57 protein-coding genes, 1 other RNA gene and 1 other annotated feature (1 of these 59 running past the window's edge) are annotated in these 57,671 nt (G+C 49.5%); of the genes, 5 read left to right on the top strand and 53 right to left on the bottom strand.

What is annotated here, in order from left to right; translation table 11 throughout:
• The 29 genes from E0L13_RS06300 to E0L13_RS06160 all read right to left on the bottom strand — a co-directional run.
• Positions 1-610, bottom strand: the 5' portion of a protein-coding gene (locus tag E0L13_RS06300) for a phage capsid protein (protein ID WP_206081549.1). The gene continues 260 nt to the left of window position 1, outside the view; the window shows 610 of its 870 coding nt (coding positions 1-610); it begins with the start codon at positions 608-610; the stop codon falls past the left edge of the window.
• A gap of 144 nt (positions 611-754) precedes the next feature.
• Complete coding sequence (locus E0L13_RS06295) at positions 755-1,543, bottom strand: hypothetical protein (RefSeq protein WP_168061090.1); 789 nt, start codon at positions 1,541-1,543, stop codon at positions 755-757.
• 23 nt (positions 1,544-1,566) lie between these two features.
• A complete protein-coding gene (locus tag E0L13_RS06290) occupies positions 1,567-3,081 on the bottom strand; it encodes a portal protein (protein ID WP_168061088.1) in 1,515 nt (504 codons plus the stop codon).
• Positions 3,082-3,087: 6 nt separating this feature from the next.
• The gene (locus E0L13_RS06285) at positions 3,088-3,288 is read right to left on the bottom strand and encodes a hypothetical protein (RefSeq protein WP_168061086.1); all 201 of its coding nucleotides are present in this window, start codon (positions 3,286-3,288) and stop codon (positions 3,088-3,090) included.
• 140 nt (positions 3,289-3,428) lie between these two features.
• Positions 3,429-3,614: a hypothetical protein gene (locus tag E0L13_RS06280; protein WP_168061084.1), complete on the bottom strand. Its 186-nt coding sequence runs from the start codon at positions 3,612-3,614 to the stop codon at positions 3,429-3,431.
• Between the two features lie 2 nt (positions 3,615-3,616).
• Positions 3,617-4,102 carry a hypothetical protein gene (locus tag E0L13_RS06275; protein WP_168061082.1) on the bottom strand — a complete coding sequence of 162 codons (486 nt, stop codon included), beginning with the start codon at positions 4,100-4,102 and terminating at the stop codon, positions 3,617-3,619.
• Positions 4,057-4,818, bottom strand: coding sequence for a hypothetical protein (locus E0L13_RS06270; RefSeq protein ID WP_168061080.1), 762 nt, complete (start codon positions 4,816-4,818; stop codon positions 4,057-4,059). The genes E0L13_RS06275 and E0L13_RS06270 overlap by 46 nt, the downstream gene beginning before the upstream one ends.
• A gap of 7 nt (positions 4,819-4,825) precedes the next feature.
• Positions 4,826-4,993, bottom strand: a complete 168-nt coding sequence (locus E0L13_RS06265; protein WP_168061078.1) for a hypothetical protein — start codon at positions 4,991-4,993, stop codon at positions 4,826-4,828.
• Between the two features lies 1 nt (position 4,994).
• Positions 4,995-5,675, bottom strand: coding sequence for a hypothetical protein (locus E0L13_RS06260; protein ID WP_168061076.1), 681 nt, complete (start codon positions 5,673-5,675; stop codon positions 4,995-4,997).
• 26 nt (positions 5,676-5,701) lie between these two features.
• Positions 5,702-7,558: a DNA polymerase gene (locus tag E0L13_RS06255; RefSeq protein WP_168061074.1), complete on the bottom strand. Its 1,857-nt coding sequence runs from the start codon at positions 7,556-7,558 to the stop codon at positions 5,702-5,704.
• Positions 7,559-7,581: 23 nt separating this feature from the next.
• The gene (locus tag E0L13_RS06250; RefSeq protein ID WP_168061072.1) at positions 7,582-7,764 is read right to left on the bottom strand and encodes a hypothetical protein; all 183 of its coding nucleotides are present in this window, start codon (positions 7,762-7,764) and stop codon (positions 7,582-7,584) included.
• A gap of 24 nt (positions 7,765-7,788) precedes the next feature.
• Entirely contained in the window at positions 7,789-9,579 is a 1,791-nt protein-coding gene (gene nrdD, locus E0L13_RS06245) for an anaerobic ribonucleoside-triphosphate reductase (RefSeq protein WP_168061109.1), read from the bottom strand.
• 1 nt (position 9,580) lies between these two features.
• On the bottom strand, positions 9,581-9,865 hold the full coding sequence (locus tag E0L13_RS06240) for a hypothetical protein (protein ID WP_168061070.1): 285 nt from the start codon (positions 9,863-9,865) through the stop codon (positions 9,581-9,583).
• A 6-nt stretch (positions 9,866-9,871) separates the two neighbouring features.
• Positions 9,872-10,363 (bottom strand): 4Fe-4S cluster-binding domain-containing protein, encoded by a 492-nt coding sequence (locus tag E0L13_RS06235; RefSeq protein WP_168061068.1) that lies wholly within the window; start codon positions 10,361-10,363, stop codon positions 9,872-9,874.
• A complete protein-coding gene (locus tag E0L13_RS06230) occupies positions 10,338-11,948 on the bottom strand; it encodes a DnaB-like helicase C-terminal domain-containing protein (protein ID WP_168061066.1) in 1,611 nt (536 codons plus the stop codon). Before E0L13_RS06230 ends, E0L13_RS06235 begins: the two co-directional genes overlap by 26 nt.
• Entirely contained in the window at positions 11,941-12,351 is a 411-nt protein-coding gene (locus tag E0L13_RS06225; protein ID WP_168061064.1) for a hypothetical protein, read from the bottom strand. Before E0L13_RS06225 ends, E0L13_RS06230 begins: the two co-directional genes overlap by 8 nt.
• On the bottom strand, positions 12,299-12,685 hold the full coding sequence (locus tag E0L13_RS06220; protein WP_168061062.1) for a hypothetical protein: 387 nt from the start codon (positions 12,683-12,685) through the stop codon (positions 12,299-12,301). Before E0L13_RS06220 ends, E0L13_RS06225 begins: the two co-directional genes overlap by 53 nt.
• 65 nt (positions 12,686-12,750) lie before the next feature.
• The gene (locus E0L13_RS06215; RefSeq protein WP_168061060.1) at positions 12,751-13,299 is read right to left on the bottom strand and encodes a hypothetical protein; all 549 of its coding nucleotides are present in this window, start codon (positions 13,297-13,299) and stop codon (positions 12,751-12,753) included.
• Positions 13,289-13,813 (bottom strand): dUTP diphosphatase, encoded by a 525-nt coding sequence (locus E0L13_RS06210; protein WP_168061058.1) that lies wholly within the window; start codon positions 13,811-13,813, stop codon positions 13,289-13,291. Before E0L13_RS06210 ends, E0L13_RS06215 begins: the two co-directional genes overlap by 11 nt.
• Positions 13,810-14,325 (bottom strand): DUF3310 domain-containing protein, encoded by a 516-nt coding sequence (locus E0L13_RS06205; protein ID WP_168061056.1) that lies wholly within the window; start codon positions 14,323-14,325, stop codon positions 13,810-13,812. The genes E0L13_RS06210 and E0L13_RS06205 overlap by 4 nt, the downstream gene beginning before the upstream one ends.
• Positions 14,326-14,371: 46 nt before the next feature.
• Complete coding sequence (locus E0L13_RS06200; protein ID WP_168061054.1) at positions 14,372-14,986, bottom strand: DNA cytosine methyltransferase; 615 nt, start codon at positions 14,984-14,986, stop codon at positions 14,372-14,374.
• Positions 14,987-15,261: 275 nt separating this feature from the next.
• On the bottom strand, positions 15,262-16,074 hold the full coding sequence (locus tag E0L13_RS06195; RefSeq protein ID WP_206081547.1) for an antA/AntB antirepressor family protein: 813 nt from the start codon (positions 16,072-16,074) through the stop codon (positions 15,262-15,264).
• Between the two features lie 88 nt (positions 16,075-16,162).
• Positions 16,163-17,443, bottom strand: a complete 1,281-nt coding sequence (locus E0L13_RS06190; protein WP_240924674.1) for a DNA-directed RNA polymerase — start codon at positions 17,441-17,443, stop codon at positions 16,163-16,165.
• Positions 17,444-17,667: 224 nt separating this feature from the next.
• Entirely contained in the window at positions 17,668-18,711 is a 1,044-nt protein-coding gene (locus tag E0L13_RS06185) for a hypothetical protein (RefSeq protein ID WP_168061047.1), read from the bottom strand.
• Positions 18,708-18,848, bottom strand: coding sequence for a hypothetical protein (locus E0L13_RS06180; protein ID WP_168061045.1), 141 nt, complete (start codon positions 18,846-18,848; stop codon positions 18,708-18,710). Before E0L13_RS06180 ends, E0L13_RS06185 begins: the two co-directional genes overlap by 4 nt.
• Before the next feature lie 250 nt (positions 18,849-19,098).
• Complete coding sequence (locus tag E0L13_RS06175) at positions 19,099-19,746, bottom strand: hypothetical protein (RefSeq protein WP_168061043.1); 648 nt, start codon at positions 19,744-19,746, stop codon at positions 19,099-19,101.
• Positions 19,747-19,782: 36 nt separating this feature from the next.
• Positions 19,783-19,854: hammerhead ribozyme type II (locus E0L13_RS06170), an RNA gene on the bottom strand.
• Positions 19,855-19,859: 5 nt separating this feature from the next.
• On the bottom strand, positions 19,860-20,216 hold the full coding sequence (locus E0L13_RS06165; protein ID WP_168061041.1) for a hypothetical protein: 357 nt from the start codon (positions 20,214-20,216) through the stop codon (positions 19,860-19,862).
• Between the two features lie 4 nt (positions 20,217-20,220).
• Positions 20,221-20,583: a hypothetical protein gene (locus E0L13_RS06160; RefSeq protein ID WP_168061039.1), complete on the bottom strand. Its 363-nt coding sequence runs from the start codon at positions 20,581-20,583 to the stop codon at positions 20,221-20,223.
• A 196-nt stretch (positions 20,584-20,779) separates the two neighbouring features.
• Here E0L13_RS06160 and E0L13_RS06155 point away from each other — a divergent pair, with 196 nt between their 5' ends.
• From E0L13_RS06155 to E0L13_RS06145, 3 genes are all read left to right on the top strand, one after another.
• Positions 20,780-20,941: a hypothetical protein gene (locus E0L13_RS06155; protein WP_168061037.1), complete on the top strand. Its 162-nt coding sequence runs from the start codon at positions 20,780-20,782 to the stop codon at positions 20,939-20,941.
• Between the two features lie 93 nt (positions 20,942-21,034).
• On the top strand, positions 21,035-21,433 hold the full coding sequence (locus tag E0L13_RS06150) for a hypothetical protein (protein WP_168061035.1): 399 nt from the start codon (positions 21,035-21,037) through the stop codon (positions 21,431-21,433).
• Between the two features lie 502 nt (positions 21,434-21,935).
• Positions 21,936-23,027: a site-specific integrase gene (locus E0L13_RS06145; protein ID WP_168061033.1), complete on the top strand. Its 1,092-nt coding sequence runs from the start codon at positions 21,936-21,938 to the stop codon at positions 23,025-23,027.
• 74 nt (positions 23,028-23,101) lie between these two features.
• On the opposite strand, the gene E0L13_RS06140 is transcribed toward E0L13_RS06145, so the two are convergent.
• The 7 genes from E0L13_RS06140 to E0L13_RS06110 form a co-directional block, all read right to left on the bottom strand.
• Positions 23,102-26,254: a multidrug efflux RND transporter permease subunit gene (locus E0L13_RS06140; protein WP_107195283.1), complete on the bottom strand. Its 3,153-nt coding sequence runs from the start codon at positions 26,252-26,254 to the stop codon at positions 23,102-23,104.
• Between the two features lie 11 nt (positions 26,255-26,265).
• The gene (locus E0L13_RS06135; RefSeq protein WP_087477526.1) at positions 26,266-27,432 is read right to left on the bottom strand and encodes an efflux RND transporter periplasmic adaptor subunit; all 1,167 of its coding nucleotides are present in this window, start codon (positions 27,430-27,432) and stop codon (positions 26,266-26,268) included.
• A complete protein-coding gene (locus tag E0L13_RS06130) occupies positions 27,429-28,010 on the bottom strand; it encodes a TetR/AcrR family transcriptional regulator (RefSeq protein ID WP_087477527.1) in 582 nt (193 codons plus the stop codon). The genes E0L13_RS06135 and E0L13_RS06130 overlap by 4 nt, the downstream gene beginning before the upstream one ends.
• A 145-nt stretch (positions 28,011-28,155) precedes the next feature.
• Positions 28,156-28,638, bottom strand: a complete 483-nt coding sequence (locus E0L13_RS06125; protein WP_107195284.1) for a YhcH/YjgK/YiaL family protein — start codon at positions 28,636-28,638, stop codon at positions 28,156-28,158.
• A 12-nt stretch (positions 28,639-28,650) separates the two neighbouring features.
• A complete protein-coding gene (gene ftsY / locus E0L13_RS06120; RefSeq protein WP_087477529.1) occupies positions 28,651-29,595 on the bottom strand; it encodes a signal recognition particle-docking protein FtsY in 945 nt (314 codons plus the stop codon).
• Between the two features lie 2 nt (positions 29,596-29,597).
• On the bottom strand, positions 29,598-33,143 hold the full coding sequence (gene smc / locus E0L13_RS06115) for a chromosome segregation protein SMC (RefSeq protein ID WP_232818724.1): 3,546 nt from the start codon (positions 33,141-33,143) through the stop codon (positions 29,598-29,600).
• 41 nt (positions 33,144-33,184) lie between these two features.
• Positions 33,185-33,871 carry a DUF554 domain-containing protein gene (locus E0L13_RS06110; protein WP_087477531.1) on the bottom strand — a complete coding sequence of 229 codons (687 nt, stop codon included), beginning with the start codon at positions 33,869-33,871 and terminating at the stop codon, positions 33,185-33,187.
• Between the two features lie 304 nt (positions 33,872-34,175).
• Here E0L13_RS06110 and E0L13_RS06105 point away from each other — a divergent pair, with 304 nt between their 5' ends.
• Positions 34,176-35,129, top strand: coding sequence for a magnesium transporter CorA family protein (locus tag E0L13_RS06105; protein ID WP_087477532.1), 954 nt, complete (start codon positions 34,176-34,178; stop codon positions 35,127-35,129).
• Between the two features lie 95 nt (positions 35,130-35,224).
• Here E0L13_RS06105 and E0L13_RS06100 read toward each other — a convergent pair whose 3' ends face one another.
• The 10 genes from E0L13_RS06100 to E0L13_RS06055 form a co-directional block, all read right to left on the bottom strand.
• Complete coding sequence (locus E0L13_RS06100) at positions 35,225-36,013, bottom strand: ribonuclease HII (protein ID WP_107195287.1); 789 nt, start codon at positions 36,011-36,013, stop codon at positions 35,225-35,227.
• Positions 36,010-36,879, bottom strand: coding sequence for a ribosome biogenesis GTPase YlqF (ylqF, locus tag E0L13_RS06095; RefSeq protein WP_154877385.1), 870 nt, complete (start codon positions 36,877-36,879; stop codon positions 36,010-36,012). Before ylqF ends, E0L13_RS06100 begins: the two co-directional genes overlap by 4 nt.
• Positions 36,880-36,990: 111 nt before the next feature.
• Entirely contained in the window at positions 36,991-38,325 is a 1,335-nt protein-coding gene (locus E0L13_RS06090; protein WP_346766165.1) for an S-layer homology domain-containing protein, read from the bottom strand.
• Positions 38,326-38,561: 236 nt separating this feature from the next.
• Complete coding sequence (gene thrS, locus E0L13_RS06085) at positions 38,562-40,469, bottom strand: threonine--tRNA ligase (RefSeq protein WP_107195289.1); 1,908 nt, start codon at positions 40,467-40,469, stop codon at positions 38,562-38,564.
• Positions 40,470-40,502: 33 nt separating this feature from the next.
• Positions 40,503-40,720: a binding site (T-box leader), on the bottom strand.
• Positions 40,721-40,877: 157 nt separating this feature from the next.
• Positions 40,878-41,897: an electron transfer flavoprotein subunit alpha/FixB family protein gene (locus E0L13_RS06080; protein ID WP_107195290.1), complete on the bottom strand. Its 1,020-nt coding sequence runs from the start codon at positions 41,895-41,897 to the stop codon at positions 40,878-40,880.
• A gap of 22 nt (positions 41,898-41,919) precedes the next feature.
• Entirely contained in the window at positions 41,920-42,723 is an 804-nt protein-coding gene (locus tag E0L13_RS06075) for an electron transfer flavoprotein subunit beta/FixA family protein (RefSeq protein WP_087477537.1), read from the bottom strand.
• Positions 42,724-42,811: 88 nt separating this feature from the next.
• Positions 42,812-43,954, bottom strand: coding sequence for an acyl-CoA dehydrogenase (locus E0L13_RS06070; RefSeq protein ID WP_107195291.1), 1,143 nt, complete (start codon positions 43,952-43,954; stop codon positions 42,812-42,814).
• A 386-nt stretch (positions 43,955-44,340) separates the two neighbouring features.
• A complete protein-coding gene (locus E0L13_RS06065) occupies positions 44,341-44,955 on the bottom strand; it encodes a CoA pyrophosphatase (protein WP_168061031.1) in 615 nt (204 codons plus the stop codon).
• Between the two features lie 73 nt (positions 44,956-45,028).
• Positions 45,029-47,506: a leucine--tRNA ligase gene (leuS, locus tag E0L13_RS06060; protein ID WP_168061029.1), complete on the bottom strand. Its 2,478-nt coding sequence runs from the start codon at positions 47,504-47,506 to the stop codon at positions 45,029-45,031.
• 84 nt (positions 47,507-47,590) lie between these two features.
• Positions 47,591-49,267: a glycosyl hydrolase family 18 protein gene (locus tag E0L13_RS06055; protein ID WP_168061027.1), complete on the bottom strand. Its 1,677-nt coding sequence runs from the start codon at positions 49,265-49,267 to the stop codon at positions 47,591-47,593.
• Between the two features lie 141 nt (positions 49,268-49,408).
• Between E0L13_RS06055 and lgt the strand changes: the two genes are divergently transcribed.
• Entirely contained in the window at positions 49,409-50,206 is a 798-nt protein-coding gene (lgt, locus tag E0L13_RS06050; protein WP_168061024.1) for a prolipoprotein diacylglyceryl transferase, read from the top strand.
• Between the two features lie 51 nt (positions 50,207-50,257).
• On the opposite strand, the gene bcp is transcribed toward lgt, so the two are convergent.
• The 7 genes from bcp to E0L13_RS06015 form a co-directional block, all read right to left on the bottom strand.
• Positions 50,258-50,713, bottom strand: coding sequence for a thioredoxin-dependent thiol peroxidase (bcp, locus tag E0L13_RS06045; protein WP_168061022.1), 456 nt, complete (start codon positions 50,711-50,713; stop codon positions 50,258-50,260).
• Positions 50,714-50,737: 24 nt separating this feature from the next.
• Entirely contained in the window at positions 50,738-52,768 is a 2,031-nt protein-coding gene (locus tag E0L13_RS06040) for an LTA synthase family protein (RefSeq protein WP_168061020.1), read from the bottom strand.
• A 97-nt stretch (positions 52,769-52,865) separates the two neighbouring features.
• Positions 52,866-53,870 carry an NAD-dependent epimerase gene (locus E0L13_RS06035; protein WP_095629495.1) on the bottom strand — a complete coding sequence of 335 codons (1,005 nt, stop codon included), beginning with the start codon at positions 53,868-53,870 and terminating at the stop codon, positions 52,866-52,868.
• A gap of 15 nt (positions 53,871-53,885) precedes the next feature.
• Positions 53,886-55,052, bottom strand: a complete 1,167-nt coding sequence (locus tag E0L13_RS06030; protein WP_095629494.1) for a nucleotide sugar dehydrogenase — start codon at positions 55,050-55,052, stop codon at positions 53,886-53,888.
• Between the two features lie 18 nt (positions 55,053-55,070).
• A complete protein-coding gene (locus tag E0L13_RS06025; protein WP_168061018.1) occupies positions 55,071-56,060 on the bottom strand; it encodes a glycosyltransferase family 8 protein in 990 nt (329 codons plus the stop codon).
• 278 nt (positions 56,061-56,338) lie between these two features.
• Positions 56,339-57,025 (bottom strand): glycosyltransferase, encoded by a 687-nt coding sequence (locus tag E0L13_RS06020; protein WP_168061016.1) that lies wholly within the window; start codon positions 57,023-57,025, stop codon positions 56,339-56,341.
• An 11-nt stretch (positions 57,026-57,036) separates the two neighbouring features.
• On the bottom strand, positions 57,037-57,671 hold a 635-nt coding region (locus E0L13_RS06015), incomplete at its 5' end, for an O-antigen ligase family protein (protein WP_168061014.1).

Raw genomic sequence — 57,671 nt, 5'->3', positions numbered from 1 at the left:
GGTGAGGTACTTCAATAATGTTAAAGCCAGCTAAACGAGTAATGTTGCCGTCTACGATCGTACCGACCGCACCGAAGTCACGGTTAATGGCCGTCCACGAATTGATAAGAGCGGCAATACCTTCCGGCTTCATGTAGACAAAACGGTCGTCTGCCGGTACATACTGATTGCTGAATTTGGCTTTCAGTTCCAACAGCATCTGAACAATCATCTTGCCTTCCGCTTCGGTAACGCCCATATCCGTAGCAGCCAACTGCTTTTCAATGATAATGCCCTTGCCGATACCCGTGATGTTTTCTTTCTGTTCCACAGCCAATTTCGCCAATTCAGCGATGATAGAGCCGTCCGCCGAGAGAGCCAAGGCTTCGCCCATCTGCTTTGCGTATTCCTGCCGTACGTCAAAGTGGGACATAGCTTCATAGATGTCCGTAATCAGCTGGTCGGATGTCAAGAGACCGTCGATACCGATAATCTTTTCGTTGTGCGGGATTGCTTCACGAACATCATCGAGGCTGTTACCCGGCTGCAAGTAATGCGCCGTCGCCCGACCAAATACCGGGAAGCTCGCCGATTTGCCGGAGTCGATAGTACGGACAATGTGATTTTCCATGCTCTTAGACGCTCGTTCAAATGCTGTGATAATTTCACCACTAAATACCTTTAAAAAGCCCTGTAAAGCATCAGCCTGTCCCTGATTCAAACCGGGCTGAGAAATAGTTACTGCCATAATATATTCATCCTTTCTTTTCGTTAATTAAAATAAGTTAGTAGATTTCATAACTTTACGTTCTATTTCATGCGTATATGCTTTGTCTTTTCCATACCGAGGGTCAGACATTGCTTTAATCATTTCTTTCTTAGAGGAAAATCCCGTGCCGTCACCGGAACCTGCGGAGCTGCCCTTGCCAGTAATGGTAGGATTTTGCGTTCCCTGCACAGCCTCCATATCCAAACGTACACCTGCAAGCATCGTCCTGATAGCCAAGAGGTTTCCGCTGTTAATCGTGTCATTCCACATCTTCTTATACTCATCCGACTGGGACGCTGCGAAGTTCTGGAGCTGAACGAATTTGTCTCGCCCACCCCCATACTCAATCACTCGATTAGCGACACGTTCGTTTTCGGCTTCCATGCCACGGATATAAGCATCGACAACACTCTTCGGATACCCTGCTTTTTCCAATGCCGCACGGGACTGTTCAGACAAATCACCTGTGTCTTCGTACTCTTTGGTAAGTACGTTCCAATCGATACCTTTGTTCGTGAGGTCGTTCTTCAGGTCATTGTTCGCCTGTTGCTGTGCGTCGATACGCTGCTGCAAGTTTCCGTCAGGGTCTTGCCCTGTAGGCTCTGGCTTATCCTCTGTGCCGTTACCTTCCTTGTCTCCGTCGTTCTCTACGCCTTCAGACAGCGTATTTTCAGATTTTGTCTCGATGGTGATGTTCGTATTGGAATCCACGATAACCTCACCCTGCCCGGACTGCTGTTCTCCGCCGCCCGTATCCTCTGCTGCGGGAATACCCTTTACATCTTCTTCTGCCATCTGTACCTTTCACTCTCCTTCTGTTATTGTTGTTGCTGCGGCTGAGACATGGCTTCTACGGCCATCTGCTGTCCCATCGCCATTTGTCTTTCTTCTTCGATTTGCTGCTGCGACTTCACCAAACCTTCCGTTTCCACTCCGGCTCCCGTAAACATGTTCAAGAGTAGGACGTTCCAGTTAATCATTTCTTGTGCGCCGGGAATCTGTGACACAACGTTCAGTACAGTAGCGTACTTTTCAAAATCGTGTCCCCTACCCAACGCCTCCAGACCTGTCGTAATCGTCGGCTCTACCGTCCCTTCGGGGAGGCTCGGTATTTCCCCCGTACTCTGCAACTGATTGAGTACCCGGCGGACAAGTGGCAACTGTAGCTCCTGAGACAGGATAGAATAGACACCGCCAAGTGTATCTTCCAGCTCCGAGGCTACGGTACGCACTTCCTCTGCCGTGACTCTCTCCGCATTGCGCTGTACGACGGAAGACAGCAGAAAGGCAAAAGACAGCCTATTCTCGATAGCGTCTGCCGTAGCTTTTACCGTATTGAAGTCGTAGTATTTGTCTAATTGCAGTACGCCAATGTCATCTAATCTGCCCGGTATGAAATCCCCACTCGTCGCATTCTCTAATTTTTTAGGTCTCGTCACTCCATTGGGGTTTACGAGGTAGTAGATGTTGGCTGCAATAGCCGCATACTTGAAAATCGCTTTAGACAAATTTTCCAGCGAGTTGAGGTCGCCGAGGTATTCTTCGCAGAACGAACGCCCATACGATTCTCCGTCCATCTTCACCATACGGATAGGAATGTACGGGGTCTTTAGTACGGGGTATGTCTGCTCGCTTCCTTTGATAACTTCCCCTTCAACCTCTTGATAAGACAAAAAGTTCTCGCCACTCCGGCACACGTGTGTGTATATCTCAATCAGGTCTTCCGGCTTCTTCTCGGATTTGATGAGATTCTGCACGGCTTCGCCCAGCGTAGCGTAGGCCACTTTGTCTAACGTCACGAGTTGAATCACGTTTCCCAAGCCGTCCCGCTGAATGACATAATCCATCAGTTTGTACAGCTTGATACCCCCTTCGGCAGGAGGCAAAAATAAAAGAGCATTGCCAGCGACAATCCCCTGTTTAATGCCCTCTAATACCGTGACTCGTATTTGATTAGATTCGATGTACTTCATGCACCGATTTTCAATCTGCATCAGCGCCTGTTCTACTTGCGCCTTTGTGTCTTCCTTCCCCTGCTGCATATACTCCGCCAGCACTTCATCCGACATACCCATCCTAAAGAACGCAGAGTTCGGAGGCATCAAGGCAAGGATAAGTTTAGCCGCTAAGTTATTTACCCCTCTGGCTCCCACGGATTGATACGGTGTCTCGTAGTTCGTAGACTTGTCATCGTTCTCCTGCGGGAACAGTGAGGGAATCGTAACCTTAGCGCAGTCCACCGCACGGTCAATATACGGCTGCCGGTCATTCTTCAGGCGTTCATACGTCTTCTTCGCACCTTGTTCTTGTAGCTCCTGAATCGTAATATCCATCGCGTATTAGATATTTAAGCCCGAATAGCTTCCACCACCAGAGCCGTTGTTTGCTCCGTTGTTCCGCTGAATCAGCAGGCCGGACTTACCTCTCTTCTTTTTCTTTGTCGTTGTGTTGTCCGTACCTAATGCCGGGGCTTCTGGTGTCTGCGCTGCGGTGCTCGCCTGAATTTCAACGCCGGACACATCAGGAGCCTGTACGGCCACGGTGCTACTTTTCCCTCCCCCTAACAGGCTTCCTACCACCTTAAAGGGAGCGGAGACAACTTTTTTGATTGCATGTACAATTCCGCCGATATGCCATCACTCTTCCTTTCATGTATTCTTTCTCCATAACGGGGGACAATTTAGTCGTCCGAGACGGCCTGAGCCAAGTAATTGACTACATCCGTGACACCTTTCATGTACCCATAAAAGACATCACTGTTTTCCTGTGCTCTGCTGAGAAAATACTCCGGCGTAAAGGTATCCCGAAGATTCTCTACCAGCCGTTCCGAAACCAGTAAGGATAATTCTTCTCGTCTATCCATCATTCCTAACAATCCCTCCTAAGACAAACAAAAGAAGGGTACTCAAAGGAATACCCTCCTACTTTCCGATAACTATTATTTGAACCAAGTGCCGTGCCAGTCAATACCAGATCGCAATCATTCGCAGCGCACATATCTTTAAGAAACTGCGCCGCCACTCTGCCAAATCCATGGAAGGTGTCATCCATAGCTAATACAAACAATTCTTCTACGATGTCTGCCCTGCACCACCATAAAGCGTCTCGCTGAATCGTGAATGCTACTGCACCTATGAGTTTGTCTTCATGGTAGAAATATGCTATCTGTCCATGATGATTTAACGTCGAGATAGACATAAAGATTCTGTCTTTATCCCGGAGCACAGCGTAGAATGGGTGGTGCTGATAGCATTCCCAGAATTTTTCATACACCCGATAGGTTTCTTCGGGATTCTCACTGCCATACCTTACTCGGAAGGTGGTTCCCAGAGCCGTATACTGCCGGTCTTCCAATCGTAATCCCCCTTTCGGTGCAGGATATAGGCAAGGCGGGCGTTCTTCAAGGCTTCTTGCTCATCGCCCCGATATGCCTTTAGGACGGTCGCCCAAGAATACCCGTACTCTTCCAAAAGTCTCTCCGCTTTCACAGGGCCAAATCCAGCGGCTCCCTTGTAGTTGTCCGTCGTGTCTCCGATAATCGTCTGGTACAGATGCCACCGAACAGCATCTTCTTCCGACGTTTCATAATATTTGTCTCTCATGAAATCGTAGAATTTGCCGGGGATAGCACGGAAATCTTTATCGCCGGAGACCAATACATAGTCACCCTCCACGTCCTGTGTGAGCAGCCCGGCGCAGTCATCAGCTTCCAGATGAGGCTCCAGATAGCAGACATAGGTGTCTTTAATGTACTCCCGCATTCGATTGAAGCAGACGGGTCTCCGGGCTTCTTTTCGATTCCCCTTGTATTCCGGCCACACTTCGGCGTTGCGGAAATTCTCATGGTCTTTATCAGTGAGACACATGAAGATTTTGTACTCCCCATCTTCTGCCTTGTAATGATTCAAGACCTTTTCGGACAGCTCCAAGACAAAGTTGTCGAGGTATACTTTGGCCTCATTGAAATCACAGTGCAGCGTCCAGATGTCGTTGCCCCAATGCTCCGGCTTTTCGCATGCCAGCAGGGAGACAAAAAGAAGCATGTCTGCGTCAAAAATAATGTTCATCATTGCAGCATTACTCCATAGACACTACATCGAACTCAGCATTATCTCCGAGGTCTCTGTCGTTAAGGTATGCGCCGGGGTCGTTTTCAAACGCTACAAGAGCTTCCTGCTCCGTGTCAGCTTCTACATTGACGGTCAGATTACCGGAAAAATGTACGTAAAGTTTGTAGGTGTTCATCTTACTGATTCAACTCCTTTGCGTATTCACTAAGTTTCTGGTAGCGTTCTAGGATTTCATCTTTATACTTTTCGGCTTCTTCTTTTGTCTTAAAGCAGTTCCCCAACGCAACAGCTATCTTGTCATACAAATTATCTGGAAAATGCCAAGTGTGATTAACAAATCCGTTACTACTCATGACATAATAAAAACATTCAGCTTCTTTCGGTTCCCACTTCGGCAACATTCCCAACTTTTTGGCCAGTCGTTCAAAGGCCAGCTCCAATCCTTTGTTGATGTCAAACTTATCATCAGGGTGGCACTTCGCTTCGGCTCCCAAATGTTTAGAGGGAATTTCTGCAAATACTTTACCGCTATTCGTAATGGACACCAACAATGAATCGTAGGGTATACCATACTCTTTCGATATACTTTTAATTTTATCTTGTACATAGGACGACGCAGCGTATCGCCGAATCTGCGCATCAGACACTTTATCTGTCTTTACAATCTCCAAATCGGCAATATCATACAAGGCTCCGCAATCATAATAATTCTGTGCAAATCGTTTCTCGCCGTATGGTGCTTGCCGGTCATCTACTGTAATGACACCTAACTCTCTATCAATATGAGTAATAACTCCCGTTACGACCGTGTCCGTATCGACAACTTTCATTCCCATTTTAGCTTCTTCCATTTTCATAATGTATCCTACTTCCTCCTTTTCTCCTAATGACATTCCGCCCAGTTATGCCCGATAATCCCTTCGGTATCTAACTGGCACTGAAAGTGATAATATTCCTGCGTATCTCTCATGGCTGCCTGTGCTTCCCGCACGACAATCTCGGCTATCTCATGCGTTCGGCAAGCTACCTGCATTTCATCGTGAACCCACGCCATAATCCTGAAGTCCTTCCCATGGTCAAGGCCTAAAGACAAAAGACGTTCCTCTGTTCGGACAATCCAATGTTTACAGATGATTGCCCCTGCCGACTGCAAGAGAAGGTTCAAGGCCGAGTGGATAGACCGGGTATACAGCAAACGGCCATCAAGACCTTTTAGATACCGTGTCTTCCATTTCCTCTGTCTCAAACCTACATCGTATTCTGATAAGAGATTCTTTACATAACTCTGTAACTGCTTAATAGCCGGAGTGGCTTTCAAGAACTTCTTCCGTAGTTCTGCACCATGCTCCGCCGTGCCTCCGACAATCTGCCCAATCTTAGCGTCCCCAGCCCCGTAAAGAAACCCATATATGAACGTCTTCGCCATGTTTCGTTCCGGGAGTCCTGCTGCCAACTGGTTCTTCGTGTGTATATCCCCATTGACACACTCATGAGCATACTCGCCGTTATCGAACGGATACAAGTAGTGGGAGAGACACCGCAGTTCCAAACCACAAGCGTCTATACCGGCTTGCCACCATCCTTCGGGGACAGTGAACAGCTCCCGGCACTCTTTCCCATACTCGGAGCCGACATGAGGGACTTGCGCTACGTTCGGTTTCGAGTGCGTCGCCCGTCCCGTAATGGCTCCATTGGGATTCACATGTCCGTGGATACAGCCGTCTTCCTCTACCAGTTTTAACCAGCCGTTCTTACCATCAGCCAGTTGCCCCAGCCGTTTAGACAGCATGAAATTTGTCTGGAACAGTTCGGCCAGCTTGCGGACTTCGGGACTCGCCTTGTCGTCCTGCGCCACCAGTTTGAAAGTCTCTTCATTTAGCTGGAGCTTACCGTCGGCGTTGCACATGTCCGGGTTATCGAAAGGATAACCATAATGCTCCTGCATAATCCAGAGCACCTGCTGCCGACTGTTAGGGTTAAACTCTTTGTACCGCTGAATAGGCACCCCTGCCTTATATCCCTTTGTCTTATTATCCCGTTTGGGAATAAAGACTTCGCCGGGAATCGGAGGGACAAGTTCCTTCAGCTCTTCCATTATGGAGTTCTGCCGGTCTTGCAGCGTAGACAAAAGAGCAACGGCCTTCTCCCGATCGAAAGGAAAACCGTTGCTCTCCATCTTTACCATTAACCATTGTGCTTTATGCTCCAATTCCAACGCCTCTGCCGTCGTCTGCTTTCCGAGACACTTCTTATACAACGCTTCCGTAACGACTACGTCCTGCTCGTTGTAATCCAGCATTTCTTCATTGAATACTGCCCACACATCGTCGGCCTCGTAGTCGGTCGCATACGTACCTTTCAGCACACCTAATCGGTACCCATATGCTTTCAAGGAATGTGAACCGTATAAGTGAGTAGGTAAGACATGCAGCCGAGTCAGCTTGTTGTCGATGTAGTTTATCTCCGAGAAGACCAGACGGGCATAGACCAGCGTGTCTATTACCTTGTCTTTCCTGACCTTAAACCACGGATATATCTTCTGTATCGCTGGAATATCAAAGGAAATGATATTGTGACCGCAGATTGTCTCGCCGGGTGTCATGAGCTTCCTCACGCCTTCCTCCACCTCTTCCGGGCGATACCGATACATGCGGCCGTCTTGCGTATCCTCGATGCACATGCAATGGATTGTCGTCATATCCTTCAGCAATCCGTCTGTCTCAATATCGAAAATCAGCATATTGCATACTCCCCTATCTTTTTCTATTCGAGTTTCTGTTTCAATTCGTCAATCTCATTTTCTGTCTGACTGGCTTTCGCTTCCAATGCTGCCAGCAACTTTTCTTTCAGCGCAATCTTCTTTTCGATCGCAGCTACCCATTTGTTATGCGCTGCATCAGACAAATCAAGCGGCTTATCTCTGAGCCATTCCCAAAAGGTAATCATGCTGGTCATCCTCCTTTCCCATTTCTACTCTTTCTCCATAACGGGGGACAAATAGACTCGGTGCAGTGCTTCCTTTTGTCTGGCCGCACTGAAACTGTCGATGCGTTTTAAGTACCCAATGACACGGGTGGCATATCCTACATCATGAGAACCGCACTTGACGCAATGGTCTTCTGTGTTGACGTTGATATACCCGCAGTCATCACAAACCGTCATGAGGCAGTTGAACGTCCAGTAGTTCACGCCCTTCCGCCCAGCAATACAAATCAGGGCATAGGCCTGTTCCTTCGTCAAAAGCTGGGCCAAGTTAAGGTGACAGGCAGCCCCGCCGTCCAGATACTTTGTCGTGTCTTCCCCATGCAGGGAGAGCTTGTCAAGGATGTTATAGGAATCATCTTCGACCGGGAAGAAGTACGAGTTATAGCAGTCACGAGGAACTTCTAATCCATCTTCCCTGTCCCATTTCGCATTCTTGACTCCCAAGTTCTCCGCAGGGACGAACTCCGTATTGAACTTCACACCACCGTACTTTTGTCTGGCTTCCTTATTCTTTTCATAAATCTGTTGCAAGGTGGCCCGGTAGTATGACTGCGACGGATACCCGTAAAGGTACTCTGAAGCCTCCAGCATACCGTTAATGCCGATAGTGAGGAACTGCTTATCGATGTTAATAAATCCTGCCGAGTACGCCGGGAGCAGCCCGTTGTACAGGTAGTCTTCGATGACTGCCCGATGAGCGAGAAGGTATTTCTGCACACGTTCCACTACGTCTCCCAGTGAAATCCGTTGCTGTTCCAGCCGGTTCATGTTGATCGTGATGACCTGCACGGAGCCTGTAGACACACCCCCCGCACCGAGGGTATAGCTAAACGTATTATCAGCAAGTTCATTACGAAGCCTACAGCAAGAAGCCAGCGAGTCTACGCTCTTCGATTCATAGACAAAGAAGCTGAGTCCTTTTTCCATTTCTTCGCAAATCCCTTTGGCGAACTCGTCGTCCGCCGGGAATCCTTCTTCGATCAAGAGCAGGGAAGCCGTCAGGACAGGATAGGTAAGTAATTCTCTTTCCCTTTCCTTCCGAAACCATTCCATGAAAAACATCTGCAACTCCCGAAACGAGCCCTCGTACTGTGTCTGGCTGCCATCAGGAAAACGGAACTCTCCAAACAGGTGGTCAAAGTAATGCTTGTCCAATACGGAAATGTTCCAGAACACCGACTGGTTCCCTCTAGCACTGGCGGGCTGATTCAGGGCGTACACAACGCCTTGCAGCTCCTGTCCCACTTCTTTTGCATGTGTCTGTACGTAGTCTTTCCCCCACGACTTTCTCGCAAAGTAATCGAAATACAATAGAAATTCCACTGTTGCTACAGCTCCGGCGAATCCCGAGGCTATCTGGTAGACCAGATTTACAAACGAACCGCAGAAACTATGAATATTTCTGGGAGCTTTACTCGTACCCCCAAGCGGTTTCGTGCCATGCAAAAGGAAGGGGAACAGGGTGATAGAAGCACAGTACGGGCGCAGGGACGTTTCGTCGTGAATGTAAATCAAATGACTTTCGATGTCCTCAATGTACTGGTCGGCCAGTCCTTTGTCTTCCGGGAACTTCTCCCTGATTTTCCGTTTAACCAATTCTCGGTTTACCTGAATGGTTTCCGGCTTATACAACTCAGCTTCCAAAATGCCGATGTTCTTTGTGTCTACGTTGGCGTTGCTATCTACCAAGGAACCATCAGCACTGTTGGCCGCATGAGCGTAGTGTTTGATATAGTCGATTTTTCCCCGCACCTGCTCCGGGGTTAAGTTTAAAATACTATTCTTTTCCAGCTTTCCGCAGACTCCTTTCGATAAATTCTACAAGCTGCTGCTCATAGATAGCTCCCGAAATCTCGTCGATAAACGGGGCTTGACCGGGCTTCGCCGAGACACACCCGACGATAGGAAATACCTTGCCGTCCTCGACTTCCGGCAGTGTATCCTTACCAAGACACGTTGCATAGAAGTCTACGCCGGGGTATTTCTTCACCATCTTCGGCCACGCTTTCAGGACTTCATCACAAAATGGGCAGCCTTGAATCACTGTCAAATGAATTAACATAAGGTATCAACCTCTTTTCCGTTTCTGAAATTTGTCTGTCTGTACTTCAAGGAATATCTGATTCGTTCCGGGCGTCGCAAGCCCTCCCTTCGAGTCGTCGTACCGACCCACCTTAATCCATCGGCAATACTGGGCAGCCTCCTGCAAGTCGTCCGCCGTCCAGTCTCCTAAGTAGATACCAATAGGTTTCCCGAACTGAGACACAGGTTTTACAACCTCCTGCATAAACTGGGTAAAATCCATGCCGTTCCGATTTCCACCCATGAAAAGGACAGCCGTAATCTCGCTGGCGTAGTGCTGTACCTGCTCGATAATCCACGCCGGAGTGCGGTAAGTAGTCAGTACATTCGTGTCCCAAAGGTGCTGTGAATGGCACCCCCGGCAATGACAGGAACAATTCCCTAAATTAAAGTACAGCGTGATTTCTCCCGGCAGCTCCTGCAAGGTAATTCCTCGTTCCTGTACCGGGACTTTAAAACTCTGCTTCGGCTTCTCCATGATTCTTCTTCATCCCTTCTGATTTTTCTAGTCTATCCGTCTGCTTGTTATATTCCAGATACCCGGCGATTCCTGTCTCGCCGGAGAACCTATTTTTCAATATGCGAATCTTGATGGTGTTTCGCATGTCTTCATCAGTATCTTGCTGGTTCCGTTCCAGCCCCAAGACAATATCGGAGAGCTGGGCGATAGCATGGGAACCTCTCAACTGATTCAAAGACGTAATGCCTCCCTCTTCGTAGGCCTTCTGTGATTTATCTGGTCTGCTCAAATGAGAGATGACGATCATGCCAACCCCTGTTTCTTCCACAATGCTCCGCATCTGCGTCATGAGGTAATCAATGAGCTTCCGCTCGTTATCCCCTTCGAGGCCGGAGATAGCAATAGACACATGGTCAAGTACGATAAAGTCGCATTCCTCCGCCACGGCTAAATACCGTATCTGGTTCAGTAAGTTGTCTCCCTCAATGGAACCGAAGTGGTTATACAAGACAAATCTACCTGTCCCCAACGTTTCCTCAAAAGCTTTGCGGTAGTCTGCCTCCGATATAGCGTGTCTCTGTAGGTGCAGCCGTTTCCCCGTATGGATAGACATAATGCCCAAGGCCGTCCGCCGGATGTTTTCTTCTAGCATCATGCAGCCTATCTTCAGGTGTTGATGGATACCTAAGTCATAGATAAGCTGTCGGACAAAGGTAGTCTTCCCTACGCCGGTTCCTGCCGTCACGACCAGAAGTTCCCCTTTGCGCAATCCCATGGTCATATCATTCAACGGCAAGTCCCACGGGTAGGGGTAGCCTTCCGTATCTTCTTCCTTTTCAATGATGTCCCACAGCTCGTCGCCGTTGACAATGCCGTCCGGCCTGTAGGGTTTGGCATTCCAGATGGCATTGATGACGGCTTGACCTTTATTCGCCAGTAAGCACTCGTTCGGGTCTTTCATAGGCAAGTTCGCTACCTTGATACCCTTCAAAAGGCCGGCGCACTCTTTAACTGCTCGTCTCCCCGGCTCGTCCATATCGAACATCAGGATGATTTCATCAAACTGCTGCAACCATTCAATGTTATGGGAAATCACCTTTTTAGCCGCCGTCACTCCACAGGGTATAGACACCACGGGATACTTATTCCCTTGTAGTTGGGAAACCGTCAGGCAGTCTATCTCGCCTTCCGTGATGACTAACTTTCCCCGGCCGGAGAACAACTCCTGACCGAAGAACCGTTTGGAAATCTTGCCCAGTGTCTCAAAGGTCTTGTCCGGGTATCGTACCTTTTGACCGATAAGTTCGCCGGTGTCGTCGTAGTAACAGGCGACCTGCACCGCTTTACCATTGTGTCTGCCTACATAATAATGATAGCGTTCACACGTACTCGTCATAATCCCCCGGCGTTTGAGCGGGGAGATAGACAAAGTAGCTGCATCTATCAGCTTTCCCTCTGCTGCCGTTGTTCGAGAGGGGTGATGGGTAGCCTCGCAGGAAAAGCAGTACGTATGGCCGTCGCTGTACACCGTCAGGGCATCAGACGAACCACAGTCCGGGCAGGGCTGATGCGTCTTGACAGCTACGTTAGTTTCCTCAGTCATCTTCTTCTACAAACCTTTCGAGTCCGGGGTACGCCTCTTTCGTAAGGCTGTCGACCACGTCTCCGAGATTTAACTTTTGAATGCGTGTCATGCTCTTCTCATCTTCAGCGTCCACGAGAATATGGATGCCGAGTTCGTTATAAGGAAGGCCGTACCCTGCCACTGCTTCCAGAGGACGCATGGAGTGTACGTCGCCGTCCCTTGTCACAATAAGATGATAGGGAGACGTGAAGTCGCCCTTCTTACGCAAGTCTGAAAGCAGCTCAGGGATAGTCTTACCTCCCATGTTCTGGAAGTAGACACGATAGAAATATGTCTCTTCTCTATCCCTAAACTTAATAATCTCTCTCTCACTTTCCTTTCTTGTATAGTATGTCTTTTGGTAATGCTTTACCTTTCTCATGAAACCATTTGTCGGGTATGGATGTCCCGATATGGTAGGGAAATCCGTGTTCTTTGCACCATGTACTACACTTTTTCCCTAAGCTGTGCAGCATAGCGTCGGTGCGGAAGACAAACCGAATGTCCAGCTCCGGGTACTGCTTCTTAATTCGTATCATCTTGCCTCGTGCCTTAGCGTCCAGCGAGGGCTTCAGCTTAGAGCCTTCGCCGTCCTTCGCCTCTACGAGAATGCCGTTCGGCAAGACAAAATCCGGGGTGTAAGTATGCTCCTGCACATACTTCAGGGCATACTCTTCATATGCGAAAGAAACGCCTCTGGCCTTTAAGTCAGCCAAAAGCGTTTCTTCGTACCCGCTACGGGTCGTCGTCCGTTTCCGCTTGTGATAACCTCCTGTAATTCTCAGAAGTCTACCTCATCATCATTCGTCGTATTGGACTCGGCTTCTTCGTCTGCCTCACCCCGCTGTTTGAAGTCAAATTCATCCGAACCGTCTGTAGAATACTTCACAAGATTGACAACCATCATGGAGTTTAAGTACAGACGGACACCCCATTTCTTCTGTCCTTCATAGAAATACTTCGCATTACAGGCAACTTCCACATCAGAGCCATTGCCAATCAGCACGTCTTCCGGAATAAGCTCGCCGTATTCGTTGTATACCGGGATATGCTTTGGCACCTGCTGTCCCGTCGCTTTGTCTACGTAGTAATGTTTGGTACGCACCTTCACTGTGTCAGTACCATTGTTGTCTTTGATAGGCAAGGTAATTTCGCCGACAAACTTCTTATCCGGGAAGACTTCCTCTTTAATCTTCTGCGTGAAGTAGTCCTTCATCTTCTGGAGGTTTTCCGGCGGCATTTCTACCTGTACCGAAAATCCTACAGGATTGCCCTGCCATTCCTCCGGCGTTCTCACTTTCGCCCAATATGCTTTGCCTTTAATTTTCATCGTCTTTCACTTCTCCTTTTTCTTTTTTGTTGTTAGTAGTGGAGCCGAACCCGCCTGTGCGTTCTCCGGCCTCATCGAGCGGGTCTACTCTTTCTCCATAACGGGGGACAATTAGCTCGTAAGACACCTTCGGAACCAAGACCATCTGGGCTAAAGCCGTACCTTTGTCGACCCTCAGCGTCGTCCGAGACAAATTGGTGAGGATAAGGCACACTTCCTCTTTGTAGTCCGTATCTATCAGGCCGGGGCTGTTCGGGATAATGAACGGTGTCTTCAGGCCGGTAGAAGACCGGGGGTAGATATGGACGCAGTAGCCTTCCGGGATGTCCAGACGGAACCCCAGCGGAACCAGCGTGCCATGGCCAATCATATGGAACGGCGGTATCTCTACGTCTTCCGGGCAGACCAAATCGGCACCGGCGGAACCCTTCGTCTTGATTTTGGGAAACTCCGCACCCTCACGGATAAGCTCAATGCCTACCTGCGGGAACACTTTTCGTACTCTCTTATTCATACGGTTATTTCCTTCCCTTCCTCCGCTTCTTTCAGCCATTGTTCGTACCGCTGGATTTTCGCCAGCTCTTTGTCTAAGTCCTCGCCAATTTTATTGCCAAGTCGCAGTCGGTACTTCAGAATGCAGCCTTTCAAAAAGCCTTTAAATTCTTCGGGAGTGAACAGCTTCTCCATGACCTTGATAGGTTCCAAGACACAGTTGCGGTAGTGAGTGTCGTAGTAGTTTTCTTCCTGTTGGGTCTCTCCACAAACAGGCTCGTCCACACGCTGTAAGTTACAAGACGCTGCCCACCAAAAACGGTGAGTATCTAAAAAAGAACCAGATGCAAAACGAGGGGCGATGCCTGTTATTCTAGCATCTCCCTGTTTCGGTCTCCAGCCCAAGTTTTCATCTAAGGACAGGGCCATGAGGACGGACGTACCGCAATGTCCTACAACAATACCCTCACAATCAATAATACCCTTCCTTCGTACTCTCGAGCCTAATGGAAATAATGCTTCAACATCTGCCATACAAAATCTCTCCTTTCTACTCTTTCTTCTCCATAACGGGGGACAATTACTCTGTCATAGCCTGTTCCAGTACATACAATCCTATCGCAGGATGTGTGCAGTTCCTAAGACATTGCCTTTTATTCCGCAAAGATACATTGGTCAAATCAATGCCGTGTATCCTTTGCAAATCCGGGATTTGAGCAGACCTCAGCTTCTCCGTAGGGAATTCTTTCGGGTTGATCTCAAAATTACTCCAAAAGAAATGCCTTTGAAGCTTCACTGTCGGCTGTATCAAAGGCCGGTAATAAGGTATGACATTCTCTACTACCCACTTTAAGCCTTCGGGAGCGTAGCTCTGTAAAAAGACAATTTCCTGCCACAGCCTAAAATCTGGATATACAGCCTTAGTTCCCCGAAAGCGAACACAAATGTTTTTACGGAAACTGCTGTGCGTCTGACAAGGTGGGGAAGACCAAATGAAATCGTAGTCTTTATAGTGTTCTTCCAGATATGCGTGAGCATCTCCGACAATCACCGTATCTTCCGGGTACAGCTTTTGATATACCGCAGCTATTTCCGGGTCATATTCTACTGCCGTAATTTCATGGTGTGTGTGTGTGTGTGCTGTCCATAGTCTGCGGTTTCCTCCCAGACCAGCATATAAATTTAAAATTCTCATACCTTCCTCCATTTCTTTATGGCAGGATTCCTAAGGATTACTTACTACTACTACTTACCTTACTTAGATTCTTTACCATCCATGGTAATCCTTAGGTATTCCTCTGCCTTCCTCCATAACGGGGGACAATTACAAAACTATTACTTGACAAATTCAGAATAGGGTAAATAGTAAGTGAGTTATATAAGTTATGCATAGTAACTGAGGAAGACATATGGATTATGCATACCTTTGTCTTTCTTCCCATGTGTCTTCCTCCAGCCGCACTCTAAGGCCTATTCGTTATCGTACCCGTACGCTTCCATGTCGTACTTGACTTCCGCTACACCTTCCAGTGTCCAACGTAATGTCATGCCGGTGTAACCGTTCTTGCTCCATACCTTCGGCACGATGTACCCAGCACGTACCTTTTCGACACAGGCCATCCACGGGGTCGGGTTCGACTGCCCACGATACCGGGGTTCGAAAGGCTTCGCCCAGCACCATTTCGTATCGACTAAGAACTGACGGAACTTCGCTCTGTCTTTGATACCTAACATGTCGGCCATCTGCATGAAGGTCACGCTGCCTCCTGCTTCGATGTAGTCTGTCGCCATGGTAGCCTTCGGGGCGAGTTCCTGTACTCTGGCTTCGGCGAGTTGTCGGCCTTCTTCAGCGTCCGCCCACGCCCGGGCAGCTTCTACGGGATTCGTGAAGTCCGGCAGTTTAGCGTATACACCCTGCTTTTCCTGCTCTACTTCCCGGAGTTTCTTTTCACATTCGATGAAATACTTCCGGGCTTGACGGCCTTTCTCGCTCCGCTGGATCATGCAGATTTCTTTCGCCATGTCGAGGGTCAGAGCGTATTCCTTACGGGGTCTGCCACCAGCTTCAGAGGTTTTACTCAAATTTGAGTAAAAGGTATTGTAATCAATCCCTTCTTCAAATCCGTAGTTAATCATCCGAATAATCCAATCGTTGAACCTTGCACTAACTTCTAAGAAATCATGAAGCATACGGCCATCTACCAATACCGTTCCCTTCTTGTTTTCATAGTTCACCATGTTTGCTAATGCTCTGTTGTCTACTACTGCTGCTACTGTTGTCATCATTCTAATCATTCTCCTTTTTCGTTTTCTTCTGATAAATTTTCGTAAGAGGACAAAATCGTTCTCTTCTATAACCCGGGACAATTACCTAGTGAAAGACAAATTTGCTAGATATAATACTATTTATATCCAAATTACCTTTAGGAGGCAGCGGCGGGTCGTCTATTTCCCTGCCCAGCATATCCTCGGCGTGTTCCTTGAACTCCATTAAGGGGTCGTGCTCCGTGTAGAGCTTCACTAACTGCTCCCGGATAATCCGCCTCATGTGTCCGGCCTCGCCCAAGGACGTGCCGAACGAATCATGAACCGTCGTGAAGTTCTGTATCAGCCCATCGGAGCTATTGACTACCATCATGAGGTGGGTAGCGTCTAGGGAGTGGATAAAGTTAGGAGCTACGCCAGACACCTGTTTACGTCTGTCTATTTCCTCACCTTCCTTAACCTCCGTTACGTATACCCTGTACCGGATAGACGCACCGCCGAACCGCAGCCGGAAGCAGGTCGTACCTAACTCCAAATACATCTGCTGTATCGGCAGTCCCAAAGGCGTTACCCACTCGACGGGGTATCCTTCCTTCGCCAGCATCCCGGCAACAGCCTTCAGGTACTCCATGCCGGTCGTCGCTGCCTTTACGGTCGTCTTGACGGCCTTCCATATCTTTGTTGCTAGATACTGAGCTGCGCTCATGGCTCCTATGGCTTTGAAGTGAGGATTCCCGTCGGTCGTGTCCTCAAAAATCTGATTCCCGAACCCGTACTGCCCGGAGCCGTAAGCTAGGGTCATGACAGGCCGTTTGCAGACTTTACGGGTAATACCGTAGGACAACCACGCTTCGGCTAGGGCTTTAGTCCCCGGCGCAGGTTTGCCATTCTTGCCTACCTTACCTATCAGCGTGCCTTCCTGCCTGTCCTGCTCCACCATTTTTAAAACTTTTTGTGCTACCTCGTTGTAAATATCAGCCGGTTTGTCGTGGTCTATGAGATTGACGGACGAACCGCCGACGGGGTCTCGTAAAAGACACGAGTAATGTTGAAGACCGCTACAGGTTCCATCGTACGCTATAAAGCACCGACAAGTGTAACCTACGATATTCCCGTGGTCGTGTACCCATTCCAGAGCCGCTCCCCATTCCCGGCACCACGCTAGGAACTGAAAGGGCTTGTCCTGCTCCTGCCACCATGTAAAGCCTAGAGGGTCATAGGCACTGGCTAGAATATTATCTTCATTATCTTTAACCCACTGCACCCGGTCAGCTAAAGGTATCTTGTCATGCCCGGCCAGTCCTGCGCCGTGTATCGCCAGCCACTCAAAATCGCTAGGGTCTTGCGCTGGTGCCGGATGTGCGTACTCTAGTAAGCCTTTCGTCATGTCATCGCCCTGTGGATTTAGCCCGGTCGGGATAGGATAGACACGGCCTCTAAAGTCTATATTCATGGGAAAATATATCTCGTCGTACTTGCTGAAGTCCTTAGCTAACTTGTGAATCATGACGCACCGCAAGGCTCTTCCTTTTCGGGAGTTCTCCGCCTTGATAATCTCCTGCATTTTCTTCTTGTGCGCCTTGAACTGTTCTTTGAGTTCCTCGTTAGCCTCTATTCTTCAGCGTCATACGGGAACGGCGGAAGCTGGGGTATAGGTGCCGTCTCGGCGAGTCCTGCCCGTCCGCCTCCCTGCTTGATGAGATCAGACATAACGTCTAAGATGAACTTGTTCACCCGGTACGGCGTTGCCTGTATCTTGTTGACTGCTGCATATACTGGTGCTAGGTCAAGCTCATTCAAGCGAGCTAGGTAGCGCCTCATGGTGTGAGTGTTCTTCGTGTAGGGGTGGTGTCTCATAAAGTTAACCTTGCTAGATAAAACACCATGATAACCGCCGGTAAACATATCTGTCCATGGCTTCGGGGGTATGATAGTCGGAACATACTTGACTGCCCGTTCTACTAGGCTCCCTTCACTCTTCTCAACGGCTTTCATGAATGTATCGCTAGGGTACAGCTCCAGCAAGTTTTTGTCTCCTACTGCGCCGACCTCGAAGAAGTCCGTTGACTCCGCTAGAATTTCTAGCAGGTGCATTCCTAGGGCAGCCTTATCGGCCTTCGGGAACTGCGGGAACGTGAAGTGACTACCTTGATAGGCTCTCTCCATAAACCGCAGCTTGAAGTTCCGGCCTACTCGGCTATCTAGCTGCTTGGCGTACCGTTTGGGAGCGTCCTTCTCGGTCTTCATGAATGTGTATAAAGACACCTCATCCTCTAGCTCGGCTCCTATGAGATTCGCCATGTCCGACATAATGAACTTTTTAGACACCAGACTATTGATAACTACCTTCAAAGTCTCTGTTACTAAAGTCATGTAAAATGTCTCCATATCATCACCGTAAAACTTTGCATACCGAGACAAAATCTCATTGTACTTCGGTTTGACGCCCTTTTTGCCCTTCAGACTATAGGCTACGGACTCGGACACGTTGGCCTTGAAGGTCTTGACTAGGTGCTTCATGATTCCCTTGCCTACTGCCGTTCGTGCATAGTCCCCGTCGGCTCGTGCGCTGTCTAGGCTATTCCGTAGCAGCTGCTCGGCGTAGTCCTTGTAATACTTTTCCAATTCCTTTTGGTCTTCTACTGTGTAAGTCATACTCTACCTTCTTTCTTCTGGTGCTCTTCTTCTTGTTTGGTCTTCTGCTGTGTCTCTCTGGGCTTCTGCTGCCCCGTAATCTCGGCGTACTCCTTGCGGGTCAGTACGTTCCCGTAGCGGTCTACGTAATATTCCATATTCCCTCACCTCCCTTCTTTATGGACTGGAGCGTTCTTTCTCCATAACATGGGACAATTACCAGAAATAAGAACATGTGTTTGGTCGCTAGGGTATAAAGGTAGGGCGAGTATCCCACTAGGTGTATGTTACCTGCTAGAGGCACCCGCCCACTGTTCTTTATTACATAGAACATCTGTTTGTTTATCCTTATGATACCGAACAACTGTTCTACCTTCAAATATGGAATTGTCAAGTCTACTAGTATCCCTATAACTCTTCGGGATGATACTTTTCTAACCACGACCTCGTCATAATAGTAAGTACGGCCGTATAGTCGTTCCCTATGATTTTTACGATGCGGCCTTCACCTGCTAAGCCTATCGTGAGAATGCTATCCTTTTGGAGCCTAGACACTTGATAAAAGTCAAACGCATTCACCCAAACACCCTTAGCGATTCTATACGGGTGTTCTATGCCATTAACGCCTTTAGTAACGCCTTCGGCTTCGCAGAACTTGCGCACGTCATCCCTAGACACGCTGATGAAATGAGCGGGGTCTGCTGGAGAATTGATGTAGTATTCTATGTATTTCCCAGACTCTAAGTGTTTTACTGCGTCCAGATCTAAATATGGATTACTATACTTGTCCGTATTCAGTTCGGGAGACACGGCTATGATTACACGGGTATTTGTCCAATATTTCCGGCCGCCTTTCGTTATAAAATGGCTTAATCTAGCCCCATAGTCGTTCTTGTGCGTCAACTTTTTAGCGACAGACACCAGATTATGAATGCCGTAGCGGCTGCCGTCGTAGCCTTCTACAAACTGGCGTATTTTCTCCAGTTTTTCAGCGTCGGACACGTTTGAATACCTTAGAATACTTGCGATTTCTTGCTTCCATGTTAATTTTGCCATGATAATACCTTCCTTCCTTGTAAATCATTATGTTTTATTAGCCTGTCTCATCAGCGCAGGGCGGCTATTCCTCTGCGGACTACTAGGATAGACCTAGTAGTTTCGACTATCTTTTAGAATTCATAACAGCGTCTAATAAGTCTGTACGCTTGATATAAAGCTCTTGACTGTACATCCAGCCACGATTCCCGGCTGTTCGGCTGCTTTTCGCCGTAGTTCGTGCGTCTCTTCTCTGTATTATTGCAGAGGCGTTCACAGATGTCCTCGTCATATACTAGGTACCCACCTCCGTAACTTAATACAACGAAGTCCCCGGCACCATTCAGACACATGCTTTTTAATTCTGCGGTGCTTTCCGGCATGTTGTCGAAGTTTTCAGTCATTTCTAAAGCGTATTCCTTTACGCCTCTCTGCCATGCACTACGGCACTTCGTTTCCTCGATTTTCTGTAACAATTCCTGTTTAGTCATGGTATTATTCCCCTTCCTCTTCATCATCTTCAATATCTAAGTAGGCATAGTATTCGCCGGTTTCCGCTAGGTAGTCGGCCAGCTCTTCGTCATAATATGGGCTTTCGATGTCGTCCACTTCGTTAAAGCTCTGCAAATTGCCGTAACCATCGAAGCGGCACAGCCAGTCCGAAGCACTGAAGTTTCCGTTTAGTACAGCCATTACGGCATCCTTTGCACTCGTGAAAAGTTCGTCATAGTCCAGATCGGCCACTGTGTAAATGTAATCGTCTGGGCAGTATTCCTGTGCATAATCGTTCCACATTGCTAATTTGTCGTAATCGCTGGCATCTCTCAAAGCTTCTAAAATCTTTTCCTGTAATGTCATTGTCTTCTCCTGCCTTCCTGTCTTAATTACACTGCATTGTCACTACATTTTAATTTAAAAATTTTTGCGGTATCTTTCGTACCGCCTTTCGTTGTCTATATCTTACTACATTGTCACTACAATGTCAATAGTAAATTTATAACATTGTCACTACATTTTTTCTATGGTATAATACTAATATAAAAGAGGTGATAAAATGGATAAAGACACAAAAGAAGTATTCTTACAAATCAGAATAACGGAAGAATTAAAAGAAAAATTTAAAAGAATATTAAAAGATAATGGAGACACGGCAAGCGGTTATTTAACTCGTGTAATTACGAGATATGTAAAAGAACACGAGAGCAAAGACAAATAAAAATAGGGGTATCTAAAGAGTACGAAAAGTATTCTAAAGATACCCCTATTTTGTTATAATCTAAGCATATTATACATATAGGAGGCCTGAAACATGAACAAGTCCTTACCATTAATTATTATTGCCTCACTGCTTTTCTTCTCTACCCCTATTGTTTCAAATGCGTATGACTGGAAGCGTGATACATGGGATAGAAGCAGTCCAAACGCTTTTGTAAAGTGGCATAATGAAGTGTACGGGGTGCAGCCTAACGAACGCCCGCCGGAAAATTACACGCCGGAGGAACGAATTGACGAGGTGATCGCTTACGCTGTTTCTATGGATGAAACGCAAGGAAAAACAATAATGAGTAATCATAACGCAATTAAGGAATTACAAGAGGATAATAAAAAACTTAAGACACAAGTTAAATTCTTAATAGTTTGCATAGTAATTATTATCATAGTCATCATTGGTGGGTTTACATGGGTATTATCTAGGAATAGAAAATAGTACAATGTATTCCTAATTGATATAGACAAATTCCCTAAATAGATATGAAACTGATTCCCAACGAATACCAATTATCCCTTAGTATTTCCTCCCGATTCCCATTCCTCCCCTTGGTACTCCGCAGTACTCCTCCAGTACCAAAACGGACAGATACAGAAACTATTACAACGGTTCCGTGTGTATCATAAAAAATAACAATGGATTGCCACCTGAACCCTTACGAATGGCTTAATCATGCGGTTCCCCGTGTTACTATAGGTATCGTAGGCTAATCCCTCGTATTCACACGGAGCCGGGTGTATCTTTTAAATGGATAAAAACAGTGGAGATTCTGAAGATGACCGGGGGTACCGGGGGAAACCGGGAATTTCCTTCAATTAATTCAGTATCACGAATTTTTCACCATTTTTGATACCCTTGCCTACTTTCCTCCCCTTGTGCTACCCTTGAATTACAGGAGATAGGAGAGACAAAGGAGGAAAGGTAAATGGTAAGTTAGCGTATGGCAGCAAAGAAAAGAACACATGGAACCGGGTCTATCGCCCGGACAGACAGCGGTAAATACAAAGGAACCATAAGAGTCCTCGTAAAGGGCGAACAGAAGCGTATATCGAAGACTTTCGCTACCCGTAAGGAAGTTGAGAAATGGTTTAACGAGGTATCCAGACAGAACGTTAAGTACCACACCCCTACTACTGTCTCGGAATACTTTGAACACTTTCTGGAAATGAAAGAGGAAGTATATCGTGAGTCTACCCTTTATGGAATCAAATTGTTTTATCAGAAGCATATCAAGGGGAGTATTCTAGATAAGACACAGTTCTCCTCTCTGGATGCTACGATAATCAACAGGTACTTCCTCGGGCTGGCCTCACATGGCTATGCTTCCTCTACCCTCACCCGCTGGCGAAAGAACTTCAAGAGTATTCTGGAGATGGCTATGTACGAAGGGTATATAGAAGAAAACCTCATGAATAGCCCTAGAATCGTCAAGAAGCTCAAAGGGAAACCATCAAGACCAATTACACCTTTCACCAAAGAAGAAGTCCGTAAACTGCTAAATATGAAGAATTTGAGGAAGCTGCCAGTAGTGTACCAGACATATATCTTACTGGCGTTCCTTACCGGGGCAAGGCCACAAGAAATCATGGCGTTAACCAAGAGTGATGTAACGCTTACCTCTGTGTCTTTCAACAAGTCCTTGGGGCTACACGGAAAACTGCAAGACTGCATGAAGACACCTCACAGCATGCGAACAGTCCCGATCCCAGAGAAGTACGGGAAGATTCTTGAAGATAATAAAAAGACACTCCCACAGGAAAATCTTTTTTATTCCTGTAAGAGTGCCAATGGATATTTAAGCAAAGATAACATAGGGTGGCGGTTCAAGAGATATGTGTCTGCGGTTCTTGGCGGGACTACTAAACACAGACTCTATGATACCCGTCACACCTATGCTACCTTACTCATAACTGTAGACAAAGTTGATGTGAAGACAGTCAGTAAACTTATGGGGCACAGCAACATTGAAACTACCCTCCGGTACTACACACATGCTGCCGAGTTCCCGTGTTACACGGTGTTACACGTGTAAGACAAAAGTGTCAAATCGGTGTCAAAGTCCTCTGCGAAATGCTTCATCAGACTAAAGGACACCTGACTGCAAACTTACATATCACCTAATCTGCCGATGGTCTGTTTCTTCTTCACCGGCTGATGGCCGATTTTTTCAACGAGGATGAACAGCATCGGAATGAGGAATACGCCCAGAATCGTCGCCATAGACGTACCGAAGACGACGACGATACCCATGGTGACACGGGATGCCGCGCCGGCGCCCGTAGCAAGAGCCAACGGGATAGAGCCTACGACGAAGGCCAGGGACGTCATGACGATAGGACGGAGACGAATCTTCGCCGCTTCAATAGCTGCCGATACGGGATCCATGCCGCGTTCATCGACACGGACTTTAGCGTATTCGATAATCAGGATGGCGTTTTTAGCCGCCAAACCGATAACGGCGAGAATACCGATCTGGAAGTAAATGTTGTTCGTCTGGTCAAAGATGTACGTGAACAGCGTCGCGCCGAACAAGCCGGCCGGCACGCTGAACAGTACGGCGAACGGTACCTTCCAGCTTTCGTACAAGGCTGCCAATACGAGGAATACGAAGAGGATAGCCAGACCGAAGACGTAAATCGTCTTGTTGCCGGCTTCGACTTCTTCACGGCTCATGTCGGCCCATTCATAGGTGTAGCCTTCGCCGAGCGTATCGGCGGCGACTTCCTGCAGGGCTTTCAGCGCATCGCCGGAGCTCTGGCCGGCAGCCGGAGCGCCCATGATCTTAATGGCCGGATAGTCGTTGAAACGAGTGATAATAGAAGCCGAGCCAATCGGACGGGGCCGTACGAAGTTGGCCACGGAAATGAGCTCGTTATTGGAATTGCGGACGTAGAGGTTCTTGTTGCCGTCGACGGTTTCACGGAACTGCGGAGCTGCCTGGATGACGACCTTAAAGTTACGTCCGAAAATAGTGAAGTCGTTGATCTGGTACGAGCCGTAGAAAGACTGCAAAGTCTGGTATACAGAGCTCATAGATACGCCTTCTCTGGCAACCATGTCGCGGTCTACGTCGAGGTAATACCCCGGCGTATCGTTGGAAAAGGCCGTATAGACGGAGCCGATTTCCGGCCGTTTCGCCGCTTCGGCAATAAATTTATTGGCCGTTTCCATCAATTCGTCTGTCGTGTGGCCGCCGCGGTTTTCGATGTGCAGCGTAAAGCCGGCAGAAATGCCCATGCCGTCAATAGGCGGCGGGTTGATGGCGACGACCGAAGCCTGGGGAATCTGCGCACCGTGAGCCATGATCTTGCCTACCAGCGCGTCAACGGACATGCTCGGATCTTTACGCTGATCCCAGTCTTCCATGCCGACGAAAGCCGTCGCACCATTCGTCTTAGCGCCGCCGGCCAGCATGTTGTAGCCAACGATATTCATGGACTGCGTAACGCCGGGCTGCTGTTCAATCCAGTTGCCCAAATCGACGGCAATCTGCTTGGTAATCGTCTGGGACGTGCCTTCCGGCAAGGTCGTGCTGACGATGACGAAGCCGTTATCTTCCGACGGCACGAAGCCTGTCGGAATGATGGTGAACAAGAATCCGGAAATACCGGAAATCATAATCAGGAAAGCGACGCTCCACTTGATGCGCCGGTTCAAATGCACCAGACGGATACCGTACCAGTTCGTCATGCGTTCAAAAGCACGATTGAACTGCTGGAAAAATTTAAAGATGCCTTTCGGATTTTCCGTCGGTTTATGAACCTTCAGGATAGAGGCGCACATGGCCGGCGTCAGCGTCAGGGCGACGAAGGCCGAAATGGCCACGGAAATAGCAATCGTAAAGGCAAACTGCCGGTACAAAATACCGCTCATGCCGCTCAGGAAGCCGACTGGGATAAATACGGACGCCAGTACGCAGGCAACGCCGATAACCGGGTTCTGTACGTTCTGCATGGCGATGATCGTCGCTTCCCTCGGCCCCTTGTTGTTGTACTTGATTTCATATTCGACAGCTTCGATAACGACGATGGCATCGTCGACGAGAAGGCCGATAGCCAAAACCATGGCGAACAAGGTCAGGGTATTAATGGAGAAATCTAAAATCGTAAAGCAGGCAAAGGTCCCGAGCAGCGATACAGGAACGGCGATCAGCGGGATCAGCGTCGACCGACCGCTCTGGAGGAACAAGTATACGATAGCCGCTACGAGGAGCAGCGCTTCCACAAAGGTGTGAATAACTTCGTTGATAGACGCCGATACGAACTTCGTGCTGTCGTAAATAATACGGTAATCCAAGTCGGATGGGAAGGATTTTTTAGCTTCTTCCAATACTTCCCGCGCGCCGCTTACAGTCTGCATGGCATTGGCGTCTGACGTCAGGCTGACCATGAAGCCGGCCTGAGGCTGGCCGTTGAAGTTGCCTTCCACGTTATAATCCTTTGCACCCAATTCTACCGTGGCGACATCGCCGACGCGAACCATCGTTCCGTCCGGATTGGTACGGACGATGACATCTCGGAATTGTTCGGCAGTCTGGAGACGGCCTTCAGCGCGCATTGTATACTGGTACGTCTGGTCGTTCGTCGTCGGCTGCGAGCCGATGGAGCCGACGGCAGCCTGGATATTCTGGCCTTCAATAGCAGAAATAATATCCGTCGGCGTGACCTGAAGGATATTCATCTTCAGCGGGTCCATCCAGATACGCATGGCGTAGTCGGAGCCAAATTCTTCAACGTTGCCGACGCCGGAAACGGATTTCAAGGCATCCATAAAGAACTGGGTTGCATAGTTCTTCATGAACGTGGCGTCATAAGTACCGTTCGGGGAATACAAGGCGAAAACCATAGCCGTAGAACTCGTCGATTTCTGGACCGTAACGCCTGTTGCCGTAACTTCCTGCGGCAATGTCGCCTGAACCTGGCTGACGCGGTTCTGCGTATTAACCGTGTCCATGTCGTCGTTACTGCCCGTTTCGAACTGGACGGTCAGGGAATACCGGCCGCTGTCGTTACTGGAGCTGGACATGTTTACCATGTCGTCGACGCCGATCATCTGGCGTTCGATGACGCTGGCGACGGTATCACTGATAACTTCGGCGTTAGCGCCTGTATAGGTCGCGGACACGCTGACCTGCGGAGGCGTAACGTTCGGATATTTTGCGACAGGCAGGGACATCATCGCCAAGAGACCGGCAATCGATATGATCAACGATATGACGATGGCGAAGATCGGCCTGTCAATAAAGAATTTTGATATCACTCTCTCGCCCCCTATTTACTTTCTGTTTTCACAGCTATATCGGAGCCGCTTTCAATTTCGGCTTTTGTCAGCAAGTGCTGATCGAGCGTCGCGCCGCCCGTAGCTTTCTGGTAGCCGTCGACGATGATGAGGTCGCCGTCGCTGATGCCTTCGTTGATAATCCAGAACTTGCCGACCTTCTGACCCGGCGTAACGGGCTTATTCTGCGCCTTGCCTTCGCTGTCGATGACTGAGACGAAGTAGCGGCCCAGGGTCTGCTGTACGGCGCGCTGCGGAACCATGACGGCGTGCTGCTGTACCTGCGTGTCAGAAACGACGGTAGCGTACAAGCCCGGAATCAGGAGGTTCTGCGGATTTTCAAACTGCGCTTTGATAATGATGGAGCCGGAATTGCCGTCCATGCCGTGGTTAATCTGCACGACGTGGCCTTCATAGGCATACATGGAGCCGTCACTCAGGCGCAGCTGCAGATGGTCTCCCCAGCTGCCCGGTTCGTCCGACCGCTTCTTCATCATCTGCAGGTATTCCGCTTCGCTGACGGAGAATTCTACGTACACAGGATCTAACGTAGAAATCGTCACCAAGTCGGTCTGGCCGGCTGTAGCGTACGTGCCGACGGCTACGTCGTCGACGTTGAGCTTGCCGCTGAACGGAGCGTATACGATCGTATCGTCGACGTTATCCTGAGCAGATTGCACCAGCGCGTCGTTGGCTTCCAGCACAGCCTGCTGCTGCCGCGTCGCCGCTTCCTGATCCGTCAGTGTCTGAACGGAAATCGCGTCCTGCTCGACCAGCTGCTGATACCGGCGCAGGTTGAGCTGCTGATTGGCCAGATTGGCCGCAGCCTGAGCCCGGTTGGCCTTGGCGTTTTCCAAAGCTGCATCGTATTCGCGGCTGTCGATACGGAATAAAGGCTGCCCCGCCGTGACCTGCTGGCCGCCCTGCACGTATTTTTCAACGACGCGGCCGGAAATCTTAGCGCGTACAGGAACCTTATCCGTCGCAATGACCGTGCCGCTGTACTCGGCCCGCACAGGCGTGTCTTCCGCCGTTACCTTATACGTATTGACGGCGACAGGCGCCTTCTGCCCGGCCTCCTGAGAGCCGCACCCTGCCAATAACGACGCGACAGTCAGCACCGTCACGCCCATCGTGAATACCTTATGTTTGTGTATCATTCGTTACTTGCCTCCTGTCTTTTTATTCCGTATAAAATTACACGGATACATTTTTCCATATATTCGGAAAAAGAAGATTCATGTTCCGACTCGTCGAAGTATTCCAATATATCATCGGAAGCGCTGTGCAGCATGTGAATCAGAAGAAACTTATCGACTTCCTTAAAGGAATCTTCCTGCTGCGCTTGTTCGAACAACTGGCTCAGCAGCGCCCAATCCATGCGGCGCCGTTCTTCCAGCGCGGCGCAGACCTCGGGCATCTTGCGCAGGATTTCGTCGGTCTTGCGAACGGAAAGAACGGAGATATAATGCGTTTTTACATTGAAGAAGTTTATGATTTTTTCTTCCGTCGTCATCTCCGTATTCGCCAGCAGGGCCACATGCTGTTCATGTATGTCGTCGATTAAAGAAAGCATCGATTTCTCAATAATTTCCTGCTTCGATGAAAAATGCTCGTACAGCGTGCGCTTACTGATGCGAAGGTTTCGAGCCAAATCATCCATATGAAAATCCGCGCCGCGGCGGTTGATTTCATGCAAAGCTTCGGCAATGATCTTTTCTCGAATATCTGCCGCCATTTCAACACATCCTATGTAATATAGTAAACTAAAAATGAAAACTCAGTACCAATTTATAGTTTAATATACTCTATCTTATTAGTCAATAGAAATTATCTGGGTGATGAAAACTTTTATTTCTTTTTAAGTTTCCGACGGCCATCCGTTAGTATGTCTTTCCCAAAGACGCAATGCGTATTTTCATGATGGCCTTTTTAATCGGTTTCCCCTCTCCGTCGGGAGCGCAGAGGCAGCGATGGCCGTCGGCAGGCGTAAAGACGGCGAAGGTTCCTGGGACCATGCGAATTACCGTATCTTCGCCAATGCGGGGATTATAAAACCAGGCATCGGACGCCGAGCGGTCTTCCACGACGGCGCCGGCGTTGCGAATGGGCTGATAACCGATGATTTCGTCTCCTTCAATGACCGTCTGGATGTCGATGTACTCGCGATGGGCTTCCATCGTCCGTTCCGCCGCCGGATGGGTTTCGCCGACGTCGACGTTCATGTAGTTGCCGTCGCCTAATTCATGGCGTCCCGGTTCGAGCGAAGCCAAATCGTACGACGCCAGCTTTTCTATCCACTTGGCTACTCCTGCCGGCACGTACGGAATCTCTTTTTCCCACTGCTTTAAATTACCTACGTACATAGCTCGTCCCTCCTAGTCTTCTTCCTGTTCCCGCTGCGTTACGTTTTTATCGAACAGCGCATCGGCAAATTGAGCCGCGTCGAAGGGCCGCAGGTCGTCAGCACCTTCGCCGACGCCGACCCAGCGGACGGGCACGCCCAATTCCCGCTTGATAGACAAGATAATGCCGCCCTTGGCCGTGCCGTCGAGCTTGGTCAGCACGACGCCCGTCAGGGGCACGACATCGCCGAACAGCTTGGCCTGGCTGACGGCGTTCTGTCCCGTCGTCGCGTCGAGGACCAGCAGCGTTTCATGAGGCGCGCCGTCGATGTTGCGGCCGGCCACGCGGGCCATCTTCCGCAGCTCTTCCATGAGGTTTGATTTCGTGTGAAGCCGTCCGGCCGTATCGACGAGGAGTACGTCGATGCCCCTGGCCTTAGCCGAAGCCGTAGCGTCGAACACGACGGCCGCCGCGTCGGCCCCTTCCTGATGCTTTACGATAGGCACGTCGTTCCGTTCGGCCCAAATCGTCAGCTGCTCCGATGCAGCGGCGCGGAACGTATCGCCGGCGGCCAGCATGACCTTTTTCCCCTGCTGGGTGTAATACTTGGCCAGCTTGCCGATAGTCGTCGTCTTTCCGACGCCGTTGACGCCGACGATGAAGATGACCTCCGTCGTCCCCGTCCGGTCCGGCATGGGCTCGGCGTTTTCCTCCAACAGCTCGACAACGCATTTTTCCAAATAAGGAACGACGTCGTTTCCGTCGCGAATCTCTTTCGATTTGACGCCTTCTCTGATTTTACCCAGCAGGTAATCCGTCGTTTCGACACCGATATCGCTGGTCAGCATGACCGCTTCCAAATCCTCGTACATTTCGTCGTCGATCTTGGCGTAGCCGCGGACGACCGTTTCAATATTCTGAATAAATGATTTCTTCGTCTTTTCCAGACCTTTGCGCAATTTTGAAAAAAAGCCCATGATTACGTTCCTTTCTCTAAGAGTTCGTCTACTTTAACAGTTAATAGCCGGGATACACCCCGTTCTTCCATCGTCACGCCCTGCAGCGTATTGGCAGCTTCCATCGTCTTGCGGCGGTGCGTAATGACGATGAACTGCGTCGCGCCGCTGTAATTTTTCAAATAGCAGGCCATGCGCTCGACGTTGGCCTCGTCCAGGGCCGCGTCCACTTCGTCGACGAGGCAGAACGGCGCCGGATGATAGGCCAGGAAGGCCAGGAGCAGGGCGATGACCGTCAGAGCCCGTTCGCCGCCAGACAACAAGGACAGCTGCTGCTTTTTCTTTCCCGGCGGCTGAATCATGATCTCGATGCCGGCGTTCAGCACGTCCTGCTCGTCCGTCAGCACGGCCTTAGCCTGGCCGCCGCCGAAGAGGCGGCTGAAAATCTGCTGAAAATGGCCGCCGATCTCACCGAGGGCCTGGCGGAACTGGGCCGTCATGGCGTCGTCGATTTCGGCGACGATGTCCTCCAGCTTGGCCCTCGATTCCTGCAAATCGGCGCATTGCTTCTGGTAAAATTCCTGCTGCGCCAGGGCCGCCCGGTATTCTTCCTCGGCGTTGCCGTTGATCTGCCCCAGATCGGCAATGCGCCGCTTCAAGTCGGCCACGCGGTCGTGGAGCTCTTTCAGCGAGCCGTCGCGCCGCCGTTCCATCGCTTCCTGCCGCGTCAGCCCCTGCAGGGCCAGCAGTTCTTCGCCGCGGCGTATGTCGCCGCTGTATTTTTCCAGCTGCACGTTGGCGGCGCTGAGGCGCTCGCTGCACAGCCGTTCCCGTTCCCGCAGCTCCGCCAGGGATTGCTCCAGCGTCTGGCTTTGCCGGAAGTTTTCTTCCCTGTCACGGTAAAATTCTTCTTTTTCCGCATCCTTCTGCTGCGTTTCCCGTTCTTTCAATGCAATCTTTTCCGTCAATTCCTGCAGCAGCGTTTCCGTTTCCGTCAAGCGGGCCCGCCATTCGCGCCGCCGGTCGGACAGCCCTTCGCCGTCGCGGCCGTGCTGCGCCGTTTCTTCGCCGTGCCGGCGCATCTGCTCTCCCGCCTGGCGTACCTGTTCTTCCAGCGTCGCCACGGCAATCTGCCGCTCCGTCAGGGCTTGGCGGCATTCCTCCGCTTCCTGCAAGGCCGCCGTCCGCGCCGCTTCCAATTCCTGCGTATTTTCTGCCGGCGTCTGTTCCAGGACGGCCAACACCTCTTCCTGCCGCACCAGCTCGGCCTGCATATCGGCCCGTACCTGCTGCAGCTGCTCAGCCTGCCCGTCGAGGCGCTGCAGCTCTTCCTGAGCCTTCTCTGCCTCCTGCCGGGCCGACGCTGCTTGCCACTGCCGCTTCTGCAGCTCTACCTGCAGCGTACGGCTTTGCTCATCCTGTTTATCAAGGTTTCGTTTCAGCTCTTCTGCTTTGCAGCGCATCTCGCGTCCCTGGGCAGCCGTCTGTTCCTTTGCCGCCCGAAGCTGGACGGCCTGTTCCTTTAATTCTTCCAGCAAGGCCCTCCGGCTGATCAGGGAGCCCTCCTTGCCCTTCAGGCTGCCGCCGGTCAAAGAACCGCCGGCGTTGAACTGCGTGCCGTCCAGGCAGACGATGCGCAGACGGTATCCATATTTCCGCGCCGTCCGGGAACCTGCATCCACCGAATCGGCGACGAGGGTCTTTCCCAGGAGCGACGCAAAAATACCTGCATAGGCCGCGTCATAGGTCAAAATATCGCTGGCAAAGCCGACGATACCCGGTTCTTGGGATGCCGTTTCTTCGTCGCGAGTCCGCCGGCGTTCCTTCACCGTATCAAGGGGCAGAAACGTCGTCCGGCCGGCATGACGGTCTTTTAAATAGGCAATAGCGGCCTTTGCTGTCTGTTCGTCTTCCGTCACGATGTATCGGGACGCCGCGCCTAGAGCAACGTCCAGCGCCGCGGCGTAGGCCGGCGGTATGCGGCACAGTTCTCCGACGAGGCCGCACACCTGGCGTCTCCAGCCTGTCTTGGCGTCCAAAACGGCCTTAGCCGGACGGCCTGCCCCTTCGTGCTCCTGCTCCATACTTTCCAGCACGCGGATGCGCTGAGCCAGCGCGTCTTCCTGACCTCGCTGGCGGCGGTACGTATCTTCTATGCGCTGCAGCGCCTGCGCAGCTTCTTCCCATTGGCTGCGGCTGGACGCTGCAGCCCCTTCAGCCGCTGACGCTTCTTGCCGCAGGGCTTCTTCCTGCGCCGCCGCGTCGCCGCAGCGCCGCTCGGCTTCTTTCCGCGCCGCCTGCTGCGCCCCTACGGCCCGCTGCAGCTCATCGCAGCGTTCTCCATTTTCCTGCAGGCGCCGCCGCAGTTCTTCTGCATCGCGCCGCAGGACAAACAGCTTCTGCTGGCGGTCCGAATTAGACGCAGTTACCTTTTCCAGCTCAGCCGCAGCCTGACGGGCCTGCTCTTCCGCCTTGCCGAACAGGGCCTGCGTCAGGGCCAGGCCTTTCCTGGCCGCAGCCAGCTCCGCCGTCTTCTGAGCCGACAATTCCTGCAATTCCAGGCCGCGCTTGGCAGCGTCTTCCTTCTTTTTCTGCCAGTCCCGTTCTTCCCGATCCAGCTCCGCTCCTCTTTCCTTCAGCACTTCCTTGCGCTGGACGAAAGCTTCGCGGCGGCTTTTCATGCCGTCCAGTTCAGTATGGACCTGTCGGGCTTCGCTGTCGAGTCGCCGCATCGTCTCCCCTTCCCGCTCCATAGCGGCCATCAGGGTACTGCGCTTCTCTTCGGCTTCGGCCAACGCCTTCACGACGTCCTGCCGTTCTGTCAGCACGGCCAGGCGGTTGTTTTCCGCCTTTTCCAGCAAGCGTTCGCAGTTGCGCAGCTCCTGCAGGGTCAGAGTCCCTTCATAGGATATGCGCTCTGCATCTAACTGGCGAAAGGTTTGTAATGTTTCGGCCTGTTCCTTCATGGGCCCCAGGCGTTCCTCCAGCATAGCCATCATGTCGCGGATACGCTCGACGTTTCGCTCCGTCTCGGCGATTTTCCGCAGGCCTTCCTGCTTGCGGCCCTTATAGCGGCTGATGCCGGCCGCCTCTTCAAAGATAATGCGCCGGTCTTCGGGCTTGCTGTTCAGGATACGGTCGACGCGGTTCTGCCCGATGACGGCCATGGAATCCTGCCCGATGCCCGTATCGGCAAAGAGCATGTGAATGTCCTTCATCCGGCAGGGCCGCTTGTTGATGTAATACTCGCTGTCGCCGGAGCGGAACAGGCGCCGCGTCACGACGACTTCTGCAAAGTCTACGTCCAGCGTGCCGTCGCTGTTGTCAAAATACAGCGACACCTCCGCCGCCCCCTGGGGCCGCCGCCTTTCCGTACCGGCAAAAATGACATCTTCCGCCTTCTGCCCGCGGAGCTGGCGCACGTTTTGCTCGCCCATGACCCAGCGGACGGCGTCGGAAATATTGCTCTTGCCGCTTCCGTTCGGCCCGACAATCGCCGTTATGCCTTTGTCAAATACCAGTGTCGTTTTGTCTGCGAAGGATTTAAATCCCCGCAGCTCCATTTTCACTAATCGCAATGGACCGTTCCTCTTTCCTCGCGGCAGTTTTCTTAAAACAATACAATAAGGTTATAATATATGATAGGAACAACCATACCCAGCGTATAATCGGCCACCTTGAGCTTCGTCAAGCCCATCATGTTCAAGGCGATAGCCAGGATCATGACGTTGCCTACGGCGCTGAGCTCGCGGATGACATCGGGCGTCATGAGGGGCGACAGCAGGGACGCCGCGGCATACACGGCCAGCTCGTATACGATGATGACGATGCCTACCGGCACGGCGCCCACTCCGTACAACGCTCCGAAAATAAAGGCCGATATGCCGTCAATGGTAGATTTCAAATATAAGAGCGTCGTATCTCCTAAAAGAGCTGCCTGAATAGGCCCTAAAATAGCCATCGCGCCGACGACCTGCATGACCGACAAGGTGACGAAGGCCTCGACAAAGTTCGAATCGCCGCCGGCTTTCATGCGGTTCCGCAGCCAAAGGCCGAAGGACTGCATCCGGTCTTCGATAGCCAACACCGTCCCAACGGCCACGCCGATGGCGATGGACAACACCATGAGCAGTATGTTTTCCGTTTGAATGGCGCCCTGAATCGCCATGACGGCCAGGCACAGACCGATGGCCGAAAAGACGGCCTTCGATACGTGCTCCGGCACGCCCTTCTTCAATATGACGCCCAGCACGGCGCCCAAAGCGGTCGCTGCCCCGTTGATAATTACAGCAATCACAATATATCCCCCTTTTGCTGCTTCCGCAGCTTCTCTGTACGTATCTTTCGAATTCCTTCGCCTCGCGGCGCGTCTTGCAAAAAGATATACTTACTCATTATAACAAATTCTCTCTTGTTCGTGTAGTCTATTCTCTGCCTTCGCCGCGGCGGACGGCCAGCCTCTTCCATTTCCCCGTTTACCCTAAATTTACAGTTCATTTCGTTTAAAATCTGCCCCTTTCCCTTGACTTGATAGATATTTATGATTATATTAGAATTTGGATTCGAAAGTCCGCTAAACTAAGAGGAAACGGAGAAGCGCCATGATTCAAGTATACAAACACAATAACGGCCACCTGGAAAATAATATTTCCCTGGTGTCTGCGGAAAAAGGCTCATGGATCGACGTCGTAAATCCCGATTCGGAAGACTTACAGCTCGTATCGATGGTAACGGAAATCCCGACGGACGTGCTGAAGACCGCTCTGGATACGGAAGAACGTTCTCACGTAGAATTAGAAGACAACTACATCTTCGTCGTCATCAACATCCCGATTATTCTGGAAACGGACAGCTACGACACCTTGCCGCTGGGCATCTTTATCACGCCCGATTTCATCATCACCCTGTGCATCCAGGAAACGGAAGTCATGCGCGCGTTCACGGAAAATAAATATCCTCTGTTTTATACCTTCAAAAAAACGCGTTTCTTGTTCCAGATACTCTATCGCTCGGCCACGTTGTTCCTAAAATACCTGATGCAGATTAACCACCGCACCGACGATATCGAAGATATCCTGCGCCATTCCATGCGCAACAAGGAATTCTTCCTCTTATTGGAATTACAGAAGTCCCTGACCTACTTTACGTCGGCCCTGCGGGGCAACGGCATCGTCATGGAGCGTCTCATGCGCCTGCGCCGCAACACGTCTCTCCATCACCTGCTGAAAATGTACGAAGAAGATGAGGACCTGCTGGAAGACGTCATCATCGAAAACAAGCAGGCTATCGAAATGGTTGAAATGTATTCCAACATCCTCATGAGCATGTCCGATACGTTCGCCTCTATCATTTCCAACAACCTGAACATCGTCATGAAATTCCTGGCCTCCATCACGATTATCCTGGCCGTGCCGACGATTATCTTCAGTTTTTGGGGCATCAACGTCCCCCTGCCCTTCGCCAACAACGTCATGGGTTTCGTATACGTCATCGCCATCGCCTTTTTCTGCGCCCTCTGCGCCGTCTTCATGCTGTGGCGAAAGGATTTATTCTGACAGACCGCCTATACACTGCAAAAGCTGGCCTCGCCGCTGCCGAAACAGGCAGCCGGCGATGACCAGCTTTTTTTGTCTGCATATATTTAAGTATATTATTGTCCGGCCGTCATGCTCTTGATCGGCTCAAAGCTGCGCCGATGGATGGGACAGGGGCCGTACTGCCGTATGGCGTCGACGTGGCGCTGCGTCAAATAGCCTTTATGGACGGCAAATCCGTACTGAGGATAAGCCTCGTCGTATTCCATCATGACCCGGTCCCTCGTCACCTTGGCGATAATCGAAGCCGCCGCAATAGACGCGCTCTGGCTGTCGCCGTGGACGACGGACTGATGAGGTACCGTCAGATCCTTCAAGGGCATGGCGTCGATGAGGACGGCTTCCGCCGGCACAGCAAGGCCCGCCGCCGCTTCATACATCCCCTGCATCGTCGCGTGGTAAATGTCGAGGGCATCGATTTCCAGCTCCGACTTGGCAACGCACGACACGGCCACGGCTTCAGCCATGATTTTATCATACAAAGCGTCCCGTTTCGCCGCCGACAGCTTTTTGCTGTCGTTTAATCCGGGACATTCCCAGTAAGGCGGCAGGATGACGGCGGCTACCATGACCGGCCCGGCCACGGGGCCCCGCCCGGCTTCGTCGATGCCGGCGACGTGGTATATGCCGTCGTTATAATAGGCCGTTTCCAGGGAATACATGTGCATGACTCGTTCCCGTTCGGCTTCTTCCTTCATCTTGCGGCGGATATAGGTATCCGCTAATTTTTGTACGGAAAGGCGGCGGTCTTCCTTCATAGTCTGCAGCAGGGCCATGACGTCGTCGGGATTCTGCTCCAGCAGGGCTTTAATATCAGCCGTCTTTAGCTGCCCGATGTCGATCATGATTCTCCGCCCCCACACGCTTCGCCGCAGCGGTCCAGGGAAATCAAGCCGATTTTGCCTTCGCGGTATTCCTTCAAAATGAGCTTATAAGTCTTCTCCATGTCGACGACGCCGCCTGATACGATGCAGCCACGCTTGCGGCCGATGGCTTCGATCGTTTCCAAGGGCGCAGCTCCCAGCGCGTCCAGCTTAAATCTCGCCAGCAATTCGTCGGCGTAGAACTGGCTCAATTCTTCGATGAGCTGGGTAATGACCGTTTCCATGTCGAATACCGTGTCGGAAATGGCCCCTGTCGCGGCCAGCCGATAGGCGCTGACCTGATTTTCCAGCTTAGGCCACAATACGCCCGGCGTGTCGAGAAGGTCGAGCTGATCGCCGATGTGAACCCACTGCTTGCCCTTCGTTTCGCCCGGCTTGTCGGCCGTCTTGGCGGCGCTGCGCCGGGCCAGCTTGTTGATGAGCGTCGACTTGCCTACGTTGGGAATGCCGAGAATCATCGTCCGCACGGAACGGTTCTTCAGCCCCCGGGCCCGCCAATGGGCCAGCTTGGGCTCGGCCAGCTTGCGCACCAAGGCGACGAGCTGCTTGACTCCCTTGCCATCCTTGCTGTTTAAGGGCAGCACGATGCGTCCCTGCTCCTTATAATACTGTACCCATTCCCTGACCATGTCCGGGTCGGCCAAGTCGGCCTTGTTCATGACGACGACCGACGGCTTCTGGCCGATGAGGCTGGCTATCATGGGGTTGGTGCTGCTCATGGGGATGCGGGCGTCGACGAGCTCGATGACAACGTCGATGACCTTCAGATTTGCTTCTATCAGCCGCCTGGCTTTCGCCATGTGGCCGGGATACCAGTTGATAATCATAACGTACCTCTCTTTTGTCTGTGTTTCGTTTCTATTGTAGGAGATTCTGTCCCTGCCGTCAACTGGCAGCCGGTCTTCGCGCGACTTGTCCGCCGCGCCGGGTTCTTCCGCTTAGAACGCGAAAATCAATTCTGCCCGCGTCTGTTCTTCCGGATCAGCCATGCCGCCGGCCTTGGCTTCCGTAGCGAAGGACTGCATGACGCTGAACATGGCGTTCTTGGCTAATACATAGTCGACGCCGACGCCCCATGACGTCAGATTGTCCATCTGCGAGGCGAAGCGCCACGACGTCGTAAAGCCGCCGAGCCAGGTACCGTCTTCTGCGTCGATGTATTCCGTCCAGATATCCCACGATTTCGGGATTGCCATGCTCGATTTCCCGTACATCAGGCGGCCGATGAACAAGTCGGCAGAGCCGTCGTCGTGCGTATACTGCGTATCATGGTTTAAGTTCGTGCGTTCATACTGAGCCAATACATTCCATTTCGAGCCGATGTTGACGCTGGCATAGGCGCCCCATAAGGAGTCGGCGTTAAAATCCCTGTTGGCTTCTCCGTTCCCAGTCGTATTGAAATCATTATAATATACGCCGGCAGCCGAATCGTTTCCAAAAAAAGCTTCGATTTCGCCGTAGCCGGTCTTTACGCCGTTGATGGAATCATCGCCTTGGACGCTGCCGGCCATGACATTCCCCTTTTTGAATTTGCCGTAGCCCGCCGTAAGAGCAAAAGCATCTGTACGGTATTGCCCTTCAGCGCGGTCGAAAATATCGCTGTACGTGTACCCATAGCTGCGCGGGCCGCCGATCTTGTATATATCCGTCCGGCCGAGGCTCAGATAAAAGGAATCCGCCTCGTAGTCGACTTTAAGGGCGTCGGCAAAGGCGTCGTTCGTGCCGCCGCTGACCGCGCCGTTTTCACTGAAGCTCTGCCAATCCGAACTAATGCTTACGGTGGCTTTCAGCCGTTCGTCGAGCTGTGCCTGTCCGCGAAGGCGGATGCGGTAATCCCAGGAATTGTCATTTTCCTTGCCGGCGCGGCTGCCTGCAGAATTCTGATAGCGATAGCGGAAGCGGGCGTCGCCGCTAAACTTCACATTGCCGACCTTGTTCTCTAAAGCCGCGACGCGAAGGCCGAGGCGGTTCAGCTCTTCAGCGTACTCGTCGGCCAGCTTGTGAATCACGGCCCGCTGTTCCACCGACGCCCTGTCCATATGAGCCATAGCCTTGGCGACCATTTCAGCCGCTTCATACCGCGTAATGGAACGGTTTCCCTGAAAATAATTTCCGTCTACGCCCTGAATCACGCCGGCCTCAGCCAGCTCCGCCACAGAGTGGTAAGCCCAGCTGTCGGCAGGCACGTCGACAAAGGGATTGGCAGCCCCGGCACTCGTCATGCCCATTGTCAGGATACTGGCCGCCGCCATAGCGATTAGTTTCTTCATCATGTATAACCCTCATTTCAAACGTATAGTGCGTTCTATCTCCACTCCGTACGCAGCATTTCCAGCCGTCGCAGGCCACGCGGCTTGTACGCCCTATGAAGACACAACGCTACTTATTTTGCCTGATATATCCGATCTTGTCAACTATGAAATGAGAAAAAGTATGGCGAGACGAACCGTTTTGCAATAGGAAAAGGACATGCCCTGCGCGGGCATGCCCTAACGTATATCCTATGCTATTATCCTTTGCGCGTAGCCGTCAGTTCCTGAATATGAGCGACGACTTCGTCGACCGGTTTTGCGCCGAGATCGCCTTTTGCTCTGTCGCGGAGGGACAAGGTATTCGTTTCGATTTCCTTGTCGCCGATGATAGCCATGTACGGAACCTTTTCCATCTGGGCCTTGCGAATCTTGTAGCCGATCTTTTCGTTGCTTTCGTCTACTTCTACGCGGATGCCCAGCTTCTTGAATTTCTTGCGCAGTTCCAAAGCATAGGCCAAATGCTTATCGGAAATGGGCAGGAATTTGATCTGTACCGGAGCGAGCCATACGGGGAAGGCGCCGGCATAGTTTTCGATGAGGATGCCCAGGAAGCGTTCAATGCTGCCGAAGCAGGTACGGTGTACCATGACCGGGCGATGCTTCTGGCCGTCTTCGCCGACATAGGTCATGTCGAAGCGTTCCGGCATGAGCATATCAAGCTGGATCGTACCGCACTGCCAAGTACGGCCGATGGAATCCTTGACGTGGAAGTCGAGCTTCGGACCGTAGAAAGCGCCGTCGCCTTCGTTGACCTGGTACGGAATGTTTCTGTCTTCTAATACCTTGCGCAGGGTGCTCGTCGCTAATTCCCAAATTTCGTCGGAGCCCATGGAGTCTTCCGGACGAGTGGACAATTCGACGCGGTATTCCAAGCCGAATACGTTGTAAGCCTTGTCAAACAAGTCGATAACGCCGGAAATTTCTTCTTCCATCTGGCTCGGCAGCATGAAGATGTGGGCGTCGTCCTGGGTGAAGCAGCGAACGCGGAACAAGCCGTGGAGGGCGCCGTGGAGCTCATGGCGGTGAACCAGGCCTAATTCAGCCATCCGCATGGGGAAATCACGATAACTATGGACGTCGCTCTTATATACGAGGATACCGCCGGGGCAGTTCATCGGCTTAATCGCGTACGGTTCGTCGTCGATAGTCGTGAAGTACATATTGTCACGGTAATGATCCCAGTGACCGGACTGTTCCCACAGGTGGCGGCTCAGGATCGTCGGCGTGCTGATTTCGTCGTATTCCGCTTCATCGTGCAGTTCATACCAGAATTTGAGCAGCGTCTTGCGGAGAACCATGCCTTTTGCGTGGAAGAACGGGAAGCCCGGGCCTTCTTCGTGGAAGCTGAACAAGTCGAGCTGCTTGCCCAATTTACGATGGTCACGCTTTTCCGCTTCAGCCAGCATGTGCAGATATGCATCCAAGTCGTCTTTCTTTTCGAAAGCCGTGCCGTAAATACGCTGAAGCATCTTATTATGTTCATCGCCGCGCCAGTACGCACCGGCCACCGTCAGCAGCTTAAAAGCTTTGACCCGGCCCGTCGTTTCGCAGTGCGGTCCTGCGCACAAATCGACGAAATCTCCCTGGCGGTATAAGGAAATCTGTTCGCCCTCCGGCAGGTCTTCAATCAATTCTACCTTGTAGTCCTGACCGGCGTCTTTAAACATTTTCAGCGCTTCGTCGCGGGATACGACTTCTTTCGTCAAAGCGAGATTTTCTTTGACGATTTTTTCCATTTCTGCTTCGATGGAGGCGAAATCTTCCTGCGTAAACCGGTGTTCCGTATCGAAATCGTAGTAAAAACCGTTTTCGATGGACGGGCCGATAGCGAGTTTAACATCCTTGAACAAACGCTGAACGGCCTGCGCCATGATATGGGATGCCGTATGGCGGAGCGTGTCCTTCCCTTCCTGGGCGTCAAAAGTCAGGAATTCAACGGTAGAACCGTCGACGATGGTTTCCCGCAAATCCGTTACGTCTCCATTGACTTTCGCTACCAATACTTTCTTAGCCAAGCTGTTGCTCAGCTCTTTTGCGGCATCATACAACGAAATGCCGTCGGCAAATACTTTTTTGCTGCCGTCTTTTAACACTAATTCTGCCATAATACATCCTCCTTAATAAAAAAGCTCCCGTCCTCAAGGGACGAGAGCATGCTCACGTGGTTCCACCCTAGTTCATCAGTAAAATACCGATGTACTCAAACGCTATAACGTGGCGACCGAACCGCCGTACTGCAACTTCCGGCGATTAGCTCCAAGGGGGTAACACTTTCACGCTTTAAGGACACTCACACCAACTATGCCCCTCTCTGATAAAGCCGCTGAAAATATCATGTCCTTTTCAAGGCTTGTTACATATTTCTATGTATGCGTAAATTATACGACGTACGATGTACCTTGTCAAGAAACTTTAGTCTTTTTTTACTTCAAATTAAGAACTTAAAGAACTGCAGCTACGTAAAAAGGACTGCCCGAAGACAGTCCTTTTTTAGGCTTATGGAAATCTAGGTATTATGCCATACCTTTGGCTGCTTTAATAGCTGCTGTGAGTTTGGGAACTACTTCGAAAGCGTCGCCAACGATACCGTAGTCGCAAACTTTGAAGATCGGAGCATCTTCGTCTTTGTTGATAGCGATGATGCAGTCAGAACCCGTCATGCCTGCCAAGTGCTGAATAGCACCGGAAATAGCGCAAGCGATGTAGAGTTTCGGGCCAACAGTCTTACCTGTCTGGCCAACCTGATGGAGAGCGTCGATCCAGCCAGCGTCAACAGCTGCACGGGATGCGCCGACAGCGCCGCCCAATACGTCTGCCAATTCTTTCAGGATACCGCCGCCAACAAACGGTTCAGCGCCGTTCATGCCGCGGCCGCCGGCAACGATAACGTCAGCTTCTTCGATCTTAACGCCTTCGCCGCCCATTTTAATGAGTTCAACGAATTTCGTCATGAAGTCAGCGTCGGAAAGTTTTGCTTCCATTTCGATAACTTCGCCTGTAGCGCTCGGATCAGCTTCCGGTTTTTTGAATACGTTCGGACGAACAGTACCCATCTGCGGACGGTTATCCGGGCAAATGATTTCAGCCATGATGTTGCCGCCCAAAGCCGGACGAGTCCAAACGATCGTCTTGCCGTCTTCGTCAACGGAAAGACCCGTGCAGTCAGCCGTCAAGCCCGTTTTCAGGGAGTTAGCGACGCGGGGGCCGAGATCGCGGCCGATGTTCGTAGCGCCTACGAGGAATACGTTCGGTTTAACTTCATGGAAGAAGTCGCACAGAACTTTAGAGTAAGCCGTTGTGTTGTAGTTAGCCAATTTTTCATCGTCATATACATATACTTTGTGAGCGCCATGAGCGATGAGTTCCTGTGCCAACGGTTTTACGTTATAACCAATCAGTACCGCACCTACTTCGTCACCGATGCCGTCAGCCAATTTACGGCCCTGGCCCAACAGTTCGAAAGATACGTTACGTAATTTGCCTTCGAATTGTTCAGCGATTACATATACGCCTTTGTATTCTGCTAAATCCATTTTCACTGTTCCTCCTTAGAAATTAGATGATTTTGTTTTCAGTCAATTTAGCCATCAACTGATCTACTGCTACCTGGGCGTCTTCTTCGTTAATAACGAGACCCTGTGTTCTCTGAGGCGGTGTGAAAATCTTACGAACTTTTGTCGGAGAACCGCTCAAACCAATCTGAGATTCGTCAGCGTTGATGTCAGCAGCAGACAATTCAGGAATTTCACGACGTTTTGCTTTCATCGTACCACGGATGGTCGGGAAGCGCGGTTCGTTCAATTCTTTAACGGCTGTAATCAAAACGGGGAACTGAGCTTCCGTTACGATGTAGCCTTCTTCGTTCTGCTGTTTAACCGTTACAGTCGTGCCTTCAACTTTGATTTCGGCAGCATATGTAATCTGAGGAATGCCGAGTTCGCAAGCGATCTGCGGGCCAACCTGAGCCGTGTCGCCGTCGATAGCCTGTTTGCCGCAAAGGATGATATCGAACTGTTCGATGCCTTTGAGTTCAGCAACTTTTTTAACAGCCTGAGCCAGGCAATAACCTGTAGCCAATGTATCAGAGCCGCCAACTTTGCGGTCTGTCAGGAGATAAGCGTCGTCAGCGCCCATTGCCAGAGCTTCGCGCAATACGTCTTTTGCCTGCGGGGGACCCATGGAAAGGACAGTAACCTTTGCACCCTGATTGTCCTTCAACTGCAAAGCTGCTTCCAAAGCGTTCTGGTCAAAGGGGTTGAAAATGTTAGGAACACCAGCACGAATGACGGTATGTTTTACGGGGTCAATCTTAACTTCTGCTGTGTCCGGAACTTGTTTGACACATACCAATATTTCCATTTACGTTTGCCTCCTAAAAAAAGTATCTTTTTATTCAACAGGCTTGGTCTTTTCAGACCAAGCCCGTATCATAAACCTTAAAAATTGCTTACCGCAACAAAGCGCCGGATGTTACCATCAACTGAACTTCGTTGGTGCCTTCATAGATCTGAGTGATCTTAGCGTCACGCATATGACGAGCAACCGGATATTCTTCGCTGTAGCCATAGCCGCCGAAGATCTGAACAGCTTCAACGGAAACTTCCATAGCTACGTCGGAAGCGAATCTCTTAGCGATAGCAGCGTCAACCGTGAACGGCTGGCCTTCGTGTTTCAAGAAAGCAGCTTTGTAAACGAGGTTACGAGCAGCTTCAATCTTCATCTTCATGTCAGCCAGTTTGAAGGAAACGGACTGGAATTTGCAAAGCGGTTTGCCGAACTGAACACGCTGTTTGGAGTATTCAACTGCATCGTTCAAAGCAGCTTCTGCAATGCCGAGAGCCTGAGCAGCAACGCCGATACGGCCGCCGTCCAAGGTCATCATAGCAACTTTGAAGCCTTTGCCTTCGCCGCCGAGGAGGTTTTCTTTCGGAACTTTTACGTTCTGGAATACTAATTCCATCGTCTGGGAAGTATGGATGCCCAATTTGTCTTCTTTCTTGCCGAATGTGAAGCCTTCCCAGCCTTTTTCGATGATGAAGGCGCTGATGCCCTTCGTGCCCTGGGATTTATCGGTCATAGCGAATACGATGTAAACGTCAGCTTCGCCGGCATTCGTGATGAATACTTTGGAGCCATTCAGGATGTAGTCGCCGTTTTCGTCTTTCGTAGCAACGGTCTGCTGGCCGGAAGCATCAGTACCAGCGTTCGGTTCTGTCAAGCCGAATGCGCCGAGTTTCGTGCCTTCGATCAAGCCGGGCAGGTATTTTTCTTTCTGTTCTTCCGTACCAAACTGCCAAATCGGGTTGATGCAGAGGGATACATGAGCGGACAAGGTGATGGACATACCAGCATCGTATTTAGCCAATTCTTCAACGGCCAGGATGTAGCTCAATACGTCGCATTCAGCGCCGCCGTATTTTTCTTCGAAATAAGCACCAGCCAAGCCGAGGCTGAGCATTTCGTCAACGAGAGCACGGTCGAAAATACCCTGATGGTCGCGTTCCGTAATCGTCGGGGCCAATTTCTTTTCGCCAAAGTCTTTAGCCAATTTTACAAATTCCTGTTGTACGTCTGTCAAGTTAAAATTCATGATACTTCCACTCTCCTTAAATAATAGTGTGAATAGTGAAACGTTCCCGTGCAGTGCATACTGTTTGGGGCACATATACACAACCTTTAAGTGCTTACACCTGAATTGTACAACTTTTCACATGTTAAATCAATAGCAAATCCCGCCTAAGGCAGAATATAGCTATGCCTTTTTGTAATTATTAACTTTTAATCAGACTTTTTCGGACTACCTGTGAAAATGTGTAAAAAACACCTTGACAAATGCCGAAATGATTCAACTGTGAAATAGGTATACCGTTCTTCGTTCTGTCCCCCTGCAGCACAGAGATACCCTGCAGAGATGAATTTGTTCCACCTTTAATATTACGTATAGCAAATTATACTTGATGCAAAAATTAAGGAAAGCTACATGTTTATTATATCACGAATCCCCCTGAAGTTGTCAAGAATCTGGGCCGTAATCCCCCATATTTTGTATTCTTTATATGCATAGAAGATCACATTATAGGTACTTCGTTTTTTCCATCCCACTTGGTTCGATACAGGCAGTCCCGCCGGAAACCCCGGCCCCGGCCGCGTTGCCAGTTCGACCTGGGCGATTTCCGGCTCATGGGCAGCAAACCAGTCCAGCGGCACGGTAAAGATATGGTCTATTTCTCCTCTGCTGATGACGAAATCCGTCGTGTCGATATACGCCGCAAAGGGATATATCTTTACGCCGACAGGAGACTCGACGTAATCCAGAGGCCCCCAGACGTGAATATGAGAAGGGCTGACGCCTAATTCCTCCTGCGTTTCCCTTAGGGCCGCTTCCAACGGGCTGCTGTCGCTTTTTTCTATGACGCCGCCGGGAAAGCAGATATCTCCGGGCTGCCAGCTCAGCTTACTGCTGCGTACCTCGAATACCAGATGTTCTTCGCCGTCCACGCAGACGACAGGAGCCAGCACGGCGCACGGCACCGTATTCATGCAGGGGTTTTGCCGGACAATCCGTTCCGGCCAGGGCGCAAACATATCCATGACCATCCTCCTTATGGTAAAAAAAGAGGATGCCGTTCAGACATCCTCCTCTATGCTTCATATATTGCTGCACTTATTTTACAACGATATTGATGATTTTTTTAGGTACGACGATGAATTTGACAATAGTTTTGCCGTCTGTAAAGTCCTTGACGCGCGGCATAGCCAGTACCTGTTCCTTCAATTCATCCTGACCGATTTCAGCAGGAACGGTAATGCGTTCGCGAACCTTGCCGTTAATCTGGACGGGCAGTTCGATTTCATCGACAACCAATGCACTGGCATCGACTTCCGGCCATTCCTGTTCATGAACGCTGCCGTCAAAGCCGGCGATCTGCCACAATTCTTCCGTAATATGCGGCGTAAAGGGAGCCAGGAGCTTCAAGAGATTCGTGTTGACTTCCAAGGCCACATCGCTGCGGATCGTCGTATTGGCGCCGACATAGGCATACATGGCATTAACCAGTTCCATAATCGAGCTGACAGCCGTATTCAGCGCGTAGTCACCGTCTACGCCCTTAACGTCTTCCGTCACCTTGGCGATAGTCCTGTGTTCCTGCAGGCGCAGCGCTTTTTCTGCTTCCGTCAAATCACGGCCGCTTTCACCATTCTTCGCCAGGTCGATATACTGGTGAACAATGCGCCATACGCGGTTGAGGAAACGGTACGAGCCTTCTACGCCCTGATCGGACCATTCGAGGTCACGTTCCGGCGGAGCGGCAAACAGGATAAACAGCCGTCCCGTATCTGCGCCGTACTTAGCCAGGATTTCTTCCGGCGACACGACGTTGCCCTTCGACTTGGACATCTTGCTGCCGTCCATGAGGACCATGCCCTGGGTCAGCAGGCGTTCAAACGGTTCTACGTTGTCGACGAGGCCGGCGTCGTGGAAGACCTTCATGAAGAAGCGGGAGTACATCAGGTGCAGAATCGCATGTTCGATGCCGCCGATGTACTGGTCTACGTTCATCCAGTGGTTGGCCTTCTTCGGGTCCCATGCCTGTTCGTCGTTGCGGGCGTCAGCATAGCGCAGGAAATACCAGGACGAGCATACGAAGGTATCCATCGTATCGGTTTCTCTCGTCGCCGGGCCGCCGCATTTCGGGCAGGTGCAATGAACAAATTCTTCGCTCGTTGCCAAGGGAGATACGGCTCCGGCCGTAAACTGGACGTCTGTCGGCAGTTTAACCGGCAGCTGATCTTCCGGCACGAGCTGTTCGCCGCATTTCGGGCAGTAAATGATAGGAATCGGCGCGCCCCAATAGCGCTGACGGGAAATGAGCCAGTCGCGGAGCTTGAAATTGACCGTGCCCTTGCCGAGGTTGTGGTCGACGAGCCATTTCGTAATGGCCTTGCGGCCTTCCTCGTCAGTCAGGCCGTTGAATTCGCCGGAGTTAACCAGAACGCCCGGGTCGTGGTAAGCTCCTTCCATCGTATCCAAATCGAGGCTCATGTCTTTATTCTGTACAACTAAGCGGATAGGCAGGTTGAATTTTTTAGCGAATTCCCAGTCGCGCTGGTCGTGGCCAGGAACGCCCATGACGGCGCCTGTACCGTAATCTACCAGGACGTAGTTGGCAATCCAGATCGGCACTTGCTCGTTATTCAGGGGATTGACAGCGTAAGCGCCGGTAAACATCCCTTCTTTTTCGGCCTCGTTCGACGTCCGTTCGATGTCGTTCATATTCTTCATGCGCGTAATAAACGCACGAAGTTCCGTTTCATTTTCCCGTCCCTTAATCAATTCCTCTACATAGGGGTGTTCCGGAGCCAGCACGATATACGTGACGCCGAAAATCGTATCGACACGGGTAGAGAACATGGGAATGGACTTGCCGATTTCCGGGATTTCAAAGGAGAATTCCGCCCCTTCACTGCGGCCAATCCAGTTTTTCTGCATCGTCTTAACCCGTTCCGGCCAGCCGGGCAGGAGCTTCAAATCGTCGAGAAGGCGATCAGCATAGTCGGTGATTTTGAAGAACCACTGCTTCAAATCCTTTTTGACGACAGGCGAATCACAGCGCCAGCACAAACCGTCGATAACCTGTTCGTTGGCCAGTACGGTATTGCACTTTTCGCACCAGTTTACCTTGGCTTCCTTGCGGTATGCCAGGCCCTGCTTGTACAGCAGCTCGAAAATCCACTGCGTCCATTTATAGTATTTTTCATGACACGTAGCTACTTCGCGGTCCCAATCATAGGAAAGACCGAGCGCCTTCTGCTGACGCGTCATGTTTTCAATATTGCTGAACGTCCAGTCTGCCGGCGGCGTACCGTGCTTAATAGCCGCGTTTTCAGCAGGCATGCCGAATGCGTCGTAGCCCATGGGATGCAGGACGTTGTAGCCGTTCATGCGGCGGTAACGGGCAATGACGTCGCCAATCGTGTAGTTGCGGACATGCCCCATGTGGAGGTTGCCCGAAGGATACGGAAACATTTCCAGTACATAATACGGCGGCTTGCCGTTGTCGTCGGGGCAACGGTCTGTCTTGTCTTCCAGCCATTTATGCTGCCATTTCTTTTCTATTTCTTGGGGAATATATTTTTCCAATTACTTATGCCTCCTATCGCTGCGTACAGTGGGCGGTGCCGCGCTGCTGCAGGGTCTTCTTCTTATTATAGTGTTCCCGTGCCGTCAAGTCAATTCTTGCGGAGCAAAACTCTGCCAAAAATGGGGCGCTTCGAAGCCTTTTCTCCAAAAACTTGCGCCGCCGAGGTTGTATTTCGTAATTAATTTAGCTTTTTCCGTCAAGGACTTTTCATCTTCAAACCATACCTGGACCCGGCCCGTCGTCAAGGGCAAATCCATGTAGTACAGGCCCAGTTCGTCGTTCCACGTAACGTAGTCCTTGTATTTTTCAAGCAGTAGCCCGCTGGCCGACATGGGCAGCGTCCGTACCAGCAGCACCGGCTTCTTCGGCTTCGCCTCTTTGGAAACGGCCGTCTTGCCCTTCGCCTCGTTCTTCCTTTGCGGCGCCAAAACCTCTGCCGCAGCGTTCTTCTCAGCCGCTCCCTCCGTCCCGGCAACAGGCGGCCATTCATTGATATCCAGAGGCAAGTCCTGTTCTTCCGTCGTTTCATACCACAGGCGCATGTACAGCGGCATGCCCAGGACGACCTTTTCCGCCGGCACGATAGCCGTCACGTTCTGCACAGCCTTTTCTACCCAGGGATACGATGCTACGGGGCCGGCTACGGAGCTCGTGCGGCCAAACTGGTCATAGGCCATAATCATCAGGTAATCAAGATGAGGCGCCAGCGCCGCCCGGTCGTACACGCGGGACCAGTTCATACTGTTCGATATGGGCGTCACATCCATGGACAATTTCAGACCGTAAGCCCGGCAGGCCCGGCTTAAACGCCCTACAAAAGCCGTCAGCCTGTCTTTGTCGGCATAGTTGATGTTTTCAAAATCAATATTATAGCCCTTGAAATCGTACAGCAGCGCATAGCCTATCAGTTCTTTAATCATCGTGTCCTGAAGCTTGTCGTCGCTCAATACGGCATGGGTCAGGGCCGGGTCGAAGTTATTGTCGATGAGGGGCCACATGGCGTAGCCCTTCGCAGCATAGGCGTCAGCCAGCATGGCGAAATCATCGTGCCGCAGCGCTACGCCCTGATCGGTCAGTCGGAACGCGCAGGGCGACATGACAGGCTGCGCCGTATCCAGGGACGGCAGGTTTTCATCTCCCTGCATGAGAGGATCCCAAAACAAGACCAATCCCATCTTTCGTTCCTTCTTCTTCCGGTTCTTCTTGTTCTTTTTCTTCTCTTTTTTGGTATCAGCGTTAGTAGACACCGCCGTTCTATTGCTGTCCTCCAAGGAACGCAGCGCCGGAGCGATACGAGTCGGAGACACGGGCCGCATCAACTCCCGCTTCCCCTCTTCCCACGTCAGGGAAAGGCCCATCGTGCGGTAAATACGGCGTATATTCAGACTCGTTTCGCCGTCACTTTGCCGCGCAGGCAGGCGCAGCGCCGCCTGCATATCCTTCCATAAGACGGATCCATCCTTTGCCGGCGGCAGTCGCAGCCAATACGTCCCCTTCTTGGCATCGGCCTTGTACAGGCCATACTCCTGCAAAGCTTTTTCCGATACGAGCCAGCGGCCTTCTTCTTCCCGAATCGCCATAGACGCCGGATGTTCCGCCGCTGCCGGTATGGCTGCCCGCGGAATGGCAGCCCACGGCCCGCGGTCCGGCACGGCTTGTTCCGATACGGCCTCTCCGCCGGACGCCGCCACGACAACTTGAAGAGACACGGCGAGCAGCGACGCCAGGCACAGCGTCCGCAGCCGCGATGTATGTTTCATAGACACCCTCCTTTTGCAAAACAGGTGGAAATTTCTCTGAAATCAGGTATAATGAAAAAAATGCAATTTTCCTCTCTAGGTATACTGCATGGCTATTATACCATAAAGAGAAAGTATAAAACATCAAAGGAGGCTATTCTATTGCATCAATATCTCTTTTTTATCGGCGATTTCCCAATCCGGGCCTACGGATTGTTATTTATGCTCGGCATCGTCTCCGCCGGTATTACAGCCTACTACATCACGAAGCGGGATGGCCGGGGCTGGCACGTCCACATATTCGACTTTACCCTCTGCTGCGGCCTAGCCGGCATCGTCGGCGGCCGCCTTTGGGACGTCTTCTTCTTCGACTGGGCCTATTATCACAACCACCTGTTGGAAATCCCCTTCGTCTGGCAGGGCGGCATGGCTATCCAGGGCGGCCTGGTATTCGGAGCTGTCGCCGGCTACTGGTACACGCGCCGCCACGACATCGACACCTGGGCTTTTGCCGACCTCATCGCACCGGCCATCATTCTCGGCCAGTCCGTCGGCCGCATGGCCAACCTCATGAACGGCGATGCCTTCGGTCATCCCACAGGCGGAAATTTCGGCATTGTCTATCCCGAAACGACCCTGGCCTATCGAACCTACGGCAGCCAGCCCCTATGGCCGGCAGAAGTCTGGGAAGGCCAGCTTGACGTCCTCGTATTCATCGTCTTATTGTTCTACAGCTGTTTTCCCCATAAAAAAGGACAGGTCTTCTGCCTGTACGTCATGCTTTATGCGGCGGAACGGTTCTTTCTGGAATTTCTGCGCGGCGACTACGTCAGCCTGACTCTGGGCCTCAAATCGGCCCAGCTGACCAGCGTCGTTGCCTTTGCTGCCGCCTTCATCATCTTCGTGCTTCTCCAGTGGAAAGGCACAACAGACACCAAAGACAGCATCCAAAACTCATAATATGCGCATAGGAAAAGCCGGTCTGCATCCCGCAGCCGGCTTCCTTTTGCATTACTCTATTTCTTTCAGCATCTTTTTCGGATTGTCGCCAGGCCGTACCTTACCGAAGGCTTTGACGATGACTCCGTCTTCGTCAATTAAATAGGTCGAGCGCTCGATACCCATGTACTTACGGCCGTACATGCTCTTTTCCACCCACACGTCGTAAGCCTGAATCACCGTCAGCTCCGGGTCGGACAGCAGCGTAAAGGGCAGGCCGTAGGTTTCCTCAAACTTCTTATGCGATGCCACGCTGTCCTTGCTGACGCCCAGTACGACAGCTCCCTTTTCCTCAAACTGGGGGTACAATTCGGCAAAACCGCAGGCCTGCTTCGTGCATCCCGACGTGTTGTCCTTAGGGTAAAAATACAGCACGACCTTCTTCCCGGCAAAATCGCTCAACGATACCATAGTACCATTCTGATCCGGCAAGGTAAACGCCGGCGCTTTCGTCCCTACTTCTAACATATTCCTGCCTCCTTATGATTGTTTTTAAGATTTTAAAAGCTTTTCCACAGGTTCCAACAATTCCGGATGGCGCAAAATCCAACCCGTTATTTCACAATAGGCATCTCTTTCCTTCTTAAATTGTACGCTGTCATGTTCAACAGGCACCTCATCGCCAGTAACAATTAATTGTTGAGAGACTTGTTCTCTATAATCGCCTATTCTATCTTTTGTCATCCAATGCGTCGGAGTCACAACTCGATCAATCGGTTTAAAAAAAGAGTTCATGAGCGAATAGTATTCAAACCCTTTCGGCGCAATCGCTTCAAAAATAGTCGGCAATATATTCATATGTCCGCCAATCGTATTATTAGCAAACATATCTGGAGTAAATTCTCGATGATACATGGCAAAGGACGTAGCAAATTTTTCCCTTAACGTTTCCGTTGTCCGATTTATAATGCTGCCGTCATAATTATATACGCGATGCGCATGATCGCCCGTTGCAATAATGAGGCTGTCTTCATAGTTTTTCTGCATTTCTTCAATGAAAGAAAACATTGATTTATCCGCATACCAATAAGTTCCCATATTATCCATCGTCGCTTTATTCCGGCGCAGTGATTCCGGCGCATCAGGCATTATTTTGTCAGGATCCCATCCATATTCCTTGATAGGAATCGTATACGGCCCATGATTTGACGTAGTATATACAAAATGAAAGGTAGGCTGGGATATCTTATCAGCTTTAATTCGTCTAGCCGCTTCTTCTAAAAATAAGTGATCATAAACCCCTAGCCATGTCGAAGGAGAACCTTTCGCACAAATATCCGGCCCGCCATGAACTTCATCAAAACCAATAGCCTTTGCAAAATTGCCAATACTAGCCCAAGACAAACGCCCCCCATACCATAAAACAGTATGATATCCTAACTTTTTTAATTGCAACGGCAACGATGTCCTAAGACTATTATGCCAAAATTCATTTGTTTCATTCATTTCTAATTGGCAATCGTAAATACCTGCCATGAGACTCGTAACCGCCGGCTGTGAAACTAACCCAGCTGGTAAAAAGTTATCTACTGTAAAAGTATGCTCATTATTTCTAAACGCTTTTCCTCTATCTGTTATATGTAATACAGAGAAAATTTCGTCCAAGACAGATTGCGTGTAACTTTCTCCAACTACAAAAAAAATGCGTGACGGCTTGGTAATTCGCGGCCCCTGGGCTATTTTCTTAAAAACTTCAAAAGTTAAGCCACTATTTAACATTTCAGGATATACTGGATAAAAAATCTTCTTCGATGTGTCGTCATCATGTGTCAAAACACTTTGCACCGGATGTTTAAAAACAATTTCCAAGGCAATTAAATCGTCGACAACTGCTTTAGCTAAAAAGTCATCTTCTTTGACAATATCCGGGATGGTATCTCTTTCCGGTTTATTACGATGCGATAACGTTCCCCCAAAACGAAAAAAATAAAATAATACGATGCAGCTAATAAAAACCAAAACATTAAAGCCATATTGATAAACAGTTTGTGAAAAAACAGGATATGTAAAACTTGGCAGCGCTAATAATCCTTTGGCAGCAAAAAAACAGAATAACGTATAAGGAATATACCCTAATAAAATAAACACACCGTGATTCTGATTGAAAAAAATATCTAAAAAATTCATTTTATCAGCATTTTTCCCTAACCGTACTAATGTATTAAAAATATCATGAAAATGATAATAAAAAATCATTTTTCCCATAAATGCAGTATATAAGATCACCATATATGCCGTATTTAAAACCAGACGAACCTCATCACTGACAGCATAATAGGAGCTAACAAATGCAGCCGGAATACTGACTACAATCATGGAAATCAAAAAGACATATGCATTGAAATCCATTCCCCACCAAAAGCCAAACTGAAAGCAGCGGATTATCCTTTTTGCGTCGTGGGCCAATCTCTTTTTAGGCCGATACACGCCAATAAATGCCAAACGAAATAAAGCGCATACGACAGGTGCTAAAACTGCTAACTTGATATCTTGCTGAATTCCTAAAAAGAAATACTCAAACATGTTATGCCTCTTTTCACAGATATAGTTACATCCTCTTTTCAAAACAGTATTATAGCACGAACAGAGGCAACTAACAAAACATTAGTTGCCTCTGACATCACATTCTATAATGGTCCTTATACCACGCAGCAAATTTTCCCAATCCCTCTTCAATACTCGTGTTGGGCTTGAAATCAAAATCTTGTTCCAATTCGCTTACGTCAGCGTAGGTCTGGTACACATCGCCGGGCTGCATCGGCAGATACTCTTTTTCCGCCGTCTTGCCAAGAGCCTGTTCCAATACTTCGATAAAATGCATGAGCCGTTCTGGCTTGTTGTTGCCAATATTATATACCTTATATTTGTCGCCGGCTTTATTTTCTTTCGGCGGATTGCACAGCATGTGCTCAATGCCTTCGACGATATCGTCTACATAGGTAAAATCGCGGTACATATCGCCGTGATTGTAAATCTTGATCGGCTCGTTTCGATACATCATGTTGGCAAATTTAAAGTAAGCCATATCGGGCCGGCCATACGGGCCGTATACGGTAAAGAACCGCAGCCCTGTCGCCGGGATGCCGTATAAATGGCTGTACGTATACGCCATGAGTTCGTTCGATTTCTTCGTCGCCGCATATAAGCTGATGGGATGGTCTACGTTGTCCGTCGTCGAAAAGGGCGTTTTTTCCTGATTGCCGTATACGGACGAGCTGGAAGCAAACAGCAGATGCTGCACGGGATACTGACGGCATGCTTCCAATATATTAAAGAAGCCGACGATGTTCGAATCAATATACGCCCGCGGGTTGTCGAGGCTGTACCGCACACCGGCTTGGGCCGCCAAGTTCACAACGATATCGGGCTGAAACGATTTAAACGCAGTGGTTACAGCCTGTTCGTCCGCTAAATCGCCCTTGATAAAGGAAAAATTAGAAAATGCACGTAACACGCCCAACCGGTTTTCTTTCAGCGACACGTCGTAATAGTCGTTCATATTGTCAAATCCCAGTACGACGGCGCCCATTTCCAGCAGCCGCTTCGCCAAATGAAAGCCGATAAACCCGGCGGCTCCCGTAATAAGCACCTTTTTAGTTATGTCAAACGCCTGATATGCAGCCATAATATATTCCTCCATCTAATCGCGGTCAAATAAATCCCGCGTATACACCTTATCCTTCACGTCGGCCAGCTCGTCGGACCAGCGGTTGGTCACGATGACGTCGCACATGTCCTTGAAAGCACGCAAATCCTTGACGACGGGCGAACGGAAAAAGTCATCCGCATCCAACGTCGGCTCATACACGACGACGGGAATCCCCTTCGCTTTGATCCGCTTCATGACGCCTTGAATCGCCGAAGCGCGGAAATTATCGGACGCCGTCTTCATCGTCAGGCGGTACACGCCGACGACGCGGGGGTTTTTAGCGATAATCATATCGGCAATATGATCCTTTCGCGTCCGGTTAGCCGCTACGATGGCGGAAATCAAATTCTGCGGTACGTCGCTGTAATTCGCCAGCAGCTGTTTCGTATCCTTCGGCAGGCAATAACCACCGTAACCAAAAGACGGATTGTTGTAGAAATCGCCGATACGCGGGTCGAGACATACGCCGCGGATAATCTGCTCCGTATGGAGGCCCCGCATTTCGGCATACGAATCAAGCTCATTGAAGTACGCTACGCGCAGGGCCAAATACGTATTGGCAAATAATTTAATCGCCTCGGCTTCCGTAGAACCCGTAAACAACATGGGAATATCTTTCTTTACTGCTCCTTCAGCCAAAAGATTGGCAAATACGCGGGCCCGTTCCGAATCCTCACCGACGACGATGCGCGACGGATGAAGGTTGTCATACAAAGCCTTTCCTTCGCGGAGAAATTCCGGCGAAAACATGATATTATCCGTATGGTACTTCTTTTTAACGCTTTCCGTATATCCCACAGGGACAGTAGATTTGATGACCATCACCGCCTGAGGATTAATGTCCAGCACTTCTTCAATTACCGTCTCTACAGACGATGTATCAAAGAAATTTCTATCCGTATCATAATTTGTCGGCGTAGAAATAATGACAAAATCAGCATCTGCAAAAGCTTCTTTAGCATCTAAAGTCGCCTTAAAATGCAGGTCATCACGCTGTAAAAAAGCAATAATATCTGCATCAACAATAGGCGACCTTCCTTTATTCATCATTGTTACCTTTTCCGGCACAATATCTAATGCAACGACCTCATTATGCTGAGCCAACAAAAGGGCATTGGAAAGGCCAACATATCCAGTCCCGGCAATTGCTATTTTCATACAACCAACTTCCTATCTTTATAATTTATTTTGAATCTTTAGCACGCTATACCAAAATAAGCATTGCAGCCGCTTCATGGTATTTCCTTTTTTATGATACACTTCGGCTAATTTTTTAAAACTATGGTAAAACTCCGGTTTCTTAGGCGGCATGGGATCAGGCATACTCGGCCAAAATGAAATATCTAAATAATGCCGCCATAACTCATCATCCTCATCCAATACAATTTCCCAAGGTTTATCCCTTCCTGAATAGTGAATCAAAATCCCTTGAATAGAAAAATCTTTATTTTTATGATGGAATAAATTAGGTATTGGCTTCATATTTCCTTCAACAACCAAATTCAACAAATCCTGCGTTTGTCCTTTAAACCGATGCGGATCAGCCCCTTGATAGGAAAATACTTGTTCTGTAATTTTCTGCTTCAGCCATTCCTCTATATTAATCCACATAAGCCCATCTGAAAAATATACATTCTGTTTCATCTTGAGAAATGCCACACGATCAGGAGTATCATAGGTTAATGCACCAATAGCCTTATCCCCTAAATCTATATCCAGAAATTGCCGTAAACTACCAACGCAAATCATATCGGAATCTAAATACAAATAATAGTTTGTATAATGACGCAGTATCCACGGCATAACAATACGAATATATGTCACACGTGAAAATCGTTTTACTTTTATATGAAAATCTTGGTAGATACTCATATCCATGACATATAGATAAATATTACATTTATACTTTTCAGCTGTTTTACGCAAATTTTCCTTGTTGGTTTCACTATAACTATCAACAAATACATAAAAATCAAAAGCTAAATCTGGATTTACTTCTAATATAGATGTAATTTCTGCGCCTAACGGGGGAAAAAAGGGATCATTAATGTTAAAACATATATGCATTCTGTCGCGTTTTTCATCTTCATTCATGTATTGAAATTCTTGTTTTTCTTTATATAGCTGAGCTCTTTCAAAGTATTCTGTTGTAAATTGATTTTTCATATAAAAATCTCCCTTTATATACTAATATTTATAAAATTTCAATATGTCTTTGTTTAATTATATACATAAGTGCTAATTTCCTACGTAAACTCAGATACTGGATAATAAAACGATACAAACTTCTTTTTATACTTCTCACCTTATATTTTTCATTCTCATCGCGCAAAAAATGAAACAATTCTCGTGCTAATTTTTGATATAACTGTATAAGCAAAATGTCATTACATAATCCTTCTGATTTTAAATCATGGATAAGTTGTGCAGTACAAATACATATATCAAAGCGTCGCAAATTTTGAGGGGCTTGTCGTCCCATTCGGATTTTCTCGATAATAATATAATGGCTTGCTAGAAAGCATCAGTCGTTTACATCTATATAAATACATGCCCGAAACATAATTGTCTTGAGAATGGCATCTTTCAGGTGAAATTATCCCTTTCACAATTTCTTTTTTATAAATAGCATTCCATACAACTTTGCACAAAAATTCATTAAAGTAAAGGGCAAAAACATCCTCTCCTTGAAACAAGATATCTGCATGACCTTTTTCAGCAGTAATAAGATGATCTCCACTCCTGTCAGCTAAGCCATAAGAAGAAATTGCACAACATCTAGAAATATCTAAATTATATTGAAGAGCCTGCGTTATCAATATTTCATACATATGGACATCTAGCCAATCATCTCCATCAACATACGCAATATATTCTCCTTTGGCCATTTCTGTACCGATATTTCTTGCTCCGCTAAGGCCTTTATTCTTCTGATGTATAACTTTAACACGACTATCCTTTTCAGCATATTCATCGCAGATTTTTCCACTTCCATCGGTAGAGCCGTCATCAACAACTAAAATCTCTAAGTTTTTATATGTCTGCGATATAACTGAATTGAGACACTTATCTAAAAATGGTTCCACATTAAACGCTGGAACAATTACTGATAAAAGCGGCTCCCGCTTCATTCACGATCATCTCATTTCTTTATTATCATTTCCTTGCACTGAAAAAATTGACTTTTCCAATATGTCCAGTTATATACTGAAGCTAATGTAATTCCCCAAAAACCGAAATATAACCGTGCAACAAATTTATTTCTAAGTCCTGCATCCACCAGTCCATGCGCTAATATAGAAATACTTACCCACAACAAAGCTTGTATATATGGATTGGTTATATCTTCCTTCATTTTTTTTATCAAAATAATAATACTGCCAAATACAAAAATACTATATCCTAAGCCCCCTATGACTCCTGTGGTGGAGAAATATTCTGCAAAAGTATTATGCGGCATCGGTAAATCCGGCTCTTTCGCTTCGGGTGAGATATATTTTTCTTTATATTCCTTTTGCCAACGACTATATCCTACACCATAAAGTTTATGATCATTCCACATCTTATAGGATGACTGAACCAATAATACTCGTTCATAGTCATAACCTCTCTGATAGTGCTGCGTCATAACTACAATCAAACCAGTTGCGACAAAACAAAGGATACAACAAGCAAAAAGAATTTTTATTTTTGATACTACATATTTTTTATTAAGTAATATATTTAAGATAATCAATACCGCTGCGCCAAACAAAAATCCTGCAATTCCACCACGAG

This window comes from Megasphaera sp. SW808 (genome assembly GCF_012027795.1).
Classification (GTDB): domain Bacteria; phylum Bacillota; class Negativicutes; order Veillonellales; family Megasphaeraceae; genus Megasphaera; species Megasphaera stantonii.
Note: the sequence above shows the minus strand (reverse complement) of the source record. Positions and strands in the feature narration are given on the sequence as shown.

Bases quoted from the DNA above. Each gene is read 5' to 3' on its own strand.
- E0L13_RS06135 (WP_087477526.1), bottom strand. From the start codon at position 27,432: ATGATACACAAACATAAGGTATTCACGATGGGCGTGACGGTGCTGACT.
- bcp (WP_168061022.1), bottom strand. From the start codon at position 50,713: ATGTTAGAAGTAGGGACGAAAGCGCCGGCGTTTACCTTGCCGGATCAG.
- E0L13_RS06205 (WP_168061056.1), bottom strand. From the start codon at position 14,325: ATGGCAGATGTTGAAGCATTATTTCCATTAGGCTCGAGAGTACGAAGG.
- E0L13_RS06270 (WP_168061080.1), bottom strand. From the start codon at position 4,818: ATGATGAACATTATTTTTGACGCAGACATGCTTCTTTTTGTCTCCCTG.
- E0L13_RS06070 (WP_107195291.1), bottom strand. From the start codon at position 43,954: ATGAATTTTAACTTGACAGACGTACAACAGGAATTTGTAAAATTGGCT.
- E0L13_RS06035 (WP_095629495.1), bottom strand. From the start codon at position 53,870: ATGGCTGCATATCAGGCGTTTGACATAACTAAAAAGGTGCTTATTACG.
- E0L13_RS06175 (WP_168061043.1), bottom strand. From the start codon at position 19,746: ATGGCAAAATTAACATGGAAGCAAGAAATCGCAAGTATTCTAAGGTAT.
- E0L13_RS06215 (WP_168061060.1), bottom strand. From the start codon at position 13,299: ATGAAAATTAAAGGCAAAGCATATTGGGCGAAAGTGAGAACGCCGGAG.
- E0L13_RS06255 (WP_168061074.1), bottom strand. From the start codon at position 7,558: ATGCTGATTTTCGATATTGAGACAGACGGATTGCTGAAGGATATGACG.
- E0L13_RS06290 (WP_168061088.1), bottom strand. From the start codon at position 3,081: ATGGATATTACGATTCAGGAGCTACAAGAACAAGGTGCGAAGAAGACG.
- E0L13_RS06165 (WP_168061041.1), bottom strand. From the start codon at position 20,216: ATGACTAAACAGGAATTGTTACAGAAAATCGAGGAAACGAAGTGCCGT.
- E0L13_RS06100 (WP_107195287.1), bottom strand. From the start codon at position 36,013: ATGATCGACATCGGGCAGCTAAAGACGGCTGATATTAAAGCCCTGCTG.
- E0L13_RS06145 (WP_168061033.1), top strand. From the start codon at position 21,936: ATGGCAGCAAAGAAAAGAACACATGGAACCGGGTCTATCGCCCGGACA.
- E0L13_RS06295 (WP_168061090.1), bottom strand. From the start codon at position 1,543: ATGGCAGAAGAAGATGTAAAGGGTATTCCCGCAGCAGAGGATACGGGC.
- E0L13_RS06265 (WP_168061078.1), bottom strand. From the start codon at position 4,993: ATGAACACCTACAAACTTTACGTACATTTTTCCGGTAATCTGACCGTC.
- E0L13_RS06230 (WP_168061066.1), bottom strand. From the start codon at position 11,948: ATGACTGAGGAAACTAACGTAGCTGTCAAGACGCATCAGCCCTGCCCG.
- E0L13_RS06210 (WP_168061058.1), bottom strand. From the start codon at position 13,813: ATGAATAAGAGAGTACGAAAAGTGTTCCCGCAGGTAGGCATTGAGCTT.
- E0L13_RS06025 (WP_168061018.1), bottom strand. From the start codon at position 56,060: ATGAAAAATCAATTTACAACAGAATACTTTGAAAGAGCTCAGCTATAT.
- E0L13_RS06240 (WP_168061070.1), bottom strand. From the start codon at position 9,865: ATGTTAATTCATTTGACAGTGATTCAAGGCTGCCCATTTTGTGATGAA.
- E0L13_RS06040 (WP_168061020.1), bottom strand. From the start codon at position 52,768: ATGTTTGAGTATTTCTTTTTAGGAATTCAGCAAGATATCAAGTTAGCA.
- E0L13_RS06195 (WP_206081547.1), bottom strand. From the start codon at position 16,074: ATGACAACAGTAGCAGCAGTAGTAGACAACAGAGCATTAGCAAACATG.
- E0L13_RS06280 (WP_168061084.1), bottom strand. From the start codon at position 3,614: ATGATGGATAGACGAGAAGAATTATCCTTACTGGTTTCGGAACGGCTG.
- E0L13_RS06225 (WP_168061064.1), bottom strand. From the start codon at position 12,351: ATGAGAAAGGTAAAGCATTACCAAAAGACATACTATACAAGAAAGGAA.
- E0L13_RS06125 (WP_107195284.1), bottom strand. From the start codon at position 28,638: ATGTACGTAGGTAATTTAAAGCAGTGGGAAAAAGAGATTCCGTACGTG.
- E0L13_RS06235 (WP_168061068.1), bottom strand. From the start codon at position 10,363: ATGGAGAAGCCGAAGCAGAGTTTTAAAGTCCCGGTACAGGAACGAGGA.
- E0L13_RS06105 (WP_087477532.1), top strand. From the start codon at position 34,176: ATGATTCAAGTATACAAACACAATAACGGCCACCTGGAAAATAATATT.
- E0L13_RS06150 (WP_168061035.1), top strand. From the start codon at position 21,035: ATGAACAAGTCCTTACCATTAATTATTATTGCCTCACTGCTTTTCTTC.
- E0L13_RS06130 (WP_087477527.1), bottom strand. From the start codon at position 28,010: ATGGCGGCAGATATTCGAGAAAAGATCATTGCCGAAGCTTTGCATGAA.
- E0L13_RS06180 (WP_168061045.1), bottom strand. From the start codon at position 18,848: ATGGAATATTACGTAGACCGCTACGGGAACGTACTGACCCGCAAGGAG.
- E0L13_RS06090 (WP_346766165.1), bottom strand. From the start codon at position 38,325: ATGATGAAGAAACTAATCGCTATGGCGGCGGCCAGTATCCTGACAATG.
- E0L13_RS06200 (WP_168061054.1), bottom strand. From the start codon at position 14,986: ATGAGAATTTTAAATTTATATGCTGGTCTGGGAGGAAACCGCAGACTA.
- E0L13_RS06075 (WP_087477537.1), bottom strand. From the start codon at position 42,723: ATGGAAATATTGGTATGTGTCAAACAAGTTCCGGACACAGCAGAAGTT.
- E0L13_RS06260 (WP_168061076.1), bottom strand. From the start codon at position 5,675: ATGAAAATGGAAGAAGCTAAAATGGGAATGAAAGTTGTCGATACGGAC.
- E0L13_RS06020 (WP_168061016.1), bottom strand. From the start codon at position 57,025: ATGAAGCGGGAGCCGCTTTTATCAGTAATTGTTCCAGCGTTTAATGTG.
- E0L13_RS06185 (WP_168061047.1), bottom strand. From the start codon at position 18,711: ATGACTTACACAGTAGAAGACCAAAAGGAATTGGAAAAGTATTACAAG.
- thrS (WP_107195289.1), bottom strand. From the start codon at position 40,469: ATGGCAGAATTAGTGTTAAAAGACGGCAGCAAAAAAGTATTTGCCGAC.
- ylqF (WP_154877385.1), bottom strand. From the start codon at position 36,879: ATGATTATCAACTGGTATCCCGGCCACATGGCGAAAGCCAGGCGGCTG.
- E0L13_RS06160 (WP_168061039.1), bottom strand. From the start codon at position 20,583: ATGACATTACAGGAAAAGATTTTAGAAGCTTTGAGAGATGCCAGCGAT.
- E0L13_RS06055 (WP_168061027.1), bottom strand. From the start codon at position 49,267: ATGAAACATACATCGCGGCTGCGGACGCTGTGCCTGGCGTCGCTGCTC.
- E0L13_RS06155 (WP_168061037.1), top strand. From the start codon at position 20,780: ATGGATAAAGACACAAAAGAAGTATTCTTACAAATCAGAATAACGGAA.
- ftsY (WP_087477529.1), bottom strand. From the start codon at position 29,595: ATGGGCTTTTTTTCAAAATTGCGCAAAGGTCTGGAAAAGACGAAGAAA.
- E0L13_RS06065 (WP_168061031.1), bottom strand. From the start codon at position 44,955: ATGGATATGTTTGCGCCCTGGCCGGAACGGATTGTCCGGCAAAACCCC.
- E0L13_RS06080 (WP_107195290.1), bottom strand. From the start codon at position 41,897: ATGGATTTAGCAGAATACAAAGGCGTATATGTAATCGCTGAACAATTC.
- E0L13_RS06030 (WP_095629494.1), bottom strand. From the start codon at position 55,052: ATGAAAATAGCAATTGCCGGGACTGGATATGTTGGCCTTTCCAATGCC.
- E0L13_RS06190 (WP_240924674.1), bottom strand. From the start codon at position 17,443: ATGACGAAAGGCTTACTAGAGTACGCACATCCGGCACCAGCGCAAGAC.
- E0L13_RS06250 (WP_168061072.1), bottom strand. From the start codon at position 7,764: ATGATTACCTTTTGGGAATGGCTCAGAGATAAGCCGCTTGATTTGTCT.